The 57,671-nt window shown below is 41.1% G+C and carries 47 protein-coding genes, 6 tRNA genes and 1 pseudogene (1 of these 54 running past the window's edge); 24 read left to right on the top strand and 30 right to left on the bottom strand.

Annotated features, from left to right (window positions below; genetic code table 11):
- A protein-coding gene (locus DPG01_RS12625) for a heavy metal sensor histidine kinase (protein WP_110975322.1) crosses the window boundary here: on the top strand, window positions 1–1,115 show its 3' portion. It extends 262 nt beyond the left edge of the window; 1,115 of the gene's 1,377 nt are visible here — the last part of the coding sequence; the start codon falls outside the window, past its left edge; it ends in the stop codon at window positions 1,113–1,115.
- Window positions 1,116–1,188: 73 nt separating this feature from the next.
- Here DPG01_RS12625 and DPG01_RS12620 read toward each other — a convergent pair whose 3' ends face one another.
- The gene (locus tag DPG01_RS12620) at window positions 1,189–3,534 is read right to left on the bottom strand and encodes a heavy metal translocating P-type ATPase (protein ID WP_004880442.1); all 2,346 of its coding nucleotides are present in this window, start codon (window positions 3,532–3,534) and stop codon (window positions 1,189–1,191) included.
- Between the two features lie 277 nt (window positions 3,535–3,811).
- On the opposite strand from DPG01_RS12620, the gene DPG01_RS12615 reads away from it, so the two are divergent.
- Window positions 3,812–4,192: a copper resistance CopC family protein gene (locus tag DPG01_RS12615; RefSeq protein ID WP_002058523.1), complete on the top strand. Its 381-nt coding sequence runs from the start codon at window positions 3,812–3,814 to the stop codon at window positions 4,190–4,192.
- Window positions 4,193–4,258: 66 nt separating this feature from the next.
- Window positions 4,259–5,140 carry a copper resistance D family protein gene (locus DPG01_RS12610; RefSeq protein ID WP_002058530.1) on the top strand — a complete coding sequence of 294 codons (882 nt, stop codon included), beginning with the start codon at window positions 4,259–4,261 and terminating at the stop codon, window positions 5,138–5,140.
- 188 nt (window positions 5,141–5,328) lie between these two features.
- On the opposite strand, the gene DPG01_RS12605 is transcribed toward DPG01_RS12610, so the two are convergent.
- From DPG01_RS12605 to lldP, 13 genes are all read right to left on the bottom strand, one after another.
- Entirely contained in the window at window positions 5,329–6,258 is a 930-nt protein-coding gene (locus DPG01_RS12605; RefSeq protein ID WP_110975321.1) for a hydrolase or metal-binding protein, read from the bottom strand.
- Window positions 6,259–6,399: 141 nt separating this feature from the next.
- Entirely contained in the window at window positions 6,400–7,443 is a 1,044-nt protein-coding gene (locus tag DPG01_RS12600) for a YqaJ viral recombinase family protein (RefSeq protein WP_110975320.1), read from the bottom strand.
- 143 nt (window positions 7,444–7,586) lie between these two features.
- Window positions 7,587–8,633: a DUF932 domain-containing protein gene (locus DPG01_RS12595; RefSeq protein ID WP_108563916.1), complete on the bottom strand. Its 1,047-nt coding sequence runs from the start codon at window positions 8,631–8,633 to the stop codon at window positions 7,587–7,589.
- A 91-nt stretch (window positions 8,634–8,724) separates the two neighbouring features.
- Window positions 8,725–9,027: a hypothetical protein gene (locus DPG01_RS12590; RefSeq protein ID WP_005127863.1), complete on the bottom strand. Its 303-nt coding sequence runs from the start codon at window positions 9,025–9,027 to the stop codon at window positions 8,725–8,727.
- Between the two features lie 119 nt (window positions 9,028–9,146).
- Window positions 9,147–9,527 carry a hypothetical protein gene (locus tag DPG01_RS12585; RefSeq protein WP_002116664.1) on the bottom strand — a complete coding sequence of 127 codons (381 nt, stop codon included), beginning with the start codon at window positions 9,525–9,527 and terminating at the stop codon, window positions 9,147–9,149.
- Between the two features lie 11 nt (window positions 9,528–9,538).
- Window positions 9,539–10,123 carry a hypothetical protein gene (locus DPG01_RS12580; protein WP_002116896.1) on the bottom strand — a complete coding sequence of 195 codons (585 nt, stop codon included), beginning with the start codon at window positions 10,121–10,123 and terminating at the stop codon, window positions 9,539–9,541.
- Between the two features lie 18 nt (window positions 10,124–10,141).
- A complete protein-coding gene (locus tag DPG01_RS12575; protein WP_004650270.1) occupies window positions 10,142–10,402 on the bottom strand; it encodes a hypothetical protein in 261 nt (86 codons plus the stop codon).
- Window positions 10,403–11,200: 798 nt separating this feature from the next.
- Window positions 11,201–11,290 (bottom strand) — tRNA-Ser (locus DPG01_RS12565).
- Window positions 11,291–11,377: 87 nt separating this feature from the next.
- A complete protein-coding gene (locus DPG01_RS12560; RefSeq protein WP_110975319.1) occupies window positions 11,378–13,414 on the bottom strand; it encodes an NADPH-dependent 2,4-dienoyl-CoA reductase in 2,037 nt (678 codons plus the stop codon).
- Between the two features lie 181 nt (window positions 13,415–13,595).
- Window positions 13,596–15,290: a D-lactate dehydrogenase gene (gene dld, locus DPG01_RS12555; protein WP_110975318.1), complete on the bottom strand. Its 1,695-nt coding sequence runs from the start codon at window positions 15,288–15,290 to the stop codon at window positions 13,596–13,598.
- Between the two features lie 250 nt (window positions 15,291–15,540).
- Window positions 15,541–16,695: an FMN-dependent L-lactate dehydrogenase LldD gene (lldD, locus tag DPG01_RS12550; protein ID WP_062034458.1), complete on the bottom strand. Its 1,155-nt coding sequence runs from the start codon at window positions 16,693–16,695 to the stop codon at window positions 15,541–15,543.
- Window positions 16,696–16,697: 2 nt separating this feature from the next.
- Window positions 16,698–17,441 (bottom strand): transcriptional regulator LldR, encoded by a 744-nt coding sequence (lldR, locus tag DPG01_RS12545; RefSeq protein ID WP_110975317.1) that lies wholly within the window; start codon window positions 17,439–17,441, stop codon window positions 16,698–16,700.
- A gap of 32 nt (window positions 17,442–17,473) precedes the next feature.
- A complete protein-coding gene (gene lldP / locus DPG01_RS12540; protein ID WP_171264387.1) occupies window positions 17,474–19,141 on the bottom strand; it encodes an L-lactate permease in 1,668 nt (555 codons plus the stop codon).
- 634 nt (window positions 19,142–19,775) lie between these two features.
- Here lldP and argG point away from each other — a divergent pair.
- Window positions 19,776–21,119, top strand: coding sequence for an argininosuccinate synthase (argG, locus tag DPG01_RS12535; RefSeq protein ID WP_004694013.1), 1,344 nt, complete (start codon window positions 19,776–19,778; stop codon window positions 21,117–21,119).
- A 48-nt stretch (window positions 21,120–21,167) separates the two neighbouring features.
- Here argG and DPG01_RS12530 read toward each other — a convergent pair whose 3' ends face one another.
- Window positions 21,168–22,430, bottom strand: coding sequence for a GGDEF domain-containing protein (locus tag DPG01_RS12530; RefSeq protein WP_110975316.1), 1,263 nt, complete (start codon window positions 22,428–22,430; stop codon window positions 21,168–21,170).
- Between the two features lie 151 nt (window positions 22,431–22,581).
- Here DPG01_RS12530 and pyrC point away from each other — a divergent pair, with 151 nt between their 5' ends.
- The 10 genes and pseudogenes from pyrC to DPG01_RS12480 all read left to right on the top strand — a co-directional run bounded on the left by pyrC (window position 22,582) and on the right by DPG01_RS12480 (window position 29,385).
- Window positions 22,582–23,616, top strand: coding sequence for a dihydroorotase (gene pyrC, locus DPG01_RS12525; protein ID WP_086207779.1), 1,035 nt, complete (start codon window positions 22,582–22,584; stop codon window positions 23,614–23,616).
- Entirely contained in the window at window positions 23,601–24,260 is a 660-nt protein-coding gene (gene rnt, locus DPG01_RS12520; RefSeq protein ID WP_086207780.1) for a ribonuclease T, read from the top strand. The genes pyrC and rnt overlap by 16 nt, the downstream gene beginning before the upstream one ends.
- Window positions 24,261–24,280: 20 nt before the next feature.
- A tRNA-Glu gene (locus DPG01_RS12515) sits at window positions 24,281–24,356 on the top strand.
- A gap of 475 nt (window positions 24,357–24,831) precedes the next feature.
- A complete protein-coding gene (locus DPG01_RS12510; protein WP_228157003.1) occupies window positions 24,832–26,193 on the top strand; it encodes an amino acid permease in 1,362 nt (453 codons plus the stop codon).
- Window positions 26,194–26,372: 179 nt separating this feature from the next.
- Window positions 26,373–26,448 (top strand) — tRNA-Glu (locus tag DPG01_RS12505).
- A gap of 108 nt (window positions 26,449–26,556) precedes the next feature.
- Window positions 26,557–27,969 (top strand): amino acid permease, encoded by a 1,413-nt coding sequence (locus tag DPG01_RS12500; RefSeq protein WP_110975314.1) that lies wholly within the window; start codon window positions 26,557–26,559, stop codon window positions 27,967–27,969.
- An 80-nt stretch (window positions 27,970–28,049) separates the two neighbouring features.
- Window positions 28,050–28,954 (top strand): annotated as a pseudogene (locus DPG01_RS12495) (alpha/beta hydrolase).
- A gap of 132 nt (window positions 28,955–29,086) precedes the next feature.
- Window positions 29,087–29,162: transfer RNA gene (locus DPG01_RS12490), tRNA-Glu, on the top strand.
- Between the two features lie 24 nt (window positions 29,163–29,186).
- Window positions 29,187–29,262, top strand: a tRNA-Glu gene (locus tag DPG01_RS12485).
- Between the two features lie 47 nt (window positions 29,263–29,309).
- Window positions 29,310–29,385: transfer RNA gene (locus tag DPG01_RS12480), tRNA-Glu, on the top strand.
- Between the two features lie 77 nt (window positions 29,386–29,462).
- Here the strand turns inward: DPG01_RS12480 and DPG01_RS12475 are convergent.
- Entirely contained in the window at window positions 29,463–30,074 is a 612-nt protein-coding gene (locus DPG01_RS12475; RefSeq protein WP_110975313.1) for a YiiX family permuted papain-like enzyme, read from the bottom strand.
- A 64-nt stretch (window positions 30,075–30,138) separates the two neighbouring features.
- Here DPG01_RS12475 and DPG01_RS12470 point away from each other — a divergent pair, with 64 nt between their 5' ends.
- Complete coding sequence (locus DPG01_RS12470) at window positions 30,139–30,804, top strand: glutathione binding-like protein (RefSeq protein WP_110975312.1); 666 nt, start codon at window positions 30,139–30,141, stop codon at window positions 30,802–30,804.
- A 7-nt stretch (window positions 30,805–30,811) separates the two neighbouring features.
- On the opposite strand, the gene DPG01_RS12465 is transcribed toward DPG01_RS12470, so the two are convergent.
- The 6 genes from DPG01_RS12465 to DPG01_RS12440 form a co-directional block, all read right to left on the bottom strand.
- Window positions 30,812–32,056: an NADH:flavin oxidoreductase/NADH oxidase family protein gene (locus DPG01_RS12465; RefSeq protein WP_110975311.1), complete on the bottom strand. Its 1,245-nt coding sequence runs from the start codon at window positions 32,054–32,056 to the stop codon at window positions 30,812–30,814.
- Window positions 32,057–32,175: 119 nt separating this feature from the next.
- On the bottom strand, window positions 32,176–33,765 hold the full coding sequence (locus DPG01_RS12460) for an ABC transporter ATP-binding protein (RefSeq protein ID WP_110975310.1): 1,590 nt from the start codon (window positions 33,763–33,765) through the stop codon (window positions 32,176–32,178).
- Window positions 33,740–34,753 (bottom strand): ABC transporter permease, encoded by a 1,014-nt coding sequence (locus tag DPG01_RS12455; protein ID WP_110975325.1) that lies wholly within the window; start codon window positions 34,751–34,753, stop codon window positions 33,740–33,742. Before DPG01_RS12455 ends, DPG01_RS12460 begins: the two co-directional genes overlap by 26 nt.
- Window positions 34,753–35,814 carry a microcin C ABC transporter permease YejB gene (locus tag DPG01_RS12450; protein WP_110975309.1) on the bottom strand — a complete coding sequence of 354 codons (1,062 nt, stop codon included), beginning with the start codon at window positions 35,812–35,814 and terminating at the stop codon, window positions 34,753–34,755. The genes DPG01_RS12455 and DPG01_RS12450 overlap by 1 nt, the downstream gene beginning before the upstream one ends.
- Window positions 35,815–35,835: 21 nt before the next feature.
- Window positions 35,836–37,677: an extracellular solute-binding protein gene (locus DPG01_RS12445; RefSeq protein ID WP_110975308.1), complete on the bottom strand. Its 1,842-nt coding sequence runs from the start codon at window positions 37,675–37,677 to the stop codon at window positions 35,836–35,838.
- 35 nt (window positions 37,678–37,712) lie between these two features.
- Window positions 37,713–40,991: a LysM peptidoglycan-binding domain-containing protein gene (locus tag DPG01_RS12440; protein WP_110975307.1), complete on the bottom strand. Its 3,279-nt coding sequence runs from the start codon at window positions 40,989–40,991 to the stop codon at window positions 37,713–37,715.
- Between the two features lie 209 nt (window positions 40,992–41,200).
- Here DPG01_RS12440 and dnaQ point away from each other — a divergent pair, with 209 nt between their 5' ends.
- From dnaQ to nudC, 3 genes are all read left to right on the top strand, one after another.
- Entirely contained in the window at window positions 41,201–42,622 is a 1,422-nt protein-coding gene (dnaQ, locus tag DPG01_RS12435; protein ID WP_110975306.1) for a DNA polymerase III subunit epsilon, read from the top strand.
- Window positions 42,623–42,748: 126 nt separating this feature from the next.
- Complete coding sequence (locus DPG01_RS12430; protein ID WP_110975305.1) at window positions 42,749–44,392, top strand: chemotaxis protein; 1,644 nt, start codon at window positions 42,749–42,751, stop codon at window positions 44,390–44,392.
- Entirely contained in the window at window positions 44,392–45,168 is a 777-nt protein-coding gene (gene nudC / locus DPG01_RS12425) for an NAD(+) diphosphatase (RefSeq protein ID WP_110975304.1), read from the top strand. The genes DPG01_RS12430 and nudC overlap by 1 nt, the downstream gene beginning before the upstream one ends.
- Before the next feature lie 33 nt (window positions 45,169–45,201).
- On the opposite strand, the gene DPG01_RS12420 is transcribed toward nudC, so the two are convergent.
- The 3 genes from DPG01_RS12420 to DPG01_RS12410 all read right to left on the bottom strand — a co-directional run bounded on the left by DPG01_RS12420 (window position 45,202) and on the right by DPG01_RS12410 (window position 47,228).
- A complete protein-coding gene (locus DPG01_RS12420) occupies window positions 45,202–46,086 on the bottom strand; it encodes an alpha/beta hydrolase (protein WP_086207795.1) in 885 nt (294 codons plus the stop codon).
- Window positions 46,076–46,759: a BON domain-containing protein gene (locus tag DPG01_RS12415; RefSeq protein ID WP_086207796.1), complete on the bottom strand. Its 684-nt coding sequence runs from the start codon at window positions 46,757–46,759 to the stop codon at window positions 46,076–46,078. Before DPG01_RS12415 ends, DPG01_RS12420 begins: the two co-directional genes overlap by 11 nt.
- A gap of 61 nt (window positions 46,760–46,820) precedes the next feature.
- On the bottom strand, window positions 46,821–47,228 hold the full coding sequence (locus tag DPG01_RS12410) for a YraN family protein (RefSeq protein WP_086207797.1): 408 nt from the start codon (window positions 47,226–47,228) through the stop codon (window positions 46,821–46,823).
- 363 nt (window positions 47,229–47,591) lie between these two features.
- Between DPG01_RS12410 and rsmI the strand changes: the two genes are divergently transcribed.
- On the top strand, window positions 47,592–48,434 hold the full coding sequence (rsmI, locus tag DPG01_RS12405; RefSeq protein WP_110975303.1) for a 16S rRNA (cytidine(1402)-2'-O)-methyltransferase: 843 nt from the start codon (window positions 47,592–47,594) through the stop codon (window positions 48,432–48,434).
- Window positions 48,435–48,609: 175 nt separating this feature from the next.
- Here the strand turns inward: rsmI and DPG01_RS12400 are convergent, their stop codons facing one another.
- The 4 genes from DPG01_RS12400 to DPG01_RS12385 form a co-directional block, all read right to left on the bottom strand.
- Entirely contained in the window at window positions 48,610–49,539 is a 930-nt protein-coding gene (locus DPG01_RS12400; protein ID WP_086207799.1) for a LysR family transcriptional regulator, read from the bottom strand.
- 95 nt (window positions 49,540–49,634) lie between these two features.
- The gene (locus tag DPG01_RS12395; protein WP_110975302.1) at window positions 49,635–50,453 is read right to left on the bottom strand and encodes a peptidoglycan DD-metalloendopeptidase family protein; all 819 of its coding nucleotides are present in this window, start codon (window positions 50,451–50,453) and stop codon (window positions 49,635–49,637) included.
- A gap of 153 nt (window positions 50,454–50,606) precedes the next feature.
- Complete coding sequence (gene surE / locus DPG01_RS12390; protein WP_086207801.1) at window positions 50,607–51,377, bottom strand: 5'/3'-nucleotidase SurE; 771 nt, start codon at window positions 51,375–51,377, stop codon at window positions 50,607–50,609.
- A gap of 372 nt (window positions 51,378–51,749) precedes the next feature.
- Complete coding sequence (locus tag DPG01_RS12385) at window positions 51,750–52,454, bottom strand: DUF1003 domain-containing protein (protein WP_110975301.1); 705 nt, start codon at window positions 52,452–52,454, stop codon at window positions 51,750–51,752.
- Between the two features lie 609 nt (window positions 52,455–53,063).
- On the opposite strand from DPG01_RS12385, the gene DPG01_RS12380 reads away from it, so the two are divergent.
- The 4 genes from DPG01_RS12380 (at window position 53,064) to DPG01_RS12365 (ending at window position 55,907) form a co-directional block, all read left to right on the top strand.
- On the top strand, window positions 53,064–53,438 hold the full coding sequence (locus DPG01_RS12380; RefSeq protein WP_110975300.1) for an MCR_0457 family protein: 375 nt from the start codon (window positions 53,064–53,066) through the stop codon (window positions 53,436–53,438).
- Window positions 53,439–53,625: 187 nt separating this feature from the next.
- Window positions 53,626–54,012 (top strand): MCR_0457 family protein, encoded by a 387-nt coding sequence (locus tag DPG01_RS12375; protein WP_110975299.1) that lies wholly within the window; start codon window positions 53,626–53,628, stop codon window positions 54,010–54,012.
- 117 nt (window positions 54,013–54,129) lie between these two features.
- Window positions 54,130–55,278 (top strand): D-alanyl-D-alanine carboxypeptidase PBP5/6, encoded by a 1,149-nt coding sequence (gene dacC / locus DPG01_RS12370; RefSeq protein ID WP_086207807.1) that lies wholly within the window; start codon window positions 54,130–54,132, stop codon window positions 55,276–55,278.
- A gap of 92 nt (window positions 55,279–55,370) precedes the next feature.
- Complete coding sequence (locus DPG01_RS12365) at window positions 55,371–55,907, top strand: gamma carbonic anhydrase family protein (protein ID WP_110975298.1); 537 nt, start codon at window positions 55,371–55,373, stop codon at window positions 55,905–55,907.
- Window positions 55,908–55,941: 34 nt separating this feature from the next.
- On the opposite strand, the gene DPG01_RS12360 is transcribed toward DPG01_RS12365, so the two are convergent.
- On the bottom strand, window positions 55,942–56,838 hold the full coding sequence (locus DPG01_RS12360) for a LysR substrate-binding domain-containing protein (protein WP_110975297.1): 897 nt from the start codon (window positions 56,836–56,838) through the stop codon (window positions 55,942–55,944).
- 125 nt (window positions 56,839–56,963) lie between these two features.
- Between DPG01_RS12360 and DPG01_RS12355 the strand changes: the two genes are divergently transcribed.
- Window positions 56,964–57,641, top strand: a complete 678-nt coding sequence (locus tag DPG01_RS12355; RefSeq protein WP_110975296.1) for a hydrolase — start codon at window positions 56,964–56,966, stop codon at window positions 57,639–57,641.
- The last annotated feature ends 30 nt before the right edge of the window (window positions 57,642–57,671 follow it).

Below are 57,671 nucleotides of genomic sequence, written 5' to 3'. Positions count from 1 at the left end.
AACGACCAACGGGTCAAATTATTTTTAGTTCAGCACCATCCACCATTCATACCCAAACACTCAATAAATCAAAACGAAAGCCTTGGGTTGAATGGAGCATTCAAAATAAAACCTACCGTGGTTTAATTTATACAAAGTCTTTTAATCATCAAGACTCAATTATGTCAGCTCAAATTGTCGTTGGCATCGATACTTCTGAGCATCTACATTTCTTAAATGACTTTAGACGTCAACTTCTATACATTGGATTTGTGGGTACAATTTGTTTAATGTTCTTAGGATGGTTCGCAGCATGGCGAGGGTTACGCCCAGTTCAAAAAATGGCAAAAGTGGCAGAAGGTATATCTGCTCAACATCTTTCTGAACGCTTAGAAGTCGAAAACACGCCAACAGAGCTTAGATCCTTAGCCATAGCTTTTAACGATATGTTAGATAGACTGGAATCTGCTGTAGAGAAATTATCAGACTTCTCATCTGATCTTGCTCATGAAATTCGTACACCTATTAATAATTTGATGACTCAAACCCAAGTATGTTTATCCCGTAGTAGAGATATCAATACTTATCAGGAAGTTCTCTTTTCTAACTTAGAAGAGTTTGAACGTTTAGCTCGGATGGTTTCAGATATGTTATTCCTTGCCAAAGCCGAACACGGTTTGCATTTACCAAACTTACAAAGAATTGATTTGGTCAAAGAAATTTCAGCTTTATTTGACTTTTATGATGCTATTGCTTCTGAAAAGAAAATGACTTTAGAACAAACTGGTCTAGGTTATGTAAATGGCGATCCTTCAATGTTACGTCGAGCACTCAGTAATCTATTATCAAATGCGATCAAATATGGAAAAACAGATTCAGTGATCAAAATCAATTGCCAACAAAGCTTTGATAAAACTGTTTTTATAATTGAGAATGAAAGCTCACCTTTATCATCAGACCAGCTAAATCGATTATTTGACCGTTTTTATAGAACAGATGCTTCCAGACAGCGAGTTGAGGAAGGTACTGGCTTAGGGCTAGCAATTACCAAATCCATTCTTGATGTACATGGCGCAACAATTAGAGCAGACTATCATAATGGCCGCATAACTTTTAAAATTATTTTTAAAAATTAATCGCTTATATAAAAATAAACAACTACTGACTACTCATCTTTAATAGTTAAAAATAATGAGTAGTCAGAAAAACTTAGTTTTGGCTACGTAGTCGTAAAGCATTACCAATGACTGATGCTGAACTTAGACTCATTGCTAAGGCTGCGATCATAGGAGAAAGTAACCAGCCAGTAAATGGATATAAAATACCCGCTGCTAAAGGAATACCTAAAGCATTATAAAGAAATGCGAACATAAGGTTCTGCTTCATGTTTTTAATGGTTGCTTCTGATAATGAACGAGCAATCTCTATACCGCGTAAATCACCTTTTACCAAAGTAACTTGTGCACTATTCATTGCTACATCTGTTCCTGTACCCATTGCAATTCCGATATCAGCCTGAGCTAAAGCTGGGGCATCATTGATCCCATCACCAGCCATCGCAACCACTCTTCCTTCTTTTTGCAATTTCTTAACCAATTCTAATTTATCTGCGGGTTTAACCTCACCATAAACCTCATCAATACCTAATCTAGCGCCAACAGACTTAGCTGTTGTTAATCCATCACCAGTAGCCATTACGATTCTTAGACCGGAATCTTTTAATGAAAGAACAGCCTCAGGTGTACTTGCTTTGATTGGATCTGAAACAGCTATTAACCCTATCAGTTTTCCATCCACAGCTAAATGCATGACACTTGCACCTTCGGCTCTTAACTTTTCAGCTTCGGGAACAAATGCTTTAACTGATATTCCCAGCTGTTCCATTAATGCTGTATTACCAAGAGATAATTGTTGTCCATTTAACTCTCCTTTAACACCAATCCCAGAGCCAGATTCAAAAGATGTTGGTCTAGACAGTACAAGATCTCTTTCACGGGCAGCACGTACGATTGCATCAGCTAAAGGGTGTTCACTCCCCTGATCCAGACTAGCTGCTAACCGAAGTACCTCATTTTCTTCATAGCCCGAAAGAGCGATAACCTTATCGAATGAGGGTTGGCCTTCAGTTAAAGTACCTGTCTTATCAATAATTAAAGTATCAATCTTACGTAAATTTTCTATTGCAGCTGCATCACGAAAAAGTACACCATTCGATGCACCACGACCTGTTGCCACCATAATTGACATAGGTGTCGCTAAGCCTAAAGCACATGGGCAAGCAATAATTAACACTGCGACAGCATTAATTAACCCGTAAACCCAGCTAGGCTCTGGGCCAAATACCCCCCAACCAAAAAATGTAAGCACAGAAATAGCAATAACTACCATAACAAACCAACCTGCAACATGATCTGCCATTCTTTGCATCGGCGCTTTAGAACGTTGAGCTTGCGATACCATTTGTACGATCTGAGAAAGTACCGTTGAAGATCCAACCTTTTCTGAACGCATTACTAATGAACCATTCATATTTATTGTTGCACCTATTACTTGATCGCCTTCACGTTTTGTAACGGGAACAGGTTCTCCTGTTAACATTGATTCATCAATAGAACTCGACCCTTCAGTAACAACTCCATCAACAGGGACCTTTTCACCTGGTCGTACTCGGAGCAAATCTCCAACATGTACATGGGAAAGAGGAATATCTTCTTCTTTACCATCGTCATTTATTTTTCTTGCAGTCTTAGGTGCTAGCCCAAGTAAAGATTTAATTGCTGCCGAGGTCTGTGATCGAGCTTTCAACTCAAGAACTTGGCCTAATAAGGTCAGCGAAATAATGGCTGCTGTGGCTTCGAAATATACAGCGACACGTCCCATAGAAACAAAAGAGTCTGGAAATACTTGTGGAGCCAAAGTTCCAATGAGGCTGTATATAAATGCGGCACCAGTACCAATTCCAATTAAGGTCCACATATTCGGACTACGATTTAAAACTGATTGCCAACATCTAACAAAAAATGGCCACCCTGCCCAAAAAACGATAGGTAATGTAAGAATGAGTTCAATCCAACTCTGTATCTTCATATCAAATAAATTCAGCTGATGCCCAAACATGGCTAAAAATACAACGATAAGAGTTAAAGGTAAGGTATACCAAAATCGTCTTTTAAAATCTTTTAGTTCAGGGTTTTCGTCAGCTTCATCCAGATTTGGAAGTAAAGGCTCTAAAGTCATACCACATTTAGGACAATTCCCAGGGTGATTTTGTTGAATTTCGGGATGCATCGGACAAGTGTAAATAGTAGAAGTATTCACATTTATCGGCTGATCAACCACAATTGAATTTATCCCAATCTCTTTTGGATTAGTCGCTTTTGCTAGTTTATTAATATAAAAAGCAGGATCATTCTTAAACTTTAACCAGCAATTTTCACTGCAAAAATAGAAAGTTTTACTGTCAACTTTTTCATAAAATTGAGATGTTTCTTTTACTGCCATGCCACAGACAGGATCAGTAAGTGTATTTTTATCTTCGTGATGATGATGGTCCATACAACCTCCTTCATATTTAATTTTAAAAGTAATAAATTGATTAAAACGTAAATAATTTCCTATTACTTGATCATTAGATAAGCGAAATTTTCTTTATAGTCAGTGTAGCACTTGTGACTTTTCAATTTTTAAAATGACAAAAATGTAATTTTGAAGTCATCGGAGTGTTTCTATCTTTCTTTGATAATAGGATTACAAAGTTGGTGACCAAGCTATCAATCAATGAATTTCATTCGGTCATTACTGGGCCCAAGATTAATTTAAAGAGGATGAAGAAATGAAAATTTTTCAAAATAAAATGTCTACTCTACGTAACGTACTCGTAGGCACGACTATGGTTGTAGCTACTTCAAGTGCATTCGCACATGTGAAACTTGAAAGTGCAACACCTGCTATTAATGCATCTGTAGCTAGCCAACCGAAAAATATAACTTTGAATTTTGGTGAAGAAGTTATGTTAATGAACGTCAAGTTGCTTGATGCACAACGTAAGGACATTCCTTTAAATTATAAAATAACTCATGATATGAAAAAATCATTTGACGTCGCTGCACCTAAACTAAAAAAAGGAAAATATACAGTCGTGTGGACCACAATGGGAGCGGATGGCCACAACATGAATGGCGAATATAATTTCACCATTAAATCAGCAAAATAAAAATCAAGTGCTAATAGCAACATGCCAGCGAACTGCTGGCATGTTGCTATTACGATGGAGAAAATTATGATTCCTGAATCTTGGATATATGCATCATGGCTTGTTAAAGTCATTTTATATTTAGGTATTGCATTTGTTGTTGGTGGTACTTTCTCCTACTTCTTACTTGGACGTTATGTAGAAATAAAGGAAACTATTCTGAAATACATAACTCTTGGCACAGCATTAGGACTAATTTCCAGTATTCTAGGATTCTTCCTTCTCATCGGAAGTTTTGCCAATACTGGACTATCTGGTATGTGGGATACTAACTATATAAATCTAGTAATTAACACTCCAATTGGCCATACCCATATCATACGATCAGTGGGTTTTCTGCTTTTATTTTTATTTATGCTCGTGAAATTAAGCAGAAGAACTAATCAGTTTTCTAAAGTTGAAGGGTTAATCTTTACCATCTTACTCTTACCTATTGTTTTTAGTTTTTCCCAATTAGGTCATGTCACGAATTTACCCTTATTCGCTCAAGCTTTATTATCAATACATGTACTTGTAATATCCTTATGGATGGGATCACTTTATCCTTTATGGAAAACAAGCAAAAAAATTAATGGCTTACCACTCAAAGAACGTATGCATCTATTTGGGCAAATAGCGGCCTTTATTGTAGGAATACTCATCGCTTGTGGTCTTAGCATTACTTTATTACTTTTTAAAGATTTTAATACTCTAATCAATACACCTTATGGGCATGGATTTATTATTAAAATTGTATTTGTCCTAAGTATTTTATTGTTAGCCGCTTTTAACAAATGGTATTTCACACCTCGCTTACAAGACCCGAAATTTGCGAAACAATTGGGCTATGCCATTTTATTTGAAATGTCGTTAGGTCTATTAATTCTTTTAGCCACTGGTTATATCACCACCGTAGTCGGTATTGAGTAAAAAAAGGATCATGCTATGACTTCAAGGATGAAGTACAATTTATTATTTCCCATTTTTTAAAAACGTACTACCGTCCTCCAAATAAATAATTCTTAAATAATGTTTTTTCATTCAATAAGTGGTTCTAATTTTGGAATAAAAATATGTGGTAAGAATACTGTTGGAGGCTAAGAAGCCCCCAACAGTATTTAATTCAAAGCATGCACTGACAGCTGTAACCCTTTCTGCATATCCTGTACAAATCCATCACCCTGATTGAATTTAGGCTTTGCCTTGATTTTTGAGTCAGTCTGAGCTTGTTCAGACTCAACAACCTCATCCGAGTAAAACTCTTCCACAATCTCCAATCCCTCCTCTCCATCCATCTCAAACTGAGCATTAGCATAACCCTGCCGTGCCATTTGATCTAAAGCAGCCTGATTAAAACCACATAACTTACTCTTCTGATCAATCTCCTTGGCAGTTTGAATCGCTTCTTGTAAATGAACACCTTCACGTAAAGTCAAATCCACGTAGTACACAGGCGTGCGATAGCTTTGAGTTGTGGACTTTCCTCTAAGCGTGAGTTGTAGCGGTAAACACGAAAGCAAGCCATTGGATGCTGCATGGTAGTAGCTCAGTCTTGCTGCCAAAGTTCGAATGCTATTAAAGCCTGTGGTCCTAAAAATGAATGTACCCAGTTCATCCGACTCATCTAAATTCACATACAGTCTACCGTAGGGTTTACATAGTCCACCTTGTGCCAACGGACATAAATCAGGCGATGGACATGTATGTTGTTCAATACCTTGTTGTCCAAGTCGCTGACAAGTTTCACCATTGCCTGAACAGATTAAGCGTCCAGTTTGTCGGTCAAACAGACTGTACTCTGCCCTTAAATTTAGTTCAGGATCGTTAAAGATCATACGCACTGGAATGCTTCTGAGTTTTTGGTTCGGTGCTTTGGCTCGTAGTTGTTCATCCAAGGGGTGCTTAATCCACCCATCTTTTCCTTGGATTTGGCTGGTAATGGTAAATTGATCATCTTTTTCAGGGACGCGTTTACCATTCTTTTCGACAATCTTGCCGATACTGATACGACCTAAAACGGGTGGTGTAATTGCGAGACCTTTGATCATGGTGTTTTCCTCTTCTGCTTAAATATGCAGATATGCTTGGTTAAAAATGAAATCGACATAAAAAATCCCATGCGCTGTGGCATGGGATTTTTGAGTAGAGCTTGAGATTCTGCTGTGAATTGCACTTAGGCTAAATCTATTTCAATCAACATCGGTATAGATGTTGAAACGTCGTGTACCCTGCTTGCTTTGTGGAAATTGATTGAGATATTCAGGATGTGATTTAAGTAAAGCTTTACTGTCTAAGCTGATCGAATCTCTAGCCTTTTTCCACGTCACTGAACCAGTTTTAAAGGTGGCACGTTCAGCCTCTTGCATCTTGGCTTGAAGTTGGTGCTTCAGCAGATCAAACTGCTCCTGATGCTTGTCAATTTGGCTCCGAGCTTGAAGCAGTTGCTCAAACTGTTGATTGGCTTGCTCATCCTCAGATAGATCCGTGGTGCTGAGCGGTACATGTTCAGGATAGAGTAGCTGTAAGGCTTTAGCTGCGGATTCACTGGCATCGGCTTCAGGTGGCGTATCCTTTTCCACACAGTCCCAGAAGTAACGCTCTGCATTCACAATATGCTGAATCACCGATTCGCTACGCGTTACTTTAAAGATGCGAGTTTCATGTCCACAAATCAGTACGCAGATATGAGCTGCTTTCTTGCCTGTGACTGCCAATTGATGTTGTACCTGACAGAGTACGTATAACGGTACACCATCTCGCCACAGCTTGGCCCCATATTCCCCTGCGGTTTTACATTCCAGAATTTGTACATCTGCATCCCCAACCACGGAGTAATCCAGATTCGCCAGCATGAAGTGCTTGTCTGGATCAGGATGTTGTAATACGGCATTGACCCGACGCACTTTATAGTTGGTATGCATGCTGTAGTATTCAGCAACCAAAGGTTCAAGTCGTTTTCCCCAATACAAGGGTGCATGGCCTTCACTTTCATCCTCAATACTTTGTTGAATATGTCCAGTCTTAATCATCCATAGTTCGAGCATCGACATATAGGGATTGAGGCCACACGCAGCGGCACAGTCACTACTGCCAATTCCCTTGCGTCTTACTTCTAGCCATTCGGCCTGACTTAGGTTTTTAGTCTCTACAAAGCGTTTTGGATGGGTGAGTTTAGGGCGATGAGCATGGATATTTGCTCGGGTGGGATGAGGTTGAATTAAAGCTGAGTTCATATAGATATCCTCTGGTTATTAAATTTTAGGCATAAAAAAAGCCACATCTGGAGATGTGGCAAAGAGGTATTTGAGTTCAAGGAGATTTACAGGATCATGTTGATCTGATGTGATCATCTTAAATCCCAAATCTGAATCTAAACTTAAACAATCAAACGCAACGCTTGTTCTAAGCCACGTTGTTTGAGGCCTGCGCCTGCCCCAAACCAAGCTGAATCCAATCGATGATCCTGACTCATCGCTCGACGTTCATGGTCTGCAAATTCCGTGATACTGCATAATAAGCCATATGCCGTGTCTTTAGCTGAGCTAAGTTCTGCACCTCGACCATGTCCATTAAACATGCTCATGACTTTCGACATCGCTCGGCCATTTGGTTCCGTCTTGTTGTCAGCTTTATTGGATTGGCTCCCTTGCGTTGCTACATTGCGATAGAACTGAATAATACTGTCATCCTGCTCGGTTGGACTCAGACTGCTATTGTTAAACACCGCATCGAAATACGCTGCTGCTTCAGTCTGTGTGACTTTACGCTGACTGAGCTGTTTCATTTCATACATGTGCTCGTTCCATGCTCGCACTGAAATACCCAATTGCTGTTTGATCTTCTGGGCATCGAACTTGGTACTGTGTGGCACTTTGACCACACCTGCACTCGCGCTCTGACCTTTGAGGGCAATGGCTAGAGTATTGTTACACACCACGCGAATACTGGTGAATTGCGCTGTAGTTGCCAGTGTACCGTCACACGCCGTAGCCAAGAGAATATAACCATTGCTGACATCTTTGCCTTTTAAAGCAGAAGTCTGCCCTGTTTTGGCTAAAGCCCAGAATTTCTTACCACCTTTCAGTACGCCTGCGGTTTCCAGTTCAAAGCCTGATTGTTCAGTCAAGTCTCGATAGAATTCTAGAATCTCTCGGGGTTGGACTTCCTGATAACGCTGACTGACCACCGATAAAGGCGCATGCGTATCGGAACGGTACAAAACCCGCTGTTCATCATGCGGTAGGATTAAGCTTTGTCCTTTATGGTTTTCCGCCATATAACTGACATTCGAGCTTTCGATCTGCCAGTCCATGCCTGCTTGCTTGGCCCAGACTTCGATCGGTTGGTTCGGTGTGAGCTGATTGCCCAAACCATGCCAAGGGGTTTGACCTACATAAGCCATTTGTTCAATTTGATGTGCCATTGTGAATATTCCTAAAATGAAAATGTAAAGATGTGGTGTAAGGTTTTAAAGAATGAAGAATGCGTGCATGTAAATGTATATAGCGATGTAACTATTGCTTCACCCATGCAAAGGGTTGTTGGCAATCCAAGCAGACATACTGCTCGGCATTGCTGTAATACTTTTCAAAGTAGTACTGACTAACCACCACCAGTACGCCGCCGATCACCACCCCGACGGCTGCACCGAAGAGCGGTGAAAAGCCTGACTTGCGAGCGACCTGCATGCCAAACATCGCCATCTGTGTAGGTGAAATACAGCGTTGTAACTGTTCAAAATAGTTAAAGTTGGCGTTGCCTGAATCGGTCTGTCTGACATGGGTAGACTGACAGTAGGGGCATTGAATAAAGGACATTGATATTCCTTGTTAAATGAATTCAGTACGAAGAGCTGAATTAAGGGCATAAAAAAACCGTGCCCATTGAGGACACGGTTTGATTTAGTTTTTGCTTTGTCGTGGAGAGTCGAAGGCCGTTATTGAAAGCTATATCTTGCAGTGCCTTTTTCCGTTTCAACATCAACACGCACTACGTTGTCATAGCCACAGCCTGTTAATTTCAGTCTTAAACGCAGACCCATTTTAAAATGCTGTGGATATTCCAACGATCGACGATAGCCTTCATAACTGCATTCACCGTTGTTGATCAGCACATTGGTGACATCAATCGGATCTGCACTGTTAGAACGGATCGTCAATACTGTAGCGGATTGATTTTGTGCATACCAGTTACTGGTATCTTTGACATCGAGTTCTACCGTAAATGTATTTGGATCAAGGCCAGAATTACAGCCACCCATTAACATTCCTGTCGTTGCAGTCAATGCGAGTAGGATCGGTTTAAAAAATTGCGTCATAAAATTCATCCCTAGCAGTAGTTATAGCTCACGCCATAATCGCCCGTGTTTAAATCAATGCTGACCAGATGGATTTCACAGTCTGTGCCATTATCAAATTTATAAACGTAGTAACGATTGCCCGCCTGCTCCGATTCCAGTGCACCATGTTCCTGCAAGCTGAAGTCTTTCACTGATTTTCCTGTATCTTTTGCGGCTTTGGCGAAGACATAGCGTTGATACTTGTCTATGTTGTCCTGCTCAAACTGAGGCAGTTCGTCATAAGGCAGCATCGACAGTAAGGTATCGACAGACTTTAAGTTTTTATCAAATTCAAAACTCAGCAATTCAGGTTCATGATCTGATGGACTCAGACTTTTACTTCCCGTAGTCAATTCTTTGACATCGATCCCATCCACTTCTGCCGCTGCAATCTCGGTTGAAGCTGGCTCTGAACTGGCAGTTTCCAAAGACTGTGCAGAGCTGGCCTCCGAAGCACTAGCAGCTTGAACAGTTTTTTCAGATACGTGTTTGGGGCTAAAGAAATAGAAGCCCGCGATACTGATCAAGGTCAGGGCTAAAATCGCCGCCAAGCCCAATATGGTTTTTTGGTTCATCTTAAATGCTCCCCATCTTTAGTTGGGTACAGTGACTTGACCATTCTGAGCATTAAAGTGAACAAAGCGCGGACAACCACCCTGAAAGTTCACCGTAAAATTACGCCAACCACGATTGCCCGGATTGGTTTTATACATGCACTGATACACCCCACCACCCAAATTACGGGCCTTAACAAAATAGGCTTCACTGGCTTGCGCAAACCAGCCTGCCTGCGCCAATGATGCGCCTGCAAGTAGTGATGAAATAAGGGCAGTTTTTAGGAAGGTTTTAAACATAATCATTTCTCTTTTTATAGGCATCACTCGTCTTGGTCTTAATCAAACGCAGTGCTCCCCATGCATGAATGTTGGAATGAATATCTCTGTTTTTTTTGAAGTGTTATAGACGATAAAGCACACGGATCTATGCCCCTCAAAACAGCATGAGAGATTCATCTTCATATCGGTAATATGTACTTGAAAAAGTTTTATTCTTAGAAAGTTATCGACACAGCTATGCATTGATTGCACAGCATCAGGTCTAATCACCCATCGGCACAAACATGAAAAAAGAGAAATGTAAAAGACGGCATTGATGTAAGCGCATGGCGTACTCCTTTGTTTTTAAAAGAATCCTGCCAAATCACTGCTAATATGATGGTGGCAGAACGAAGGAGGGTTAGCAGACTGGTAACAAAGAAACCAGCACGCGCAAGCGCGTCCCCCCTCCGCCCTACCGCAAAGAAAGGGGGACGAACGGGTCCACAACATGCAAAATGAGATTTCACATATTGTCTTTGTTAATGGGTCTGCTAAAACCCGCTGACGATGTAGGTCAGCAGGCTAAGGATAATCTGCACGTTATAGAGCGTCAAGCAAGCTAAGCAAATGGATAGTGAAAATATTTAGAATTAAGAATCGTTTGAATAAGAATATAGTTAGATTTAAATACAGTTTTTTAAACTGCATTCCTTTGTCTTCTAAATACAGCTAAAAGTAGCCAATCCAATCCAAAATTTGATGAGGGGTAGGTTGTGGGGTAAAACTACAGACAAAAAATAAGCCCTTGTAAAAACAAGGGCTTATTTAGATATTTGGCGGAAGCGGTGAGATTCGAACTCACGGAGGACTCACACCCTCGTCGGTTTTCAAGACCGGTGCATTAAACCGCTCTGCCACGCTTCCATGTGCGCCATAATACGGAGCTTTTGTTTTGATGACAAGTAAAACTTATAATAAAAGCAAACAACTGCATATTGTTTAATCAAAAGCTTATAATTTCGCAGCGATTTCTGCACCCTCACGAATCGCACGCTTTGCGTCTAACTCAGCGGCAAGTTTAGCACCACCAATAATGTGATAATTCGCAAGCGTATTCTGCTCAGCACTTGGCATCAGATCTTTCACTGACTCCTGCCCCGCACATACAACAATAGTATCAACACGTAACAATTGATCTTGCCCTGCCATCTCCACCCAAAGCCCCTCATCAGTCACTGCTTTATACTGAACACCACGTAACATGCGTACCGCATGCTTTTTCAACTGTGCGCGGTGTACCCAGCCCGAAGTTTTGCCCAAGCCTGCACCAAGTGCAGAGGTTTTACGTTGTAATAAATAAATCTCACGAACAGGTGGATGAACTTCTGCGATCTGCGTGCCTCCTTCAGAGACATAATTCGGATTTGGATCCACCCCCCATTCACGTTGCCAATCTGCAAGTGGTTGTGGCTGAGGTTGGTGCTCAGGTTTCAATAAATACTCAGACACATCAAAACCAATCCCTCCCGCACCAATCACCGCAACTTTTCGACCAACTGGCGCACCGCGTAACACTTCTGCATAAGATAGGACTTGCGGTGAATCGCTCCCTTCGATACGTAATGCACGTGGCACAACACCAGTTGCAATGATAATTTCTTCAAAGCCTTCACGCTCAAGCTGCTCGCGATTCACCTTGGTGTTTAAACGTAAGTCGACTCCCGTTTTTTCAATCTGTACTTTGAAATAACGAATGGTTTCATGAAACTCTTCTTTACCTGGTACAACTTTTGCCAAGTTGAACTGTCCACCCACCTCATGACTTGCTTCAAACAATGTCACTTCATGTCCACGACTGGCTGCAACCATCGCGGCCGACATACCTGCGACACCACCGCCAACAACCGCGACCCGTTTCGATTGTTTCGCTTTCACATAAACCAACTCAGTTTCAAACGCCGCACGCGGGTTGACTAAACAGGTTGCACGTTGGTTTTTAAATGTATGATCTAAACACGCTTGGTTACAGGCGATACAAGTATTGATTTCATCGACACGATTGGTCGCTGTTTTATTCACCCAAAAAGCATCGGCCAATAACGGACGCGCCATTTGCACCATATCAGCTTTGCCCGATGCCAAAATCTCTTCTGCCGTGTCTGGCATATTAATACGATTTGAAGCAATCACTGGCACAGCCACATGCTTTTTCACTTCCGCTGTATAATCAACAAAAGCAGCACGTGGCACAGAAGTCACAATGGTTGGAATGCGAGCTTCATGCCAGCCAATCCCTGTATTCAACAAGGTAATGCCTGCTTTTTCTAGTGCTTGCGCAATGGTAATCACTTCTTGCATGGTATTGCCATCATGCACTAAATCCAGCAATGACAAACGGAAGCAAATAATAAATTTCTCCCCAACTTGTGCACGTATCCCTTTGACAATTTCGACCGCAAAACGCATACGGTTTTCAATCGGTCCACCCCAACGGTCTTCACGTTGGTTCACATGACGGCTAAGAAATTGATTCAGCAAATAACCTTCTGAACCCATAATTTCTACACCGTCATAGCCTGCTTTTTTCGCAAGACTGGCACAGTTGACGTAGTCATCAATGGTATTCAAAATTTGTTTTTCAGACATTTGACGCGGTTTAAAAGGCGAAATTGGCGACTTGATTGGGCTGGCAGAAACCACAAAAGGTTGGTAGCCATAACGCCCCGCATGCAAAATTTGCATTAAAATTTTTGCGCCATGCTTATGTACCGCATGTGTCACTAAACGATGCGGAGCAATATCCCCCAGCGTATTCATCGTACCGCCCGCTGGAAGAAGCCAGCCTTGACGGTTTGGAGAAATCCCGCCTGTAATGATCAGGCCAACACCACCTTTAGCACGCTCACCGAAGTATGCTGCCAATTTTGGATAATTATAAAAACGATCTTCCAAACCCGTATGCATGGAGCCCATCACCACACGGTTCTTAATTGTGGTAAAACCCAAATGTAAGGGTTTTAAAATATGTGCATAGCTATTGGTTGTCATCATGAATCCTTATCTTTGGCTTTGCAACTTGTTGCATACTACTTTAGCTGTTTTTCAAAATTTTGGGATGACAATTTAGAAAATTTTCTGAGTAACTACGGTCAATTCAACTGGATTCACAAAAAAGCAATAAAAAAACCAGTGATGTTGCCATCACTGGTTTTTTTATTGCTTAAAAGCCTTATTTCCAAGCTTTCAACTTACTGGTTTGGCCAATACCTACGTTAAAACTATTGGTTGGATCCAGCTTTTCATAATGTGTTCGCAGTGCAGGTTTTGCTACATATAAATGTCCAACATTATGCTCGGCTGGGTATTCAGCACCTCGTGCATCCAGTAAATGCCACATTTGGTGTTCCATCGCCAAAGGATCTACGCCTTTTTTCACAATATAATCCTGATGAAACACATGACATAAAAAGTGACCATAATAGAGTTTATGAACAATCAGATCATCCATCTCTTTGGGTAGGGTTTCCACCCACTCTCGATCATTACGACGCAATGCAATATCCAGAGCCACAATATCTTCAACTTCAGAACGGTGCGTATCCCGATAGCGAATTGCCGCACCTGCAACGGCAAAGCGATGTAAAAATGCTTTACGTCCTTCTTCCTCTGTACAGTGGAAAAAATCACCTGAGGTTTTATCTTGGAAATAATGTCTTAAAAAGCTTTCAACTTGCTCGACATCTTGATTTTCAATCCGAATAACCAAATGGTATTCATACAGATCACGGAAAGCATTCATCCGTTTCGGTAAATGATTGGGCAAAAATTTGGTGATCAATTGCAGGACTTTATCTGACAGCCCCTTCATACCAAATTTTTCTAAGTACGCATCAACCTTATCTTTCATTGCAAATGCAGCGGGTACTTTGGCTGTACCCAGTTTTTCAATGAACATAAAGGTGTCTTTACCATACTCTGCCCCAATGTCATACGCTACGCGGTGGATGTATTCTCCTGCAATCGGCAATCGCGGCAAATCTTTCAATAAAAAACGGCGGATTTCAGTCAAATCATCATGTGAGTTGGTTCCCACGTAGAACACCTGACTTGGAATTTTTTCAAAGGTATCTAAACGTACTGCAAAAACACACACTTTACCTGCCGAACCCGATGCTTCATATAAACGAGACGGATCGGCATTAAAGCGTGCAGGCGTATTTTCATCAACTTGTTTAACATCATGTCCATAACGATGGTCCGATGCGCAGCAGCCTGAGTTATTGATAATATCGCCGATTTGATAATTTTTCGTTTCAAGCTTGCTTAGAATTTCTTCAGGTGTTTCACCTAGGTTCACCCCTAAATGATTCACCAACTCTAACTGACCATCATCATTAACACGAGCATACAATGCCAGCTCAGTATAAGCAGGACCACGGCGCACCAAAGCACCGCCTGAGTTATTACAGACGCCCCCTAAAACTGAAGCTCCAATACACGATGAACCAATCACCGAGTGTGGCTCCCGATTAAATGGCACCAATTCTTTTTCAAGTCGATCTAGTGTTGCACCAGGTAGACAAATCACTTGCTGACCGTCATTAATAACCTGAATGCCAACCAAACGACGCGTGCTGATCAGAACCACCGGACGGTCATAGTCATCACCAAAAGGCGTTGAGCCACCTGTCAAACCTGTATTGGCTGCTTGCATAATCACAATACAATCTGCATCCACAGCCGCTTGTAATACTTGCCACTGCTCAAGTAATGACCCCGGTGCAACAACAGCCAGTACTTTCCCTGCACCATAACGACGACCTTGGCGGTATAAACGTGTGTCTTTATCTTCAGTTAAAACGTGTTGCTTACCAACGATATTTATTAAATTTTCAATAACGTGTTGTGGAGATAGAGGGTTCATATTTGTTATTTCCAATGATTATAATCCCCCTCAATCCCCCTTTTCCAAAGAGGGACTTTTTCTTTACCTTAGGCATTTAAAGTCAAAGAAAAATTATTTATACCTACAACATAAATTCTAATCGGTATAACTCCTCCCTTTTAAAGGGAGGTTGGGAGGGATTATATAAATAGCAATAATCACGGTATTGATGTAAATACCTATTGAATACACGTTTGCTGTGTGAGAACTCTTCTACTGATGTAATGAATCACTCAGCCAACTCTCGTTCTAACTTCACTAAACAGTCAGACGTAATATCGGCAATGGTTTTTGCACCAGTTAAAGTCATAGCAACACGCATTTCTTTATCAATCAATTCTAAAAGATTTGAAACACCTTCACCGCCTGCTGCACCAAGTGCATAAACAAAGGCGCGACCAAGCATACACGTGTCTGCACCCAACGCCAGCATACGCACAACATCTAGACCATTACGAATACCCGAATCCGCGAGGATTTTAATATCACCCTTGACTGCATCTGCAATTGGCGGAAGTGCACGTGCAGAAGATAAAACGCCATCAAGCTGACGACCACCATGGTTTGAAACCACAATCCCATCTGCACCAAAGCGCACTGCATCTTTGGCATCTTCAGGATCCAGAATGCCTTTAATGACCATTGGCCCATCCCAAAACTCACGAATCCACTCAAGGTCTTTCCATGAAATAGACGGATCAAAGTTTGAACCTAACCAACCAATATAATCTTCTAGACCTGTAGGTTTGCCTAAGTATTTAGAAATATTGCCCAAGTCATGCGGACGTCCCATCATGCCGACATTCCACGCCCAGTGCGGATGGAAACACGACTGCATATAACGACGCATTGCTGCATTTGGGCCACTCATACCTGAATGGGCATCACGGTAACGCGCGCCCGGAACAGGCATATCCACAGTAAACACCAAGGTTGAACAGCCTGCTGCTTTAGCACGTTCCAAAGCATTTTTCATGAAACCACGGTCACGCAGCACATAGAGCTGGAACCACATTGGACGTTGAATCGCAGGCGCAACTTCCTCAATTGGACATACTGAAACGGTAGACAGCGTAAATGGTATGCCCTTTTTATCCGCAGCAACCGCAGCTTGAACTTCACCACGACGCGCATACATCCCTGTTAAACCCACAGGCGATAATGCAACTGGCATCGATAAAGTTTCATCAAACAGTTTGGTTTCTAAACTTAACTGTGACATGTCGTTCAGTACACGCTGGCGCAAAGCAATTTTTGATAAATCTTCCACATTGCGCTTCAGGGTATATTCTGCATACGCACCACCATCAATGTAATGGAATAAAAATGGCGGTAAACGACGTCGTGCCGCTTCACGGTAGTCATTGGCAGAAGAAATAATCATGCTTATATCCTGTTTAATCGACTGGCACGCTGACGACGAGCTTCTTCTTCATCAATCATTCGCACCTGTTGTACTACAAACTCAATGTGTCCACAGACTGCTTTGCGTGCAGCTTCTGGATCACGACGTTCAATTGCATTCATGACTTGAAAGTGCTGATCATGCAATTGATCAAAACGGTGTGCTTCGCTATAGACTTTTCGGCGTCCCAAAGCGACGTTGAACTGCAACAAATCAAACAGACCACGCATCATCTGAATCAAGACCAAATTATGAGATGCTTCAGCAATCGCTAAATGAAATTTCGCATCAGCACGAGCCGCTGCATCATCATCACCCAGTGCCTGAAAATGGTTAATCTGATCATAATAATGTCGGATATTCACCAAATCTTCTTGGGTTGCGCGTTGAGCTGCATACCAAGTCGTCCCACCTTCTAAAATAATGCGCGCCTCTTGCACATCAAAGCGATAGGCTGGATCTTCACTCATCAAATTACTGATCGGTTGTACAATTTGATAACTTGACCAGGTAGCTGGTAATTGTTTTAAAAATGTTCCCGCTCCCACTTTACTGACCAACATACCCATGCTGGACAGTTGAGAAATCGCTTCTCTTAAAGAGGAACGCGAGACTTGAAGTTGTTCACACAGTTTTCTTTCAGCAGGCAGACGGTCTCCAACTTGCATATTGCTTTGTTCAATCAATACACGCAGGCTTTGTACAGCTTTATCGGAGACTCTCATCTGCTTTCCTTAACGTTGATACACAATTTGTGCTATGGAATCATCCATGGGAACACATAAGCTTGTAGTGTAATCATAATACCCATCATAAATGTGAACGTTATACTGTGTTTTACAGTAAAACGGAATAAATCAGACTCTTTACCAACTAAGCCGACCGCCGCACATGCAATCGCAATTGATTGAGGTGAAATCATCTTACCAGTTACACCACCACTGGTATTTGCTGCCACCAGTAAAACCTCTGGCACCCCAATTTGCTGAGCTGTAGTGGCTTGAAGCGCTGAAAAAAGTGCGTTCGCAGAAGTATCCGAACCTGTAAGGAATACACCCAACCAGCCCAAGAATGGTGAAAAGAAAGTAAATGCTGAACCTGTATGTGCAAGCGCTAAAGCCAAGGTTGAAGACATACCCGAGTAGTTCGCAACAAAGGCAAAAGACAACACCATACCAATTGAATAAATTGGAATTTTCAACTCATTCAAGGTTTCACCAAAAGTTACAACTGCATCCTTAGGCTTCATCTTCAAAAAGGCAATCGTAATTAATGCTGCAATAAAGATCGCAGTACCTGTTGCCGAGATCCAATCGAACTTATAGATTGCGTCATAGTCTTTTATTTCTGTCACTACAGGCGGCATTTTTTGAATCATTTGATGCAAAAATGGCACCTTGATGGAAATCACAAGATCATGCAATGCACCGTCTTTGGCAAATAAATCCTTAAATGGTTTCACACTCCAGATCGTCACCATTACAGTTAAAATGGCAAATGGAGACCATGCTTTGGCAATTTGACCGATGCTATATTTTTTCTGTTTTTGTGCTGCAACATCTTCATTCATATTTGCGTCTTGATCTGCAAAACGAAAAATATGCTTTGGCTGCCAGTATTTAAACAAAATTGTTAATGAAACCAAGGATGCAATTGCAGCCGTAATATCTGGTAGTTCTGGCCCAACAAAGTTAGAAGTTAAGTATTGTGCGATTGCAAAGCTACCTGCCCCCACCACAACTGCTGGCCATGTTTCTTTAACACCACGCCAGCCGTCCATAATCGCCATAATCCAGAACAATACGATTGGCACCATAAATGGTAACTGACGGCCTACCATTTGGCTGATTTCCATGGTATCGACACCAGATACCTGTCCCGCAACGATAATAGGAATACCCATCGCACCAAATGCCACAGGTGCTGTGTTTACAATTAGGCAAAGACCTGCTGCATATAAAGGTTTAAAACCTAAGCCAACCAGCAACGCCGCGGTAATCGCCACAGGGGCACCAAAGCCCGCCGCACCTTCTAAAAAGGTACCAAAAGCAAAGCCGACCAACAGCATTTGTAAACGCTGATCTTCGGTAATTGAGAGAATAGATGAACGAATGATGTCAAACTGACCTGTCTTCACTGAGATTTTATACAGGAAAACAGCACCAATAATAATCCAAGCAATTGGCCATAAACCGTAGAAGAAACCATAAACCATAGATGCCAATGCCATCAATACCGGCATCTTATAGGCAAATAAAGAGACAAGAAGCGCAAGTACAACAGTGATCGTACCTGCCACACTACCTTTTAAACGAAATACTGCGAGCGCCAAGAAGAAAAAGATAATTGGAATCAGCGCAATTAAACTGGATATCCAAATATTCCCCATCGGGTCATACATTTGCTGCCATTGAAGCATTGTCATCTCCTTGAAATGCTTACTAAGATTTAATTTTGAGCATATTATTGGTAATTTCATTAATATTGGTAATACCAATTTTAACAAAAGAAAAGGTTGATAAACCAATAATGACTTATACGTCCTATATTTTGATCCAGAATGAAGCAAAACTTCAATAAAAAACTTTTATTGGTATGACCAATAAAATACATATTTTTATATCAAAAACATATTGATCACATTTCAAACAAACTTAAGTAATTATTTATATTCAATATATCTTATGAAAAATTATATGTTTAGACTTTAGTCTAAGTATTAAAAATCATTAGCAAGTTTAAATCCTACTAAACATTCAAAATTCGATGCATTAATCCAAAATTGGTTATACCAATTTAATTATTCTTTAGATTTAGGTACTTTTTGAAACGTTTTTAAACTAAAAACGTAGTCTCGGTTAAAACTAAATAGGCAAGATACAAACACTGACCTTCTTGATAATTTTTTAATAGTAATAGCATGTCTATAAACTTGATTTTTTTTAAAGGCCTATGTTTTTTTCAGAAAAATCATTTGGAAAAGTGCTACAATCGCGAAAATATATATTCTTTCAGGCCACCCATTCTCGGTGCCTATATTTATATCGTTAGGATTAACAATGACTGATAATGCAACTATCTTGCAGAATGTCCCAGTTGGCAAAAAAGTTGGTATTGCCTTCTCTGGTGGTCTAGATACTTCAGCTGCACTTTTGTGGATGAAACAAAAAGGCGCAGAACCTTATGCTTATACAGCAAACTTAGGTCAGCCTGATGAAGACGACTACGATGCGATTCCCAAAAAAGCGGAAGCGTATGGCGCAGTAAAAGCTCGCTTAGTTGATTGCCGTTTACAGCTTGCGCTTGAAGGTATTGCTGCGATTCAATGTGGTGCATTCCACATCAGCACTGGCGGTGTTCCCTACTTCAATACCACGCCTTTAGGTCGTGCAGTTACAGGTACTATGCTTGTTACCGCAATGAAAGAAGATGACGTCAACATTTGGGGTGACGGTTCAACGTATAAAGGCAACGATATTGAACGTTTCTACCGTTATGGTCTCTTAACCAACCCAGCACTTAAAATCTATAAACCTTGGTTAGACCAAACGTTTATTGATGAGTTAGGTGGTCGTGCTGAAATGTCGCAATTTTTGATCGACAACGGCTTTGACTACAAAATGTCGAAAGAAAAAGCATACTCAACAGACTCAAACATGCTGGGTGCAACACACGAAGCAAAAGATCTTGAATACCTCAATGCAGGGATCAAAATTGTTGACCCAATCATGGGCGTTGCTTTCTGGAAAGACGACGTAGAAGTTAAAGCTGAGGAAGTATCTATTACTTTTGAAGAAGGCTTCCCTGTTGCAATCAACGGCCAACGTATCGAAGATCCTGTTGAGTTCATTCTTGAAGCCAATCGTATTGGTGGTCGTCATGGTCTAGGTATGTCTGACCAAATTGAAAACCGTATTATTGAAGCGAAATCTCGCGGTATTTATGAAGCACCTGGTATGGCCCTTCTACATATTGCTTATGAGCGTTTGGTTACGGGTATTCATAACGAAGATACGATCGAACAATACCGTATTAACGGTTTACGCTTAGGTCGTTTGCTTTATCAAGGTCGTTGGTTCGACTCTCAAGCATTAATGCTTCGTGAAACTGCACAGCGTTGGGTTGCGAAAGCGATCACAGGTACTGTGACTTTAGAACTTCGTCGTGGTAATGACTACACGATTATGAACACTGAATCTGAAAACCTCACTTATGAAGCTGAACGTTTGACGATGGAGAAAGGTGATTCAATGTTTACGCCAATGGACCGTATTGGGCAGTTAACGATGCGTAACTTGGACATTACCGATACTCGTGCGAAACTTGGTATTTATACCAATACTGGTTTGCTAGCTGTAGGTACGGGTTCTGCTGTTCCACAGTTGAAAGACAAGAACAAATAAGTTGATTTCATGTCAAAAAACCGCTCATAAGAGCGGTTTTTTTATGCTTTATTCAGTACAACTCGATGTGGTTAAAGGCTGATAATAAATCTGATTCCGCCCTAATTGCTTGGCACGGTATAAGGCTTGGTCAGCAATCCTGAGTAACTCTACTTTGCTCAAATCCATTTCACCTTTAAAGACCGTAATTCCTAAGCTAATAGTCACAAATGCAGATACTTCAGACATTTCATGCGGGATTTCCAAACGCTCAATCGCTCGGTAAATATTCGAAGCCACCGCATAAGCGCCATGTGCATCGGTTTCTGGTAATAACACGACAAACTCTTCGCCACCATAACGCGCAACAAAATCCATATGCCGAATTGCATTTTTAATGGATTTAGCAATGGATGAAATGACATCATCACCTTTTTGATGCCCATAGAAATCATTATATTTTTTGAAAAAATCAACATCAATAAACAAAATAGATAAAGGTGTTTCATCCTGACGGGATTGTTCATAATAAGTATCCATCATTTCATCAAAATTTCGACGATTTGAAATTTTCGTCAACTCATCATTTTGACTCAAATGTAGAAGCTCAGAAGTATGAATCCGATGGATTTTTTCACTAATTTTCGCACGCCGAATATTTAGAAAAATGATACGTTCACGAGCATAAATCATGCGCCCGATGGCAAAGCCTAGTAAACAACTCCCAAACATAACGCGACTCATCACAATTGCATCAAACTTGACCAAAGTCGAAATAAGAACTAAAAAAGAAACACCAGCAGCTACGATACCTGTCATAAAAACATATAAAGGTTTTACCCCAGTCAACAAATACCCCAATACATAGATCATACAAATGATCATCATTGCTTGGTGGCGCAAAGCTTCAGTATGTACAGACATGGTGAGCCAAGTCGTCGAGACCACTGCCCAAAACACGACAAACAAAGCAGCATAAGCAAAAAAAGGCTTAAGCTTTACAAAATGTGAAAAAACATAAAGAAATAAAAGACAGGCTGCACCGTTCAGTAGCCCTAATAGGCAATGAATAAAATCTTCTTTGAAGTGTGACTGTTCAATAATCCAATAGTCACCAGGAATAATTAAAACCGCAAAAATAAAATAGACCAAAACACCTGACCAAAAAAAGTCATTAATATTGCGGCGTGCGCGTTCTAAGTTTAAACGCCAAAACTCCTGCTCTAATTTCTGCGGGAAAACCTGCCCAACACGACGATTATGCCGTGCAATCAGCCCTTCCATTTTTTCTTTATCGTACTGAAGTTTGGCGAGGTTATATTTATATTCCATACCAGACCAGATTTAATTCTTGTAGTCGATTAAAAATAACACAAATTTACAAAGATTAATCATAATAATCAGACAATATGTCTTTATTTGTCGTTACCATTTTTAACGTATATGCATTATCATCTGTTTTATTTCTCTGACAGAAATCGCCTTGAATACGATTACGATTCTCCAGCCAGATGATTGGCACGCTCACCTTCGTGATGGTCTTGCATTACAACGTACTGTTCCCGATTTAGCCAAGCAGTTTTCCCGCGCTATTTGTATGCCAAATACAGTGCCTCCTGTCAAAACTGTCGAGGAAGCGAATGCGTATCGCGAGCGCATCATGGCGCATGTACCAGAAGGTAATACTTTCGACCCACGTATGGTATTGTATTTTACTGATACAACTTCTCCTGAAGAAGTAAAGAAGATTAAAAACTCTGAGTTTGTAAATGCAATCAAACTCTACCCTGCTGGTGCTACCACCAACTCTGACAATGGCGTGAGCGATATTCGTAAAGTCTATGCCGTCATTGAGCAACTCGAAGAGCATCAAGTTCCCTTATTGTTACATGGTGAAGTTACGCATAATCATGTCGATATTTTCGACCGTGAAAAGCGCTTCTTAGATGAAGTACTCTCTCCATTACTCAAACAATTCCCAAAACTGAAATTGGTTTTAGAGCACATCACCACCAGTGAAGCAGCCAACTTTGTTTTAGAACAAGATCGTAATGTAGCAGCAACGATTACCCCACAGCATTTATTGTTTAATCGCAATGATATGTTGGTCGGTGGTGTGAAGCCGCACTTCTACTGCTTACCCATTTTAAAGCGTCAAACCCATCAACAAACATTGCTTGAAGTGGCAACCAGTGGCAACCCTAAGTTTTTCTTAGGTACAGACAGTGCGCCACACTCTAAAAATGCTAAAGAAAACGCATGTGGTTGTGCAGGCTGTTATAGTGCACCAACTGCGATTGAACTTTATGCACAAGCATTCGATCAAGTAAGCAAAATTGAACGCCTTGAAGGTTTCGCAAGCCACTTTGGTGCCGATTTCTACGGTCTACCGCGCAATACTTCAACAATTACACTAGTAAAAGAAGACCAAGTCATCCCTGAAAGTTTAGACTATTTGGATGGTGAACAGATTATTCCGCTGTATGCGGGTAAAACCATTCAATGGAGAAAAGTGTGACAAATGAAACATTGCCAATAATTGGTCAGCGTTTCCGTGGTTTTCTACCTGTTGTTGTCGATGTCGAGACAGCAGGTTTTAATGCACAGACCGATGCCTTATTGGAAATCGCTGCAATTCCGATTATTTATAATGAAGAAGGTCAATTTGTCCCAGGGCCTGCACATCATGCGCATATCAACCCATTTGAAGGTGCAAACTTAGACCGTCGCTCATTGGACTTTATTGGAATTGATCCCTTTAATCCCATGCGTATGGCTATGGCTGAAGATGAAAAAACAGCATTAAAACGTATTTTTAAAGCCGTCAATGAAGTTCGTCGCCAACAGAACTGTACACATGCGGTCTTGGTCGGTCATAACGCCCACTTTGATTTAGGTTTTGTACAGGCTGCTATTAATCGTACAGGGACCAAAAATCAGAATCCCTTTCATAGCTTTTCGGTCTTTGATACCGTCACCTTAAGTGCTGTGATGTTTGGTCAAACGGTTCTTGCAAAATCATGTATTCAAGCAGGAATTGAGTTCGATGGTAGAGAAGCCCACTCAGCTTTATACGACACTCAAAAGACCGCTGAACTGTTCTGTTATATTTTGAACAAACTCGCACCACACCTACTTGACACTCTAGTGGCGGATCAATAAGATACCGCCATCCTCGCAACGTCCCTATCGTCTAGAGGCCTAGGACATCGCCCTTTCACGGCGGTAACCGGGGTTCGAATCCCCGTAGGGACGCCATCTTATTTATATTCTTATAGTCCTATATTTTCATCTTGCAAATTTTCTTGCATGTATAATATTTTTATTTCAATAACTTACTCGCTATACTGTAAATCATTTTTAAGTGCTTTATGACTATGCTGAAAAAAGCTTTGCTCTGTTTATTGATCTTATCGCCATCTTTTTTTTACCTTTGGTATGTCAATCAAGATACTCACTCGCCCCAACCAATCAACTCGTCACAAGAAGTGTATTCAAACACCGAAAGCAAAAGCTCATACCCAACACCCGATCACTAAGATATACAACTCAAATATTTGTTTTTTAAATTAATCCAGATACTTCATCAGAAAATTCCAATTTATGTGAATTTTCATCTTATTAAAAACTAGAATATCACTTTAAGCCCATTGTTCCATTTACTATGCAATCTGCAACACCACCTTCACAACCCTCAACGAATTCACCGCAAAATACCTCATTGAAACGTGCCATGAGCACGCGTCACCTGATCATGCTATCGCTAGGTGGTGCCATTGGCACAGGCCTATTTATGGGCTCAGGTGAAGTAATTTCTCAAGCAGGCCCTCTCGGTGCTGTGCTGGCTTATATTATTGGTGGTTTAATTGCATATATGGTCATGCTTTGCCTCGGGGAGCTTGCAGTACATTTACCTGTTTCTGGTTCATTTGGTGCCTTTGCAACACGTTATATTGGCCCTGGCACAGGTTATATGGTGTCGTGGATGTATTGGCTCGGTTGGTCGGCAACACTCGGCACCGAATTTACCGCAGCAGCCATTTTGGTACAGGAATGGTTCCCACAAACCTCGATCTGGTTATGGACATTAATCTTTGCCAGTGGCGTACTGATTTCAAACCTTAGCTCAACCCGAGCTTTTGCAGAGTCTGAGTTTTGGCTATCCATGATCAAAGTCGCAACTGTACTTATTTTCATTCTTTTAGGCTTTGCCTGTATTTTCGGTGTCATCCCTTTTCAAGGATATGAATCTGCACCTTTATTTAGCAACTTAACCGCACAAGGCTGGCTACCGAATGGCCTTATTCCTTTGTTTACCACCTTATTAATTGTGAACTTTGCTTTTAATGGCACAGAAATGATTGGCATTGCCGCAGGTGAAACTGAAAACCCAGAAAAAAATGTACCTAAAGCCATTCATGCCGCGGTTTGGCGCCTGATTATTTTCTTTGTAGGAACCATCGTTGTTATCAGCTCGCTGCTCAGCTATAGCAACACAGGTTTGCAAGTGGGTGGACATGGTGGCTTAAGCAGTAGCCCATTTGTAACTGTATTCACCCAAATGGGTATCCCCTATGCTGAAGACTTTATCCGTTTTGTCATCATCACCGCCTTATTATCAACTGCGAACTCCGGCCTATATGCTGCATCACGCATGATGTGGGCCTTATCCTCACAAAACCAACTACCCAAGCTTTTTGCTAAAGTAAGTAAATCTGGGGTGCCATATATTGCCATTTGGGTCACTATGATTGGTGGCTTGCCGGGCTTGCTCTCTGAGCAGTTTGGTGCAGATGTCATTTTTAAAAACTTGATGGGTGTTGCTGCATTCACTATGGTGATTGTCTGGATGAGTATTTGCTGGAGTCAGTTTAACTTCCGTCGCCAATGGTTAAAGCAAGGTCATGCTTTATCGGAGCTAAAATTCCGTACCCCTTGGTATCCATTGGTTCCGATTTTAGGTTTTATCTGCTGTACTGCGACAGGTTTAAGTATGGCAGCAGACCCTGAAATGCTTTCAGGTTTTATTGGCTGCCTACTTTTCATGGCAGCTTGCTATGCTAGTTACTATTGGCTCTATCACAATAAAAATTAAGCCTCTTCACTAACAGTGAGCTCAAGTCCACACCTTGAGCTCAGTTTTAATTCGATACAAATTGGACTATTAAATTTAATTGCTTGTTTTGTCTAATGTTTGAACTCTTGGTAAACATATAACTAAAACCCTTTTGACAAATAAGCCTTTAATCCTTAATATACGCATCACCTCACAACGTCCCTATCGTCTAGAGGCCTAGGACATCGCCCTTTCACGGCGGTAACCGGGGTTCGAATCCCCGTAGGGACGCCATATCTTGATCTTCTGATCAACACTTATTCATAATTATTATTATTTCATTGCAGATTTGCAGTTTTTCACTACAATAGCCCGCTTCATTCCCCAACTAATTCAACGCTTATGCACTCATCTCCGAATGATGCTTCGCATCAGGGCAATTCTGCGCCTTTAAAGCGCGCTATGAGTACTCGACATCTGGTCATGATTTCGCTAGGTGGCGCAATCGGAACAGGTCTATTTTTAGGGTCGGGTGAAGTCATTGCACAAACGGGGCCTGTAGGTGCCATTATTTCTTATTTTCTCGGTGGGATCATTGCCTATATGGTCATGCTGTGTTTAGGGGAACTTGCCGTTCATATGCCTGAGTCTGGCTCATTTGGTGCTTATGCCAAACGCTATATAGGCCCAGGTACAGGTTATACCATCACTTGGTTGTATTGGCTCACGTGGTCAGTCACATTAGGCACAGAGTTTACAGCGGCTGCCCTTCTTATGCAGGAATGGTATCCAGATAGCTCAATGTGGATGTGGACCCTAATTTTTGGTGCTTTCGTATTTACACTGAATATGATTTCAACCAAATGGTTCGCTGAATCTGAGTTCTGGCTGGCTTTGGTAAAAGTTATCACGGTTGTTGCTTTTATCTTATTAGGTTTAATGGCAATTTTTGGAGTCATTGGCTACAGAGGTTACGAAGCTGCGCCTTTATTTAGTAACTTAACAGCGCAAGGTTGGTTCCCTGAGGGCTTATTTCCAATCTTTACTACCATGCTGATTGTAAACTTTGCATTTTCTGGTACAGAGCTGATTGGTGTTGCTGCGGGTGAAACCAAAGATCCTGCCAAGAATGTACCCAAAGCCATCAATACTGCGATTTTCCGCTTATTGATTTTCTTTGTGGGTACCATCTTGGTCGTGACTTCACTCCTCCCGCATCAAGAAGCAGGTTTAGCGGCTGAAGGCGTGAGCAGTAGTCCATTTGTAACGGTATTCCAACACATTGGCATTCCGTATGCCGAAGATATCATTCGTTTTGTGATTATCACAGCACTGCTATCTGCTGCAAACTCAGGGTTGTTTGCTGCATCCCGTATGATGTGGTCACTGTCTTATCAGAAACAATTGCCAGCAGTATTTTCAAAATTAAATACTCGCGGTATTCCTTATGTTGCAGTCATTGTCACGATGATTGGCGGAATGCCGGGGTTACTGTCTGAACAGTTTGCACCTGAAACAATTTTTACCAATCTACTTGGTATTGCAGCCTTTACCATGGTCGTAGTTTGGATGAGTATCTGTTTAAGCCAATTTAACTTCCGTCGTCAGTGGTATAAACAAGGGCGTAAAAAAGAAGAATTAGGTTTTGCAGCCCCCTTGTTCCCTATTGTACCAATCCTTGGCTTTATCTTCTGCTTTATCACCTGCGTCAGTATGGTGTTTGATCCAAGCATGCGTATTAGCTTCTTTGGTTGTTTACTGTTTATTGCAGTCTGCTATGTAAGTTACTATAAGTTCTATCACAATAAATCTTAAGCATTTATGTTAAAAAGAGCGACTGAGGTCGCTCTTTTTTTTATACTGTTTATATCAAGTACATCATCGGTGCATACACGATGAATATTGTATGGATTCATGGGATGAATCAGCAGCATAAGACTGCGCGTACCCTGCTTCAACATTGGCTTATCATCTTAAAACAGGCCTTAGAACAGTGCGGAGAAGCAGATTACTTTCTTTATATTCAGCGACACAGTCGGCTGGCCTTTTACGGAGATCTTCTAACACGTCAGCATTTAGAAAACACCCTTAATGCCAGCACCCTCATACCGCAACACTGGTCTCCTTTTTCTTTTTTACATCCTATTCACCTAACACACACCGCTACACTCAATATCGAACATCAGACTGAAATTTCTCAAAACCCTCAGCTCACCATTTCTGATGAACTCTCATTCAATCATAAAATTAAGTACATCAGCCTATTGAGTAAGGATATTGCATTTCGTGATTTAGGAAGCTTAATGAATCACTTTCCAAAGCACATAGCAGCTTTATTCATCGCTTTTTAATTGAAGCTTATCTATATTTATCCAATCCACACTTCATCCACACAGTGCATACACGTCTGCATGAGCAGTTACACGGTACGAAACCTAAGATTGTGATTGCCCACTCTCTAGGCAGCGTGATTGCCTATAATTATTTAATTCAACACCCTGAACTCCACATTCAAGCGTTTATTAGTTTAGCTTCACCCCTTGCTTTTCGGGTCATACAGTGTCATTTACAACAACCCATTCAACGACCTGTGGCTTTATACGGCGACTGGATCAATTTTTATTCAGATATTGATTTTCTAAGCGCATTTCCTCTCTATCAAAAACCATTTGCATTTAATCCCGCCATTATTAATCAACAAATCACCACCGATCTTGCTCACCCTCATCTGATTGAGGGTTATTTACAACATCCTGAGTTTATAAATAGCCTCACCGATCTGCTTAAAAAATCGACTTAAATCATATAGTTTTTGATCATTTTATCTCTATTGTTTTAATTTTATGCACTCAACACTTAAAACTGGAATTATTTAGAGAAAAGCGTTTGACACCCCTCTGTTTTCACCCTAATATACGCCCACCTCTGAAACGTCCCTATCGTCTAGAGGCCTAGGACATCGCCCTTTCACGGCGGTAACCGGGGTTCGAATCCCCGTAGGGACGCCAATTTCAGAAGTAAAGTTTTATTCAGTCCCTATCGTCTAGAGGCCTAGGACATCGCCCTTTCACGGCGGTAACCGGGGTTCGAATCCCCGTAGGGACGCCATTACTTAAGATCAAAAGTAATCGGTTTTAAAACATCACTTCTGTACTGTCCCTATCGTCTAGAGGCCTAGGACATCGCCCTTTCACGGCGGTAACCGGGGTTCGAATCCCCGTAGGGACGCCATATTTGAGATTGATTTTTTCTAAAGTCATCTCATAAAAAAGCCCAAGCATGATGACTTGGGCTTTTTTATTGCCTGTCTACTTATGATCAACTTCAACTAAAGCTGTCGAGGCAAAAATAGCCTGTGGTGCAATCACAGTTTCATTCGAGGGAATGTTTTGCCCATATCGCTGTTGCATGAGTTGCTTGACTTCAGGCGAAGTTAAATCAAATTGCTTGAGTTTAGATAATGGAGCCAACTCAATACCTAAAGCATTATCATAGGCCTTCCAGACTATTTCTGAGCAATATAACGCACGATTGTCCCACTCAAAATAAAGATCATAAGGCTGGCCTAAGTATTGTTCTGCGTTCTTGATTAGCTTCTGCTTTTGCTGAACAGTCAAATTTGATTTAAAGCGCTTCACCACATAATGCCGCTCAACCCCGCGATCAATCCACTGCTGAAGTGCCGTATATTTCACAGGCTGAACTGCCTCTAAAACCCATGCTTTTCCATTTTTATTCACAATTAAACCCATATGGCTATAGCGAGACTTGGTCGCTTTTTGTATCCCTAAACTTTGTTGAGACTTCGAGACGTGAAAAATAATATCACCGGTTTGATAGGATGTATTCGCCCATAGCAGTTGAGGACTTTCACAAAGTAAAACAGCACTTAAAATCACAAGAAGATTGCTATTTTTCATCCTAGATTTCCTTTATTCTTCTTTTTATAGATACGACCTACCATTTTAAAACTATAAAATATTTATGATCTTACATCATCTTCAAAACTCACGTTCACAGCGTATTCTTTGGCTACTTGAGGAACTTGAGCTGTCTTACGAACTCAAATTTTATGATACAGCACAAGCTAAACAAACCAATCTGAAATTTCCAACGCTCGACATTCCACATGATACTCAGACCGTACAATTGACTGAAAGCAGTGCAATCGTAGAATATTTATGTCAACTACAGCAGAAGTTGATTATTCCCCATGACCATGCACAGTATTGGAACTTCTGTTTTTATAGCCGTTATAGCGATGCCAGTCTCATGCCCAACTTGGCATTGAAACAGGTTTTCCAACACATTAAACAACAAACACCTTTTATGGTGCGCTTTGTGAGTTTAGCCTTTCAAAGCGCGTTTAATCGTGCTTATTTAAATCCTGAGCTACATCGACAGCTTAAACAAATTGAGATCCACTTAAGCGCGTATGCATACTTTGCAGGCGATGTGTTTAGTTATGCGGATATACTAATGTGGTTTCCACTCTATGCAGCCAGTTATGCCACACCGCAGTTTGCTCAGTATCAGGCCATTCAACACTATTTCAACCAAATACAAAGCAGACCTGCCTTCAATGCTGCAATGGCACGCGGGCAATGGTCTGCTTCCTATTTTGAAGACTATTGGTCTATCACGCAGTAAGTTCTACTTAGGCAGACTTTCTAGAGTTAACTTGCCCTTTAATCACGGCTTTCACATTGCCTTTTAAATAATTAAAGAACACCTTGAGCGGTGACAGTTTCGGATTTGGTTGTTGACCTTCTGCGATATCCTTAAATTGCGCGGCGTACCAGATCACTTCCATAATCGCCATTTTATCAATCATCGAAATACCCGTTTTAATCTTATCGACTGCATAACGCACATCTTGCCCTGCAATTAAACGGTTGGTCACATCGGGTTCTACCGCAAACGGGCGTGCCATCCCAATAAAATCACACGCACCACTTTCTAAGGCTGCATTCATACCAGCCACAGTGCGAAAACCACCTGTCACCATCAACTTACACTGGACATGTTCACGAATTTTTTCAGCAAATTCTAAAAAGTAAGCCTCACGTGCAATGGTCGACGCTTTACGTTTTTCTTGCTTCACTCCTGCCATCGCAGGTGCTTCATAGCTACCACCTGAAATTTCAATCAAATCAATCCCAGCCGCATCAATAGCTTTAAATGTCGCAATGACATCTTCTTCCGAGATTCCACCACGCTGAAAATCTGCTGAATTAAGTTTGACCGAAATAATAAACTGATCCGAAGTCGCTGCACGTACCGCTTTATAAATTTCCAATAAAAATCGCATGCGGTTTTCAGCAGAACCACCCCATTGATCTTGGCGTTTATTGGTCAATGGCGATAAAAACTGACTAATCAGATAACCATGCGCGCCATGTAATTGCACACCTTCAAAGCCTGCTTTTTCACAGATTGCAGCTGAAGTTGCAAAACGCTGGATAATATCGAGGATTTCATCTTCGCGAAGCGCTCGCGGCGTTCCAAAGCTCATTGCTAAAGCAGGGCTAAACGGAACTGCTGAAGGTGCAACCGTCTCCTTATTTAAACCCTTTGGACATTGACGTCCCGGATGTGACAACTGCACCAATTGCACCATGCCATGTTTTTTACCAATCGTAGCCCATTGTTTTAAGGGTTCTAAGTCACGTTCGGTTTCAATCACCACCACACCCGGCTCATTTTTAGCTCGGAAGTCCACCATCACATTACCGGTAATAGCACAGCCTAGGCCTCCCTTTGCCCAAGCCTCATACAAACCTAAATGCAAATGATTCGGCTGACCTGCTTGATTGGCCAGTGCTTCACTCATCGCCCCTTTAATCATCTTATTTTTAAAATGGACCTGCCCTATGTCAATTGCACTTGCAAGCTGGCTCATGAAAATTCATCCTTTAATATTTTTTAGTGTTTTTACTCTATGTGTTTTTTGGCTACAGTCAAGAGAATTTGACAATTCATTTTGTCAAATTCTCTAAGCTTTTATTTAGCAAAATAATTTTACTGATACTGACTGGCTTGAATCAATTGACGCGTATAGTCAGACTGCGGTTGCTCAAAAAGCTGTTCCGTGGCTTGTAACTCTACTACTCTGGCATGTCGCAAGACCAAAACGTGTTGGCAAAGTGCTCGTACCACTTGTAAGTCATGACTAATAAACAAATAGCTGATGCCCTGCTCCTGTTGTAGACGGCGTAATAAAGCCACGATCGAACGTTGCGTACTTCGGTCTAAAGCCGAGGTTGGCTCATCTAAAATCAATAGTTTTGGTTGAAGTACCAAGGCTCTCGCCAAAGCCACACGCTGCCTCTGTCCGCCAGATAGCTCATGTGGATAATAGCTTTTAAATGTGACTGGTAACTCCACCTGAGTTAAGACATTCTCAACACGCTGTGTCCTCTCAAACAAGGACAAAGGTTTTAAGGTCAGACCTTCCATGATAATTTGCTCAACACTCATGCGTGGATTCAAACTTGCAAACGGGTCTTGAAACACGATTTGAAAATCACCGCGAAATGGACGTAATGCTTTTTGCGAAAGTTGGTTTAAATCATGTCCTCCAAACTGGATCTGTCCTCGACTTTCAATCAACCTTGCTACAGCCAGTGCCAAAGAACTTTTGCCCGCACCACTTTCCCCCACTACGCCCAACGAATGCCCTTGAGCCAAGCTCAAGTCCAAAGCTTCAATTGCGGCAAGATACTGCGTCGCTCGATTCAACCAGCCTTTTTTAATCGGAAATTTGACCTCAAGTTGTTTTAAGCTGAGTAAAGGTGCTGCATTTTGTACGTGAATGGCTTGACCAAAAGAATGATTGATTAAGTTTTGAGTATAAGCAGACTGCGATTGCTCAAAAATCTGCGTAACCGCCCCTTGCTCTACGACCTTGCCCTGATGGATGACCACAACATCATCAGCATAATGTTTCACCAAGTTGAGGTCATGGCTAATCAAAATCATGGCCATCTTATGACGCTGTTGTAAAGACTTGAGCAAGTCTAAAATTTGAACTTGTAGCATGACATCTAGTGCTGTGGTGGGTTCATCAGCAATCAAAATATCAGGCTCTTGCACCAATGCCATGGCAATCATGACCCGTTGGCGCTGTCCACCAGACAGCTCATAAGGAAAACGTTGCAACACACTTTCAGGATTTGCAATACCCACATCCTCCAGCAAGGCAATTACACGCTGCCGAGCTTGCATTTTCGACCACCCCTGTAACCAAAGAGTCTCAGCAATGATCTTTTCCACCCGATGTAAAGAATTCAAGGCGGTCATCGGCTCTTGAAAAACCATCGCGATTTTTTGCCCACGAATCGACCTAAATTGTGCATCGTTCAGCGCTAAGAGATTTTTTCCATCTAACAGCACTGAGCCTTGCACTTGCAATGTTTTCGGCAATAAACCCATCAAGGCTAAAGCGCTGATTGATTTTCCTGAACCGCTCTCTCCAACCAGCGCTAAAGTCTGCCCAGCACGCAGTTCAAAACTGAGCTGATCGACTAACACCCTTTCTGCACTTTGAATGCTCAGTGCATTCACTTTAAGTATGGGTGCTGTACTATTGGCGTCTAGGGTCAAATGCATCGCGCAAAGCCTCCCCGATATACATCAGCAACGCAAGCACAATGGCCAAGCTGAAAAAGCCAGACAGAGCTAACCACGGCGCATTTAAATTATTCTTCCCTTGTAACAAAAGCTCGCCCAGTGATGCCGCATCAGGTGGTAGGCCATACCCCAAGAAATCCAGTGCTGTTAGCGCAGTAATATTGGCAGTTAAGATAAAAGGCAGTTGTGACAAGCTAGAGCTGATGGCATTGGGTAAAATATGCCGAAAGATAATAGCTCGGTTGGTGACACCTAAACTCCGTGCTGCACGAACATAATCCAACTGGCGCGCTCTTAAAAACTCAGCACGTACCAGTGGAACCAAAATCGTCCAACTGAATAACAGCATGATGAAAAACAGCCAGTAGATATTGGGGCTGAACATACTGACTAGAATCATCACCATGAACAGCATGGGTAACCCACCCCAGACTTCTAAAATGCGCTGCCCAATTAAATCCACCCAACCACCGTAATAACCTTGTATTGCCCCAATCACAATGCCCAATACAGCTGAACTGAAAGTCAAAATAAAACCAAACAGCAATGAGACACGTAAGCCATATAATACTCGCGCCAAGACATCACGACCTTGGTCATCTGTCCCGAGCCAATTTTGCATCGTGGGTGGTGATGGTACTGGGACTGTCAAATCTACATTGGGAGTTTGATATGAATATTGAATCAACGGCCACATGGCCCAACCTTTTGCTTGAATCAGCTGTTGGACCACTGGATCTTTATATTCAGTTTCAGTTTCGAAAACACCACCAAAAGTCGTTTCAGGATAGTGTTTCAATACAGGGAAATACAAAGCATGATCATACTTCACCAACAACGGTTTATCATTCGCGATCAGCTCTGCGGCTAAGGACAGTACAAAAACACAAAGAAATAAAATACAACAACTGAGCCCGAGCTTATTTTGCTTAAATCGTTTGAAACCTGCCTGTAAAATGGGTGACATCAGCCTCTCCCTTGCGAATCAAAATGTATTCGCGGATCAATCCACTGATACAACACATCGCCAATTAGACGTAGCAGCAAGCCCAACAAAGTAAAAATGAACAAGGTGCCAAAGATCACAGGATAGTCGCGTTGCACAATCGCCTCAAAGCCCAACAAACCTAAACCATCTAAATTAAAAATGATCTCGATAAATAAATTGCCTACAAAAAAGTAAGCGATTAAAGCTTCAGGTAAACCTGCTACCACAATCAATATTGCATTGCGAAACACATGACCATACAACACTTGAGACTCGGTCAGACCCTTAGAACGCGCCGTCAACACGTAAGGCTTGCTGAGCTCTTCCATAAACGAATACTTGGTGAGATAAGTCACCGTGGCAAAACCACCAATCACCATGGCTAACAGCGGTAAAGCCATGTGCCAAAAATAATCTTTAATTTTTCCCCATAGTGACAAGTCCGCAAAATTTTCCGAAACCAAACCTTGTAAGGGGAACCATTGAAAATAAGAGCCACCTGCAAAAAATACAATCAGAAGAATTGCAAAAATAAATGCAGGAACCGCATAAGCCACAGCCAGCAGTAGCGATGTAGACTGATCAAACACCGTACCGTGCAATCGAGCTTTTTTGATGCCCAAAGGAATGGAAATCAGATAGATTAGCAAGGCACTCCACAGCCCCAAGGACACGGATACAGGTAATTTATCCTTAATCAGTGCTGTAACGGGCTGGTCTTTAAAAAAGCTCGTGCCGAAGTCCAATTGCGCATAATTTTTCACCATTTCAAAGAAGCGTATATGCATGGGCTGATCAAAACCATAGTGTGCTTTGATCTTTGCGAGCATTTCATCACTAAGTCCTTGCGCGCCTTGATAGACATTTGAACCTGCACCTGCACCGCCCAGATTACTCAAAGTTTGCATGACTTCCGCTTGCTGAATGGCTTGCTCAACAGGCCCTCCAGGCGCAATTTGGATCACAGCAAAATTGATCAGCAAAATCAAAAATAAGGTCGGAACAATCAGCAACAGCCTTTTGAATATATACATACGCATCTCAAAAACCCCTATGCCAGCTTATGGCTTGGTTGCCTGACCTAAATACTGGCTCACCTTTTTTGCCTGTTTAGCATCACTCCACCAATAATCTAACCCGACATTCAACTGCGGGCTCCGTACCGGTTTTTGATACATATTCCAATAGGCATACCATTGATCAGCCTTACCATAGGTTGGTATTTGATAATAGCCTGCACGCAGCAAGCGATCTAAAATACGCGTTTGTACCACCACTTGCTTACGATCAGGTGCTTGAATCAACTGTTGAATCATCTGATCAATCACCGGATTTTGAATGCCTGAATAATTATAATTTCCCACCTGATGGGCTGAAGCACTGCCCCACAGTTGTACCTGTTCTTTGCCCGGTGTTAAAGACTGCGGCATCGTTTGTAGGGTCATATCAAAATCTTGAGTCCGCATCCGCTCATAATACTGAGGTGTATCAACCTGTCGAATGTTCAGCTGTATTCCTAGTCGCTTTAGATGGCGAACAAAAGGCGCAATTTCACGCACAGCATCACTTGGCTGAATCAGAAACTCAAACTGGATCGGCTTATTTTTCTGATCCAACAATTGCCCTTTGGCATTATATCTATAGCCATTTTTTAATAAAATCTGTCGTGCGATAAGCAAATTATTTCGATTATAGCCCGATCCATCTGAAGCTGAATAATGCCAATTTTTTAAAACGCCGTCTCGCTGCACAGGATGCAATTTCGCCAAATAAGGTTTTAAGATTTTGATTTCAGCAGCCGAAGGCAGACCCTTCGCCTCTAGTTCGCTATTAGAAAAATAACTTTGCAGACGTTGATATTGCCCATAGAACATCGCTTTGTTTTGCCACTCAAAGTCGTAGGCATAAGTTAAAGCTTGGCGAAAATAAATATCTTGAAAAGGCTGACGACGGGTATTAAACACAAAACTTTGCGTCGGTATCGGATTGAAATGCTTAAAGCGATACTTTTTAACGAGACCTTGTTTCACTGCGGGAAAGTTATAGGCAGTCACCCATTGGCGTGCGGACTCTTCCTCATGCAAAGTATATAAACCCGCCTTAAACGCAGTAAAAGCAATATCTTTGCTGCGATAATACACATAAGCCACATGGTTAAAATTATAACGCCCTTGATTGACCTTTAAATCTTTGGCCCAATACTTTGGATTACGTTTATAAACAACCCGCTGCCCTGCATTGATTTTCTCTAAAACATAAGGGCCTGAGCCTAAAATCGGCTTGACTGAAGTTTGACTAAAGTCTTTGCCTTGCCAGTCCTTTTTGGAATAAATTGGCATTCTGGCCACGATCAAAGGCATTTCCACATTATTTCGTGTTTTAAAATGCATCTTGATACTGTATTTGGACAACACTTCGGTCTTGGCTAAATCCGACAAATACATCTGTAAGCCAAAATTGGACTTGGTTTGAAAAAGATCAAAACTGAACTTTACATCAGTTGCAGTAACAGGACTACCATCACTAAACCGTGCTTTTGGGTTTAAATGAAAAATGATGGTGTTAAAATTTTTCGGGTCATAGCTAACCTTCTCTGCCAGCAATGGATACATCACTGCAGGCTCATCTAACGAACTACTCATGAGTGAGTCAAATAAATAATTGGTTCCCTCAACCGCAGTACCGCGACCATTCATGCTGTTTAAGTTATCAAAACTCCCAATGACTGCACGTGTTAATTCGCCACCCTTCGGTGCCTGCACATTGGCATAAGGCAGATGATCTAATTGGCTGTATTTCGGCATACCATAAGGTGCAATAAAAGGCATGGTCTGCACTGCAGACCATGCCTTTAAAGGTATCGTTACAAGGCTGAACAGCAAGAGCGTTGTTCTAACCATCATCGGAGATTTCTCTGAAATTGCATTTCAACTCAATATTAGTTCGGCACCTTAATTACATCGCCAATGCGCAACTGCGTATTCGGCTTAATGTCATTGAGCTCAGCCAATTGCGAAGTGTCCATCCCATAACGACTTGCCAGTCCAATTAAGGTATCACCACGTTTCACTGTGTACTGCGTAATCAGTTTCGGGATTTGAATGCTTTGGCCAACTTGTAAGCCCGAACGAGCACTGAGGTTATTTAAAGTAGCAAGCTCTGACACTGACATCCCAACACGACTTGCAATTGAGTTTAACGATTCACCTGACTTCACTTTATAGCTTTCAGTTGCTCGACCTGAATTTGCTTGTGGTTTTGCTGTCACTGTTTCTGTTTTGATTGGCGCCGGATCAACATCACCGTCTATTTTTAAACGCTGACCGACACGAACATTGGCCGTACGGCTTAAATTATTCAGTTCAGCCAAATAGTTAAGCTGTAAGTGATATTTACGCGCAATACTATTTAGGGTTTCACCCGATTTCACCACGTGAATATCAGTTGAGTTATTACTTGCAATCGTTTGTTTTTCGACTGTTTTCGGCGTTTCAACAGCAGATACTTCACCCGTTAATTTGAGTTTTTGACCCGCACGTAAGCCCGCTGTACGACTCATATTATTGAGGTCAGCAATATAGTCCATACCCAAATTATATTTCGAAGCAATCGCAGTTAACGAATCCCCAGACTGAACCGTATAAGTATCTGGCACAGTTGAACCCGCAGGGATTTTGATTGTTTGACCGACTTGTAAGCCACTATTGCTTGAAATGTTGTTTAAATCCGCAAGCTCAGACAGGCTCATTTTCGACTGTGAGGCAATGCTATAAAGTGTATCGCCACGTTGCACTTTATAACTTTCAACTTTGAACTGTGGTGTAGCTTTAGCATTATCAATTTTAACAGAAGAGGCTTTTGTATTATTTGCCGCTAAGCTTTTAACATCATTGAGAGGCACATTAATTTTTTGTCCCACCAACAAGTTACTGCCCGCATTTAAACCTGGTGTTAAATCTGCCAATTCTTGATTTGATAGCGCATAACGGTCTGCAATCAGTTTTAAATATTCGCCACGTTTCACCGTATAAGACTGAATTGCTACTTTAGTTTGGCTGGTGGCTTTCTCATCGTTAGCTTTTGCGCGTGATTGTGCTGTTTCTTTTAAGGAAAGCTTTTGTCCCACACGCACGCCACTGCTCACACTTAAACCATTATAGTCAGCCAACTGTTTAAGACTTAAACCAAATTCATCTGCAATACCCGTTAAAGTATCATTGGCACGAACGGTATAACTATCAGGCTTAGAATCTGTTTTTATAGCAGAACGCGGTTCGACTTTTTCAACCAGAGGTTTTGCATCATATAAGTAAATAGAGGTTCCGACATAAAGCGTGGCATTGGCATCCATTTGGTTCCATTTCGCTACATCACGCCAATTCACCCCATTTTTAGCTGCAATTACGGCTAAAGTATCACCCGGTTGTACGGTATAAGTTGAACGTTTGCCTTTTGGAGGAACAATTACAATTTCAGAGTCAGTCTTAACAAAGTTTTTACCTTGATTACGTTTCACCTCGTCCGAATCCAGACTGGTATTGTCTGCCACCGATTTTGGATATGCAAAGCCTTTAGTCAACTCTTTACCTTGTAGCTCAGCCACAGACTGACTCGTTTGAATTGCAGTCAGTTTAATTTTGCCATCTAAAGGATCGACAATTTCTGTCCCTTGTGGTGCTAAAGCTTGAATTTCAGCAACCACTTCAGCTTGTTCTGCTTTGGTCGCAACAGGTTTTAGGACTTCATCAACAGTTTTAGTTTGACCTTCAGCCTGAATGGCTGCAGTTAACTGCTCACGCTCCGCAGCAGAAATCGGGGGTTCAACTGATACTGGTTTTACAGGTGTCACAGGCGTTACAGCAACAGGAATACGTGGTGCACTTGGAATATCGCTATTGGCAGCAAAGGCTGCTAGTGCACTCGAACCTTTAGGCGTAGAACCGCGTACGGGGGTACTTACACTTGCGGCACTAGATGACGTTACAGTGGATGTCGTTAACTTCGGCTCAGTTTTGGTTGTTGTTGCCGCCAAAACTGGAGGAGTATTTTTCGATGGAGAAATAGTTTTGCTGTTTAAAGTTGGTGGTTCAACTTTGCTCGGTTGGATTGTTTGATTATTTTCAGGCAATTTAGTATTGGCAGATGCCCATAAACCGCCTGAGCCACCTTGTAACTTCTTCAAACGCGCATCAACCGAAGGGCTCAAATCTGCAGGAATTAAAATTCGCATTGGACTTGAACTATCAATCCACTCTCCACGGTGTCCTGGATTTAACTGATATAATTCGGCTCGGCTTAAACCTGTAATCGACGCAACTTCATTTAAACTCACCGCGCCCACAGTGACTTCTCTAAAGTGCGGACGGTTCGCAATCGGCGGCAAATTAATGTTATAGGCATTTGGATTTTTAATGATCTGCGCAACTGCCAAGAAACGTGGTACATAGTTCATGGTTTCTTCAGGCAGTTTTAACGACCAATAATCCGTTGGTAAACCCGCCGCTTTATTGCGGTTAATCGCTTGTTGAATACGGCCCGGACCTGCATTATAAGCTGCTAGCGCAAGTTCCCATGAACCAAACTGGTTATATAAACTTCCTAAGAATTCATACGCAGCACGCGTTGACTCAACCACATCACGTCGGCCATCGTACTGGCTACTTTGTTTTAAGCCATAAATACGGCCAGTACTTGGAATAAATTGCCATAAGCCGGCAGCTGCAGCACTACTTGTTGCAGCAGGATCATACGAGCTTTCAATCACAGGTAGCAGAGCAAGCTCTGTTGGTAAACCACGACGCTCAGCTTCTTTAACAGTATGATACAAATAACGTGAAGCACGCGCACTTAAGCGATCCAAATACGGTTGACGTGAAATAAACCAACCGCGCTGTGCATCAATACGTGGATTCCAGTGATCACTGTTCATCTTAAAACCCACAGTCATCCGTTTCCACACGTCACCGTGCTTTAACACCAAAAGTCGATCCCCTTCCACCGCGCGCATATCGGTCGCAGAAAGGAGGTCTTCTAAAGAATCTAAACTGTTTGCATCTAAATAACCTGAACCCAGTTGTTTGGACTTCGATGCCTGAGTTGCACTTTGCGTCGAGGAACAGCCTACCAAACCGAGTGTCGCAAGTGCTGAACCGAGGACTGTAATTTTAAATAATGTCGGTAACATCGGTTGGCCAAAAAAGGCAGCTGACTTATACATAAGAGAATCCAAACAACTCGTATAAAATTTATTTTTTAGATCTGCCATTGTAGTAAAGCAGGCCACAGACACAAGGCGTTAATTTAACTCGAAATCAGTATAAATGTTACAAGAAATTAAAAAAGCTGCATCTTATACACTTCTCTAGTGCATTTGCGTTATACAATGGTGCCCGCTTAGTTTTAATTTTCAGTTTACGGAAGTTGTGTATGTCACAAACAATTACCCTGTATGTCGATGGTGCTTGTCGTGGAAACCCAGGTCTTGGGGGATGGGGTGCCTACATTATTACAGAAACTGAAGAACATAAACTGTGTGGTGGTGAAGATAATACCACCAATAACCGCATGGAACTCACTGCCGCTATTGAGGGTATCCTTTTTTGCCCAACAGACGCAAAGTTGATTGTTTGGACAGATTCAACCTACGTAAAACGCGGCATTACCGAGTGGATTACGGGTTGGAAAAAGAAAAATTGGAAAGATGTTAAAAATCCAGACTTATGGCAAAAACTCGATGCAGCCTGTCAAGGGCGTGATATCGACTGGCATTGGGTTAAAGGTCATGCAGGTCACGAAGGCAATGAAATGGCAGATCAATTGGCAAACCTCGGTGCCGATCAAACACAGGCTCAACTTCGTCAGTCTAAAACTGCAACAACAGAACCCTCTGTAGATAAAAAAAAAGTTGAACCCGACTGGTTGTTAAACGATCCTTTTGGTTTGGGTTTCGATGACGAAGAAGCCGATGACAGCGAAGATTTAGCCGAAAGTGAAATAGACGTTCCAGTACAAGTACCAAGTACAGTAGCTGAACCAGAATTTGAGACAACGAAGCCTTCTACTGATCAAACGCCTGAAATTACGGCAAGTGTCGATTTAACACAACTCAATCAACATCCGCAAATTGTGATTACCCCGCGTAAGGTTGAAGTCTTTGGTTCAAGACAACTCATTCTCGATACCGAAACCACAGGTTTTTATTATCAAGATGGCGACCGTATTATTGAAGTCGGCGCCATTGAAATGGTCAACCGCAAACTTACGGGTAGTTCAATTCATATTTATATCAATCCGCAAAAACCTGTGGGCGACTCTGAAAATGTCCACGGTATTTCAGATGACTTTCTTAAAGACAAACCGCTGTACCAAGATATTGCAGATACTTTGTTTGCATATTTAAAAGGTGCTGAGATCATTGCACATAACGCGACTTTCGATATGAACTTCTTAGATACAGAGTTCAAGCGTGCAGGTTTTGTTGCGCTTTCTGAAGTATGTGCGGTGACAGATACTCTCGCGATGGCAAAGTCTAAGCATCCGGGACAGAAAAACTCACTCGATGCCTTAGTTCGCCGTTACGAAATTCCACAGCGTGACCGTACATTCCACGGCGCATTGCTAGATGCTGAAATCCTTGCTGATGTTTACTTAGCTATGACGGGTGGTCAGGTTTCTTTTGATATGGACGCCCTATCACATAGCGAACAACAAAATAGCCAAGCAACACGTCAAACACTTGAAATTGAACTCCCAGTGATTTTACCCTCGACCGAGGAACTAGAAGCACATGAGACTTGGGTCAAACAATACCAAGAAAAACATGGCACACCTTGCCTTTTCGCCAAATAAAATCTAAAGTTTTTGTTAACTTTTGTATTACAAGATTTTTCAGTTAGGCTATAGTGATAAACAAGTTGCTATGCCTCTATTTGGCAGCATATAAACACGATAAAACACTAGGATAGGTGCAGATCAATGTCTTACCAAACCTCTATTCATTTTGATCCAACAGCGCTGCTGATAATAAAAAATGAAGTGGATAATTCCATTAAACTGGTTGAATCAGCTGTGAGCACCTTAGCAGAAGATCAGACTTTACCATTTGGAATTGACGATGCATTAAACCAATTTGAGCAGTGTGCTCAAGTCCTTGCATTGATTGATATGCCAAGCTTGGCAAAAATTGCTGAATACTCTGCTGAGTTAATGCGCAAGATCATGGGGAATCCTGCACAAATTAATACTCAAGATGTCATTGCGCTGAGTGAAGGCACAACGATGCTAAAGCGCTACATTGAATTCATCTGCTTAAGAGAAGTCAAAATTCCACAGTTTTTACTCGATACATTAAACCGACTGGAGCTGGCTTTAGGCAAACCTTTGACCCAAGAAGGTCAACATATCGAGTCGCTATTAGATTGCATCACTCCTGATTTTCATTTACCCCAAGCACCAAGCCTTGAAAAATCACAATACGTTCACCGCTTGTATAAGCTTTCTCTAAGCAAAATGCTGAAGCAAGAAGAGAGTGAGTTGGACTTACAAGCTATAAAATTGGTTGGAACCTATTTAGCGGGGCTATCTGAACAAACACCAAGTAAACAGTATTGGAACTTGGTCTATGTTGCACTCAATCAAATTGATCAGCTCATCATCAATGAACCCCGCTTACGCACCCTAGTCAGTATTGAACGTAATATGGCGCAATTCTTTGCAGCCCCTGAAAGCTTCAAAGCAGACTTAACAGATCTTGCTAATATTCTCAGCCTTTGTATTAGCCAAGAAGATGAAGTATCTCAGCAAATTCGGAGTCAACTCAACATTGGCGATGACCTACTGACTGATACTCAACTACAAGTTTTCAGCCGCCACTTATATGGCCCTGATTTTGAAACAATGCATACGATTAGTGATTTGGTCACCGCTGAAATGTCACAAATCCGTAATGATATTGAGTACAACTACCAAAACATGACGCCAGAAAAGACTCAAGAGCTTCAAGCGAAGCTGGTCGATCTTGCCAATATTTTCAAAGTGTTAAACTTAAATGAAGCGTATAATGACTTGAACCGTCAGGCAGCATCTCTCAGTCAAACTGATATGCTTAAAGATGAAAACTTTGCACAACAACTCATGAATGTCATTCTGTCAGCAATGAACTCGATTGGCGTACTAGAGCGTCACCATACATCAAGCCGCTTACAGCTTCGTGTCAACAACATGAATATCTCGCTAGACCGTTTAGACGAAGCACATGCAGCTTTGCTCACAGAAGCAAAAGTATCCATTGATTTAAGCAGTCAAGCATTGACGCAATACCAACAAGAACAAAACTTAATCGTGCTTGAGAATACCTCTGCCCAGTTACGTGAAGTAGCTGGTGCAATGTTGTTCTTGGGTGCAGAACATGGTCAAACAGCACTGAATATTGCAGCAGCATTTGTTCAACAACAGCTAGATGCAGAAACGGCTCTGACGGCAGCGCAAGTGAATCATGTGCTTGATGCACTCGCAAGTGCCGATATGCTGATTGAGAATTTAAAGAGTAAACAACCTGTATTACACAGCATGTTTGATGTAGCATTAGCCAGTAGCCAAAACTTAAAGACTGTTGCCTAATGTCAGAATTATCACTTGCATATATTTTTCATCAACAACAATTATTGGTTGACCATAACTTCCAATTGCCCCGTGTAGAAAAGTTAGCAAGTGATTTAAGTTTTCACTCGGGTGATCAGGTGATTGCCCGAGATTTATTAGAAAATGAGCCTATTCCCGAAGGCTTGCAGTTAATTCCAATTCGTCAGTTACTTCCACTTTGGAGTACTGAGCAATTTGAGCAAGCCAGCCGCGCAATCCAACTACTAGAATGGCGCCGTAATCATAAGTACTGTAGCCACTGTGGTCATGCCACTCAAGCACATGCAACCGAATACGCCATGATTTGCCCTGCTTGTGGTTATCATCAGTACCCACGTGTACAACCGTGTGTGATTACAGTCATCACTCGGGGAGAAAATGAAATCCTATTGGCTAAAAATGCACGCAACACACGCAGCAACATGTATGGTTTGATTGCAGGTTTTGTTGAGGTCGGTGAAACTTTAGAAGAAGCGGTACGTCGCGAAACATTGGAAGAAGTCGGGATTCAAGTGCAAAATATTCAATACTTGGCAAGCCAGCCTTGGCCTTTCCCGAGTAATTTAATGGTTGCATTTAAAGCTGAATATGCCTCGGGTGAACTATGTTTACAAGAAGAAGAAATCAGTGATGCACAATTCTTTAAGTTTGATCAACTCCCTGAAATTCCTTTTAAAGGCAGTATCGCGCATGCGATGATTATGCATGCGACTCAAGGGACTATTGTGGCCGATGACACACGTGAGTGGCTATAAGCTCACTCACTTCCATGATAAGTTACGATCCAATTAATGCTTAAGCGCATCCTCTAACGCCTGCATGATTTTTTGCTTGGTACTAAAGTAACGACTAAATAAACTTGATACTGAACCAATCATCGAGATATGCCCCATACGTGGTACGGTCCAAAGTTGACTGTAATTACCCTTTTCTTTCAATCTACGATCCAAGTCAACAGCATTGCTTAAGCCAACAATGTCATCATTTTCTGCAACCAGCAGATAATGTTTCACCGTATTCGACTCAACAAAATAATACGGCATGACTTCTTGATAAGGCTTGTTTTGATCAAAAGCATCTGCACAAATTGGATCGCCTTTATAGTCAAAATGATAAGGCCCTGCCAAACCAATAATGGCCGTAATTTGACTTCGGCACTGGATCTCATAAGGCTTAGGATGATAAAGCGCCGACATCACATTAAATGCACCTGCGGAATGCCCCATCAATACAACTTTTTCAGTCGAAATCTGATACTTTTGTTGATGCACATTTAAAAAGTTTAAAGCCAAACTCAAGTCATCAATTGAGGTCGGAAAGATATGCTCAGGTGCCAAATGATAATTAATCACTGCCACATCAAAACCTTCTTTGGCAAAAGCCTCACCAATGAAGCGATAGTCTTTCTTATCACCATGCATCCACGCACCACCATGCACAAAAACAATTAGTGGACGATGCTCACGTGGCGTTTGTGTGCGGAACAAATCCAAACGATGTCGCGCACGCAAACCATAAGCTACATTTTCTTGAACGAAATAGCCTTTACGCGGCGTTAAACGGTTTAGGGCATAGCTACCGACATCATAAATACGAAAATCACGGTACAGTAATCTTGCATACTCTACCGAACGATTCAGTCCTTTAATAAAAGGCTGAAGTTTATTGAACATTACTTGGCTCAACTTGGTCTGGGTCTATCGCTACAGGTGTTTGTTCTGTAGGTACAGCATTCATCATAGGTGATGCAAATGCATTGCTCGTTTGTGATTGTTGTTCAATGTTATCAACTAAGGTAATAATTTTAGTGACGTTACCCACTTGTTGTAATACTTGGTTTAAGTCCGCAATTTCAGCAGTATTTAAACGCCCCATCACATACAACACGCCATCTTCTGTGTGAATCCGTACTTTTGCATCAGAAACCACCGCTGCTTTCATAATCAAACCACGGGTATTAGCCGTCACCGATGTATCTTGCATGATCGTACCGTAACTGATCTGGTCTCCAACAGTAATATAATTATGTACCGTTTTCACATCCGACATCGCACGGACATTATCTTCTGCGAGTTGACGTAAATGCTGATCAGGAACTTGTCCTGTTAATAGTACATTGCCGTGAAAACTTTCAATATTGACACGTGACTGTTTAAAACGGCTATCCAATTTATATAAATTAATTTTTGCAGTACGCTCAATTGAAGAGTCGATGAAAACTTGTCCTAATGAACGCGCACCACTTTCTGTTCCTACAGCAGCTGTCCCTGTTCCACCCGAAATGAAACTTGCACATCCAGATAAACTTGCGACACATAATACGGTCATTGCAATACGATTGAACACTCAGCAAGACTCCTCAATTTTTCAAACTATTTTTAATGCAGCATTTCAGCTCTGATTTTGTTCAAAGATTAATAAAGTCTTGATCAAAAGTAAAAGCATTTTCTATCCATTGCTGATCATAAGTGAATTTTGAAAAATCTTGCTGTATGGTTTTTGCAATTTCTTTAAAAAAATCAAAACAAATCACATCAAAGCGACAATAATAATGCTGGAAATGTGGATGATCTTGTAAAAATAACATGGCCGTTTTGGCTATTTTACGCTGTTTTGACTGGGAAATTGTTTCAACAGCTTGCGCAAATCGCGTTCTTGATCGCGCTTTAACCTCAACAAAGACCAACTCTTGCTCCTTCTGTACAATTAAATCAATTTCACCAAATCTTGAATGATAATTGCCTACCACATAAGCATAACCCTGTTGTTCTAATAAGACCAAAGCTTGCTGCTCTGCCCACTGTCCCAGTTTCATTCTGTTCTATTTCCCCGTTATTATTTTCTATGAATGGCAGTATGATCTAAAAATCACAGCTTAAATTATATATAGTTTGATGACTTTCATTATCTTCCTATCCGCTTAGACATAAAAGCTCTGATCTGAGATGTCTCACCACCACTTTTCTTGATGACTTCTACTTTTCCTTATTTCTTAATAGCCAAATTTCAAGCGAAATCTTAAATTGTAGCTGGAAAATAGATGCCTCATAGATTCTAATTCACGCCATAGCGAGCAATTCGGGTAGAATGATGTATTGCAGTATGTTTGAAAAGATATATTGCACTTTTAGACTTTCAAGCGAAGTCCTTTTATTATTTTGCAGTGCGGAGAAAACCCATGAGTGCCCAGTTATTTGTAGTCGCAACCCCTATCGGGCACTTAGATGACATGACTTATCGTGCAATTGATGTATTAAAGTCAGTCAAAGTGATTGCTGCTGAAGATACACGAACCTCAGCTCAACTTCTTAAGCACTTCAATATTCAAACCCCTCTTACTGCATGTCATGATCACAACGAAAGTAATAAAATCGACTTGTTAATTCAGCGCTTGCTAAAGGGCGAAGACATGGCGCTGATCAGTGATGCAGGTACGCCACTGATTAGTGATCCCGGTTTTAAATTGGTTCGTGCTGCACAAGAGCATAATATCCGCGTCATTCCTGTCCCTGGCGCTTGTGCCGCAATTGCTGCTTTAAGTTCAGTAGGCTTACCCAGTGACCGTTTTAGCTTCGAGGGATTTTTATCCTCCAAACAAACTCAGCGACTAGCAAACCTAGAAAAACTCAAAGACGAGACACAAACGCTAATTTTTTATGAAGCACCACATCGCATTTTAGACAGTGTCACAGATATGGCGAAGGTGTTTGGAGCAGATCGCCCTGTTGGTTTTGCACGTGAAATTACCAAAACCTTTGAAACCATCAAGAAAATGACTTTAGGTGAACTGGTGGCGTTCATAGCCAACGACAATCATCAACAAAAAGGTGAAATTGTTCTGGTTGTAGGCGGTGCAACTGCAGAAAAAGATATGGAACAAGAAAAGCTTGATCAGCTTTTAACACGCCTCTTACAAGATTTATCTGTAAAAGCTGCATCTCAATTGGCTGCCGACTTAACAGGGATCAAAAAGAAAATTGCCTACCAACGTGCTTTAGAACTCACTCAAGGTGACGCTTAAAAATACAAAAATAAAGAGCAGCAGAATTTAGGTTATTTTGCCTCATTCTACTGCTCTAAATGTTAAGCGGATCAATGTGAACCGCTTAACCCGAAATTATGTTTTTATATCAGTAAAAATTTATAAGTAAGAATATGTAGAGCTTGCCTCATACTTGAGTATTGTCTCTATAGAATTAGCTTGCTTCTTGGTAGATACGACCGCCAGGTAGTTGGCAAAAGTATTGTTTCAAGGCATCCAAACAACGATGGATCTTCATCGGCTGTTGTTCATGCTTTGAAGTGATAGCATATAAAGTAAAATTTGGTAGCTTCCATTCTGGAATAACTTCTACTAAAGAACCGTTCACCAATTCTTTTTGTACATCCAAATATAAAATCCGAGCGACCCCATGACCATGCTGGCACAGCGTTTTTGTCACCAAAATATTGTTACTGGCTACTCTCGATTTCATCTCAAGCTCAACCATCTCACCTGTAACCACATTTTTAAAATCAAAATCATGATTATTTTTCATGATGGTAATCGGAATAAGATCGTGATTTTTTAAATCTTCAGGTCGTGAAATTGGCGCCGACTGGTTCAAATAACTCGGCGATGCAACCAAAATTTGTTCAACACGAGCCAAAGGCACAACATGAAAACTCTGATCGTCAACTATTGGCCCCATTCTTAAAGCAATATCAATACGCCCTGCAAGCAAGTCCACATAATGATTATCTGCTTCTATATGAACAGATAATCCACGATGTGCAGACATCCAATGTGACAAAGCAGGAATCACATGATTTGCACCCAACTCTGGCGTAGTCGCTATTCGTAGCTCACCGACTAGATCATCGCGCAATTCATTGATACGTATTTTGCCACGTTCAGCAGCGGCGAGCATTTCTTGACAGCTGTGGAAAAAAGCCTGACCTGCTTCAGTTAAATTCAACTTTCGAGTTGAGCGATGTAGAAGAACAACTTCCATCTCTTGCTCTAAAGAACGAATTTGCTGGCTCACAGCACTTGTAGTGATGCCTAGCTCACGCGCAGCACCACTAAAGGAACTTTTTTCTACAACACAAGCAAAAACACCCATTGCCCGTAGTTGATCTAACATAAAATTCTCTCTGGATTCATGAGAAGTTTTCATCTTTTCGATAAAAACAACTCATTGTATTATACGGTGAATTTTTTGCTTTGCATCCAGATTTTTTAATTTAATGGTAAAACTATAGTCGGATTGATTGGCTTGCCATCTAGGCGTACTTGGAACTCCAACATGGTACGATTTGTGCCTGTTGATCCCATTTCAGCAATTTTTTGGCCCGCTGTCACATTTTGACCGCTCTTCACATTCATTGCACTATTATGTGCATAGGCTGTGATATAGCCATCAATATGCTTGATCAAAATTAAGTTCCCATATTCTTTTAAACCGTCTGCCGCATATACCACCTGCCCATCTGCTGCTGCATAGATTGGATCGCCTTGGTTACCAGCATAGCGAATACCTTTCACATTATTGGCTAAATTGTAACCTTGCAATACAGCACCATTACTCGGTTTAACCCAACGTAAAGTCGAGGTTTGCGAGCTCGCAACAGGTGCAGTCGGTACTTTAGCAGGAGTCGTGCTGGTTGTGGTGGCTGTATTTTGACTCGGGAGACCAACATTTTGACGTTGAATTGGAGCAACTTGGGTCATTGGTTGTGTTGTTGTGGTACGCGGGCTCCCTGAGCCTTTTAAGCGTAGTGATTGCCCCACATAAATTCGGTACGGTGCAGCAATATCATTCATCTCTGCAACTGACAAATAACTCAGCCCATAACGCATCGCAATACCACTCAAAGTATCACCCGAACGAACCGTATAATAGTCTGGTGCTTTCGCAAAACGTGTTGCATTGTTGACCTGTGGCTTAGACGCACAACCACTTAAAATAACAGTCGAAACAACAGCAGTTGATAAAACAACTGTCTTCAACATGGCTGCGGGTACTGCAATGAAACGGATTTGAGACAACACAGACATTTATCTTACTCTCTAAAAAATACAAAAATAATAAATTTAATTTGCGCTAAGATTAGCAAAAAAGCATGTAGAAATAGTATCTCTGCGCGTATTTTCACAAAGTTATAACAAACAGTTGAGCATACGCCTTGTATTACCCAGCTGTATGGCTATTTATGGGTTCATTTGGACTTGTAATGCATGTAAAACGTCATAATTGGTGGCATCCATTTGAATAGGGGTAATACTCACAAAACCATGTGCCACTGCAAAAAAGTCAGACTCTACAGCATCATACCCCTGTTTAGGCTCTACTACCGCTTCACCAGATAATCCAATCCAATAGACTTGGCGCCCACGTGGGTCAACATGGCTGGTAATTGGTTTCGACTGACTACGACGTCCTTGATAGGTAATTTTCGCTCCCTGTAACTCTGCTACATCTGGGATATTAATGTTTAAAATATGTCGTGGTGGTAGCGTAGGCAAACCTTGTTGAACAAAGTCATGTACCCATTGTGCTGCATATTGATAATCTTCTGGGCTGTTGTAAGAACGTACTTCTGGCCCAGCCAATGATACTGCAATCGCAGGTTGCTTCATGAGTCGACCTTCAAAAGCTGCACCCACTGTTCCTGAGTACAGCACATCATCCCCCAAATTTGCCCCACTGTTAATCCCACTTACAACAAGGTCAAATTCAAAATCAAACAAACCATTCATAGACAAATACACACAGTCTGCAGGTGTACCATTGACTGCCCACATATCAGGTGCAATTTCAATTGGGCGTAACGGGCGATCCAAGGTCAAAGCGCTAGAAAAACCGCTGCGTTCACTTTCTGGGGCTACAATTACAACTCGACCTAAAGGACGTAAAGCACGTGCCAATGCTTGAATACCAGGGGCAAAAACACCATCGTCATTAGCTATTAAAATATTCACTGAGGTCTTCTTAAATCTGCATGAGTCTATAAAAAATGTATACACCTAAGTTTATCTTAAACTTAGCCATTTTTAGTCAGCAATTAAAATCAGTAGATTTACAGATAATATGAAAACATTAGCTAAAGAATTTAATGCCTTCAACGCCAAAATAAAAACGTATCGCATCTTAGGTGCAGACTGCACTATACATTGAGATAAAGCCATCTGAAAAGCAGGAACAACGAGTCTGAATGAATATTCAGTTATTACTTTACAAAAGGAAGAAAGCAGCAAGATAAAATAAGCTAGCTGCTTCAGGCTTAAGCATAGAAAACAAGCCAAAGAAAAGATAATCTAACCGATAATTATGTTCAGCATTTGTTCATCAAATTATTCATGTTTTTTACTCATTTCAGATAATAAATCCAGTTGTATTTCTTGTATTTGAGCTAATCTATTCCACTGATGCATCAATAGATGATCTAGTTTTTCATTTAAATGTTGAATTTCTAACTCCGCCTTTAAATTTATTTTATAATCGTTTTGCGAACGCAACCTGTCTTTGGCTTCTTGTCTATTTTGGCTCATCATAATAACGGGAGCCTGAACAGCTGCGATACAAGATAAAATTAAATTTAATAAAATAAAGGGATATGGATCCGCAGGATGTGAAACCATCACGACTGTATTGATAATAATCCAGATCGCAAGGAAAAGCGCAAAGCACATGAGAAAAGCCCAACTGCCACCAAAACTAGCAATTCTATCTGCCAATCTTTCCCCTAGACTCCAATTTTGATTGAGCTGATCTTCTACATTTTGAGTGATCACCTCATGGTGTTGCAGACTTTTAATGACTTCACGCTCAAGATCTGTAACCTCTCCTTTCTCAGATTTTAACAGTGAATGAACATACTGAATTCGATATTTGGCTAAATCTGCCTGGCAAATATAACTTTGCGGTGACCATTCTGGGAAGTCATGTGCAATTTCTTCGATGATGGATTTTCGTATTGTCCCCATAGGAATGATATTTTTAATGAGGAATTTTTCCCCACAGACTAGACACTCACGACTTTCATTTTTTTCACTCATGATCACTCGCTTTAATAATCATTATGGTTTTTGGGGAGTAAGCATAATCGAATAAATTTCAAACCAATGTCAAATTTCACGACTTTTCAAATGAATGACAGCCATTCATATTTCCATAGAAAATATCAATATATCGTCCCACTAAACCTAAACATCGAAGATTTCTTTTCCCACGATATCCCTACACGGATTATAACTCGCAACTATGTTCTAAGGCTTAGAAATATCATAAGATAAATTATATATATTTGAAATTTATAATATTTTCTAATTCAGCACTCAATAAGTTTTTCTTTATGCTCTCACCGCTTAACATTATAGCCATCTGGCTAAATCTCACTAAAATCAAAACAATGTTGTACTCAGATGGCTCATCTGTCGACACATTTTCCAAAATATAAACATTTATCGAATTAAGTAGCTCATCATCAAGCAAGCCTCAATTAAAAATGCCTAATAAATAACCTCAATGAGGTCATACTTGTCCACTATCAAAATATTCAAAAAAATTTCTATTAAAATGACTGGTGAGAACTTTTCATTGAATTCTAACTGAAAATATATATATATTGGTTGCTCCGTATCCACCATAAATATGTGATTTTAAAAATGATTAAAACCTTAACATTACGTAATTTCTTCGGATTAGGCATGGCTATCATAATCTCTCAATCTGCTTTTGCTGTTGAAGGATTAAGTACAGAAGAAGCCAATACCATTGTGAAAGAAGATATTGCAGCAGCGCAAGTCATGACTGAATTTTGCCCTGCTTTGGTGGGTCAAGCTCCTAAAATTGAAAGTAACATCCAAGCGCTTATTCAAACATATTTGCAAGATTATTCTGACAAGTCGATGACATACGCAAAATTACAGTCAGATAGCGAATACCAATCTATCCTCAAAGCGGCACGTGCAGATGCAAACGGTGCAGACAAAGCAGAACAAAAATCTGTATGTGATGATGTCGTAAACTTTGAAGGTTAATTGAGTAGCCAGCCGTGCAAAATAAAAAAGGTGAATAAATCAAAATATTCACCTTTTTTAACATCAAAAATGTCAACACTGTAAATTTACCTCAACAGCTTCTATACATTTATTCGCTTACATTTACTTAAAATTTGTTTAAGCTCATCATATTATGGCACTAACAAGTATGGTCTTAAGGTTTCAAATGAATTTGAATATGATGAAAAAAGTGATTTTAGCGGTGTGCAGTTCTACTTTAATGGTCATCAGTTCCGCGCAAGCAGCCACTAAAGATGAAAATATTGAAGTCACCCCACTACAACAAGTGACTCAACAAGAATTAGCTGCAATTTATGTACTCTCAGAAGTTTGCCCAGATCTAGTTTCTGACCAAAAGCAGTTTGAAAATGGCTATAACTCTTTAGCAAAAGAGTATCTTCCACAACAAGAAAACCCTGCTGCATATCTGAAAAAACTCAGTAAAGAAAAAAAATTCAAGCCAATTTTAGCTGAAGCGCAAGCCGATGCAAAAAAAGCAGGCAAAGCAAAGAATCAAGAAATTTGTACAGAATTGAGTACTTACAGCAAATAATACCAATTGGTTACAATATCTTTAAAATAAGCCGATTTCTCCCATAGAAGTCGGCAGAACTTTGTCCTAAAATGCAAGGCTCTCGTGCTTATACTAAAGAAATCGGAACCCCTTAGAATGATTCAAAAAAGCGCCCTTGCTGCGGCATTACTCGTACCAAGCATTTCCTTTGCAGCAACTGTCTTATCCTCACCACCAGAACTAAATAATAAATCATACGTGCTGATGGATTATGAGACTGGGCAAATCCTCGCATCAAAAAATGAAAACGAAAAATTAGCACCTGCCTCAATGACAAAAATGATGACCAGCTTCATTATTGAACAGAAATTGCTGGCAGGTGAACTGACTGAAAATGAAAAAGTTCGCATGAACGAATCTGCATGGTGTCGTGGCAGCAGTTCAGAATCATGTATGTATGTTCCTTTGAACGGTACTGCAACTGCATTAGAGATGCTACGAGGCATTATCATTCAATCGGGAAATGATGCATCTAAAGCGATGGCTGAGCACATTGCTGGTAACGAAGGTACTTTCGTACATATGATGAATTCTGAAGCAAAACGTATCGGTATGAGCAATACCAGCTTTATGAATTCAACTGGTATGCCAGCTGAAGGTCACTACTCAACCGCTAAAGACATGGCAACGCTTGCACAGCACATCATTCATGATAGCTCAAAATACTATCCTATTTATTCTGAAAAAGAGTTTAGCTTTAACGGCATTAAACAAGGTAACCGAAATGCCTTGCTTTATACCGACCCAAGTGTCGATGGTTTGAAAACCGGCCATACTGATGAAGCTGGTTATTGTTTGACCACATCAGCAAAACGCGGGCCTATGCGTTTAATTTCGGTGATTTTTGGTGCGCCAAGCATGCAAGAACGCGCAACACAAACACGTGAAATTTTAGCGTGGGGTTATGCGAACTTTGAAACTAAAAACGTACAAGCAGCGAACCAAGTTTTAGCCAAATCGAAAGTGTGGTTTGGTAAAGACAGTGAAGTCCCTGTGGGCCTAGCTGAAACGTTCAACGTGACCATGCCTAAAGGTCAAGCCAACTCTATTAAAACGCAGATTGTAGTTCAACCGAAACTCACTGCACCGTTGAAAAAGGGTCAAGTGGTTGGTAAATACGTTGCAAGCCTTGATGGTAAAGTAATTGCTGAAAAGCCACTGGTTGCATTAAAAGATGTTGAAGAAGCAGGCTTCTTTGCGCGTATGTTAGATCACATCAAACAATTCTTCTCAAACTTATTCTAAGTCATATTTAGACTTAAGTTAAAGCATCCACACCTCGGTCTGGGTGCTTTTTTATTTTATAATGAGCACCTACATAAAAGCAGAACACCAATATGGCTAAAAATATTCGCCCCTATTTGAACACCACACCGCAACTGGGTAACAATTGCTATATTGATGAAATGTCCGTAGTGATTGGCGATGTCATTTTGGCTGACAATGTTTCAGTCTGGCCTTTTGCTGTGATTCGAGGCGATGTCAATTCAATCCGAATTGGTAAAAACTCAAATGTACAAGACCATGCGATGCTGCATGTCAGTCATAAAAAAGTAGACAAACCTAACGGTTCTCCTTTGATCATTGGTGATGATGTGACTATTGGACATCATGTCACTTTACATGGTTGTACTATTGGCAATCGCGTATTGATTGGCATCAACAGCATTGTTTTGGATGATGTCGTTATTCCTGACGATGTCATGATTGGTGCAGGCACACTAGTGCCTCCTGGAAAAGTGCTGGAAAGTGGCTATTTATATGTCGGAAGTCCAGCTAAAAAGGTACGCTCACTTACGGAAAAAGAATTAGCATTTTTACCCTATTCAGCACAAAACTATGTGAAAGTTTCAGGGCATTATTTAGAGTCATAGACCTATGTGCGAGTTGCATCGCACTTTTCATTTCTTAATATTTTTCAAATGCTGTCACCAAAAAGTCAATTAAAGCTTTCACTGATGGTAACAAACCACGTCTAGAGGTATAGGCTAAGTGAATCAACTCTGGTTTTGGCTCCCAGTTTGGAATTACTTTGACTAAACGCCCTTCTTTTAAATCCTGATGAATAATTAGTTCAGGCAACTTGGCAATCCCAAGACCTTGTAAAGTCGCTACATGCAATGCGTTGAGATCAGTAGTGGTCAGTCTCGGTTCACACTTCAGCACGTATGGTTCTTCATTTTCATCGAATAACTTCCAATGATATTCAGGTACAAATGACTCCATCATCAACACAGGCCATTGATTTAACTCTTTAGGATGTTGAATGGAAAACTGCTGATAGGCCAATTGTGGACTCGCCACAATAAACTGCCGAGACAAAGACAAGTTACGTACAACGAGTCCACTATCTTCTAGTGGTAAGGGGCGGATACGTATTGCCAGATCGTAACGCTCATTCATCAAATCTACTTTTCGATTGGTGGCTTCAACATGTAAACGCACTTTGGGATATTTCTTTAAAAAATCATTCAGCATAGTGCTGACATTCAAATGCAATAAATTCACAGGACATGAGATTTTCACTGTGCCTACAGGTTCTAAACTAAGCATTTCAATAGCTGCATCTGCCGCTTCAGCCTCAATAATCATGGCTTGGCAGTGCTGATAATAGACTTTTCCTACTTCTGTGACGGATACACTGCGTGTGGTTCGATTCAGTAACTTTACCCCTAAACGGTTTTCCAACTCAGCAATACGACGGCTGAGTAACGATTTAGTGATCATCAGTTCATTACTGGCCGCGGAAAAACCACCATACTCAATCACTTTAGCAAAATAATACAGGTCATTAAAATCTTTCATCTACAATCCCTGAACATCTAATTGTTCTTTTAGTATGACAATGTTTCCCATATTAGGTATTTTTTCACCTTTGTCATGAAATTAACATAGCAATCACCAGTTAATCCATACAAAAGGTAATAAAAATGTCTACTCCAGCAAACTTCAACGGTCAACGTCCTGTGATTGATCCAACAGATTCAGCGATGCTTTTAATTGACCATCAAAGTGGTTTATTTCAAACTGTAGGCGACATGCCGATGCCTGAATTGCGTCAACGCGCAGCAGCTTTGGCAAAAATTGCATCACTCGCCAATATTCCAGTCATTACAACAGCCTCTGTTCCTCAAGGTCCAAATGGTCCCTTAATTCCAGAAATACACCAAAATGCCCCACATGCACAATATGTAGCACGTAAAGGTGAAATTAATGCATGGGATAACCCAGACTTTGTCGATGCAGTCAAAGCGACAGGGAAAAAGACCTTAATTATTGCAGGAACCATTACTAGTGTATGTATGGCTTTCCCTGCGATTAGTGCAGTTGCTGAAGGTTATAAAGTTTTCGCAGTGATTGATGCTTCAGGGACATACACCAAAATGGCAGAGGAAATTACTCTTGCACGTGTGGTTCAAGCAGGTGTTGTACCGATGGATACTGCGGCAGTTGCTTCTGAAATCCAAAAAACATGGAATCGTGAAGATGCTCAGGAATGGGCTCAAGTCTACACTCAGATCTTTCCTGCTTATGCTTTGCTAATGGAAAGCTATGTGAAAGCGCAAGAAGTGGTTCAAAATAACGAAGTTTTAGACTCAAGTCGTTAATACTAAATCATAAGAAGTTTAGGGAATAAC

Origin of the sequence: Acinetobacter sp. WCHAc060042 (assembly GCF_003231195.1) — a bacterium.
GTDB lineage: Bacteria > Pseudomonadota > Gammaproteobacteria > Pseudomonadales > Moraxellaceae > Acinetobacter.
This window is presented reverse-complemented; position numbering and strand designations above follow the sequence as displayed.

What these genes read in the sequence shown, in the direction of transcription:
- DPG01_RS12620 (WP_004880442.1), bottom strand. Translation starts at nt 3,534, where the DNA reads ATGGACCATCATCATCACGAAGATAAAAATACACTTACTGATCCTGTC.
- DPG01_RS12615 (WP_002058523.1), top strand. Translation starts at nt 3,812, where the DNA reads ATGAAAATTTTTCAAAATAAAATGTCTACTCTACGTAACGTACTCGTA.
- DPG01_RS12610 (WP_002058530.1), top strand. Translation starts at nt 4,259, where the DNA reads ATGATTCCTGAATCTTGGATATATGCATCATGGCTTGTTAAAGTCATT.
- DPG01_RS12605 (WP_110975321.1), bottom strand. Translation starts at nt 6,258, where the DNA reads ATGATCAAAGGTCTCGCAATTACACCACCCGTTTTAGGTCGTATCAGT.
- DPG01_RS12600 (WP_110975320.1), bottom strand. Translation starts at nt 7,443, where the DNA reads ATGAACTCAGCTTTAATTCAACCTCATCCCACCCGAGCAAATATCCAT.
- DPG01_RS12595 (WP_108563916.1), bottom strand. Translation starts at nt 8,633, where the DNA reads ATGGCACATCAAATTGAACAAATGGCTTATGTAGGTCAAACCCCTTGG.
- DPG01_RS12590 (WP_005127863.1), bottom strand. Translation starts at nt 9,027, where the DNA reads ATGTCCTTTATTCAATGCCCCTACTGTCAGTCTACCCATGTCAGACAG.
- DPG01_RS12585 (WP_002116664.1), bottom strand. Translation starts at nt 9,527, where the DNA reads ATGACGCAATTTTTTAAACCGATCCTACTCGCATTGACTGCAACGACA.
- DPG01_RS12580 (WP_002116896.1), bottom strand. Translation starts at nt 10,123, where the DNA reads ATGAACCAAAAAACCATATTGGGCTTGGCGGCGATTTTAGCCCTGACC.
- DPG01_RS12575 (WP_004650270.1), bottom strand. Translation starts at nt 10,402, where the DNA reads ATGTTTAAAACCTTCCTAAAAACTGCCCTTATTTCATCACTACTTGCA.
- DPG01_RS12560 (WP_110975319.1), bottom strand. Translation starts at nt 13,414, where the DNA reads ATGACAACCAATAGCTATGCACATATTTTAAAACCCTTACATTTGGGT.
- dld (WP_110975318.1), bottom strand. Translation starts at nt 15,290, where the DNA reads ATGAACCCTCTATCTCCACAACACGTTATTGAAAATTTAATAAATATC.
- lldD (WP_062034458.1), bottom strand. Translation starts at nt 16,695, where the DNA reads ATGATTATTTCTTCTGCCAATGACTACCGTGAAGCGGCACGACGTCGT.
- lldR (WP_110975317.1), bottom strand. Translation starts at nt 17,441, where the DNA reads ATGAGAGTCTCCGATAAAGCTGTACAAAGCCTGCGTGTATTGATTGAA.
- lldP (WP_171264387.1), bottom strand. Translation starts at nt 19,141, where the DNA reads ATGACAATGCTTCAATGGCAGCAAATGTATGACCCGATGGGGAATATT.
- argG (WP_004694013.1), top strand. Translation starts at nt 19,776, where the DNA reads ATGACTGATAATGCAACTATCTTGCAGAATGTCCCAGTTGGCAAAAAA.
- DPG01_RS12530 (WP_110975316.1), bottom strand. Translation starts at nt 22,430, where the DNA reads ATGGAATATAAATATAACCTCGCCAAACTTCAGTACGATAAAGAAAAA.
- rnt (WP_086207780.1), top strand. Translation starts at nt 23,601, where the DNA reads ATGGAGAAAAGTGTGACAAATGAAACATTGCCAATAATTGGTCAGCGT.
- DPG01_RS12510 (WP_228157003.1), top strand. Translation starts at nt 24,832, where the DNA reads ATGAGCACGCGTCACCTGATCATGCTATCGCTAGGTGGTGCCATTGGC.
- DPG01_RS12500 (WP_110975314.1), top strand. Translation starts at nt 26,557, where the DNA reads ATGCACTCATCTCCGAATGATGCTTCGCATCAGGGCAATTCTGCGCCT.
- DPG01_RS12475 (WP_110975313.1), bottom strand. Translation starts at nt 30,074, where the DNA reads ATGAAAAATAGCAATCTTCTTGTGATTTTAAGTGCTGTTTTACTTTGT.
- DPG01_RS12470 (WP_110975312.1), top strand. Translation starts at nt 30,139, where the DNA reads ATGATCTTACATCATCTTCAAAACTCACGTTCACAGCGTATTCTTTGG.
- DPG01_RS12465 (WP_110975311.1), bottom strand. Translation starts at nt 32,056, where the DNA reads ATGAGCCAGCTTGCAAGTGCAATTGACATAGGGCAGGTCCATTTTAAA.
- DPG01_RS12460 (WP_110975310.1), bottom strand. Translation starts at nt 33,765, where the DNA reads ATGCATTTGACCCTAGACGCCAATAGTACAGCACCCATACTTAAAGTG.
- DPG01_RS12455 (WP_110975325.1), bottom strand. Translation starts at nt 34,753, where the DNA reads ATGTCACCCATTTTACAGGCAGGTTTCAAACGATTTAAGCAAAATAAG.
- DPG01_RS12450 (WP_110975309.1), bottom strand. Translation starts at nt 35,814, where the DNA reads ATGCGTATGTATATATTCAAAAGGCTGTTGCTGATTGTTCCGACCTTA.
- DPG01_RS12445 (WP_110975308.1), bottom strand. Translation starts at nt 37,677, where the DNA reads ATGATGGTTAGAACAACGCTCTTGCTGTTCAGCCTTGTAACGATACCT.
- DPG01_RS12440 (WP_110975307.1), bottom strand. Translation starts at nt 40,991, where the DNA reads ATGTATAAGTCAGCTGCCTTTTTTGGCCAACCGATGTTACCGACATTA.
- dnaQ (WP_110975306.1), top strand. Translation starts at nt 41,201, where the DNA reads ATGTCACAAACAATTACCCTGTATGTCGATGGTGCTTGTCGTGGAAAC.
- DPG01_RS12430 (WP_110975305.1), top strand. Translation starts at nt 42,749, where the DNA reads ATGTCTTACCAAACCTCTATTCATTTTGATCCAACAGCGCTGCTGATA.
- nudC (WP_110975304.1), top strand. Translation starts at nt 44,392, where the DNA reads ATGTCAGAATTATCACTTGCATATATTTTTCATCAACAACAATTATTG.
- DPG01_RS12420 (WP_086207795.1), bottom strand. Translation starts at nt 46,086, where the DNA reads ATGTTCAATAAACTTCAGCCTTTTATTAAAGGACTGAATCGTTCGGTA.
- DPG01_RS12410 (WP_086207797.1), bottom strand. Translation starts at nt 47,228, where the DNA reads ATGAAACTGGGACAGTGGGCAGAGCAGCAAGCTTTGGTCTTATTAGAA.
- rsmI (WP_110975303.1), top strand. Translation starts at nt 47,592, where the DNA reads ATGAGTGCCCAGTTATTTGTAGTCGCAACCCCTATCGGGCACTTAGAT.
- DPG01_RS12400 (WP_086207799.1), bottom strand. Translation starts at nt 49,539, where the DNA reads ATGTTAGATCAACTACGGGCAATGGGTGTTTTTGCTTGTGTTGTAGAA.
- DPG01_RS12395 (WP_110975302.1), bottom strand. Translation starts at nt 50,453, where the DNA reads ATGTCTGTGTTGTCTCAAATCCGTTTCATTGCAGTACCCGCAGCCATG.
- DPG01_RS12385 (WP_110975301.1), bottom strand. Translation starts at nt 52,454, where the DNA reads ATGAGTGAAAAAAATGAAAGTCGTGAGTGTCTAGTCTGTGGGGAAAAA.
- DPG01_RS12380 (WP_110975300.1), top strand. Translation starts at nt 53,064, where the DNA reads ATGATTAAAACCTTAACATTACGTAATTTCTTCGGATTAGGCATGGCT.
- DPG01_RS12375 (WP_110975299.1), top strand. Translation starts at nt 53,626, where the DNA reads ATGAATTTGAATATGATGAAAAAAGTGATTTTAGCGGTGTGCAGTTCT.
- dacC (WP_086207807.1), top strand. Translation starts at nt 54,130, where the DNA reads ATGATTCAAAAAAGCGCCCTTGCTGCGGCATTACTCGTACCAAGCATT.
- DPG01_RS12365 (WP_110975298.1), top strand. Translation starts at nt 55,371, where the DNA reads ATGGCTAAAAATATTCGCCCCTATTTGAACACCACACCGCAACTGGGT.
- DPG01_RS12360 (WP_110975297.1), bottom strand. Translation starts at nt 56,838, where the DNA reads ATGAAAGATTTTAATGACCTGTATTATTTTGCTAAAGTGATTGAGTAT.
- DPG01_RS12355 (WP_110975296.1), top strand. Translation starts at nt 56,964, where the DNA reads ATGTCTACTCCAGCAAACTTCAACGGTCAACGTCCTGTGATTGATCCA.